The organism is Zobellia sp. B3R18 (assembly GCF_018860715.1).
GTDB classification, from domain to species: Bacteria; Bacteroidota; Bacteroidia; order Flavobacteriales; family Flavobacteriaceae; genus Zobellia; species Zobellia russellii.
In genome coordinates, this window is record NZ_JAHKQG010000014.1 from 424,073 (window position 1) to 481,743 (window position 57,671).

54 protein-coding genes (1 of these 54 cut by a window edge) are annotated in these 57,671 nt (G+C 38.6%); 32 read left to right on the top strand and 22 right to left on the bottom strand.

Annotated features, from left to right (window positions below):
- Nucleotides 1-289 precede the first annotated feature (289 nt).
- The 3 genes from KO513_RS18485 (at nt 290) to KO513_RS18495 (ending at nt 3,941) form a co-directional block, all read left to right on the top strand.
- Nucleotides 290-1,228 (top strand): nuclear transport factor 2 family protein, encoded by a 939-nt coding sequence (locus KO513_RS18485; protein WP_215914665.1) that lies wholly within the window; start codon nt 290-292, stop codon nt 1,226-1,228.
- A 383-nt stretch (nt 1,229-1,611) separates the two neighbouring features.
- Complete coding sequence (locus tag KO513_RS18490) at nt 1,612-2,187, top strand: outer membrane beta-barrel protein (RefSeq protein WP_215914666.1); 576 nt, start codon at nt 1,612-1,614, stop codon at nt 2,185-2,187.
- A gap of 137 nt (nt 2,188-2,324) precedes the next feature.
- Nucleotides 2,325-3,941: a M1 family metallopeptidase gene (locus tag KO513_RS18495; RefSeq protein WP_215914667.1), complete on the top strand. Its 1,617-nt coding sequence runs from the start codon at nt 2,325-2,327 to the stop codon at nt 3,939-3,941.
- 66 nt (nt 3,942-4,007) lie between these two features.
- On the opposite strand, the gene KO513_RS18500 is transcribed toward KO513_RS18495, so the two are convergent.
- The gene (locus tag KO513_RS18500) at nt 4,008-7,040 is read right to left on the bottom strand and encodes a ThuA domain-containing protein (protein WP_215914668.1); all 3,033 of its coding nucleotides are present in this window, start codon (nt 7,038-7,040) and stop codon (nt 4,008-4,010) included.
- Nucleotides 7,041-7,203: 163 nt separating this feature from the next.
- Between KO513_RS18500 and KO513_RS18505 the strand changes: the two genes are divergently transcribed.
- From KO513_RS18505 to KO513_RS18555, 11 genes are all read left to right on the top strand, one after another.
- Nucleotides 7,204-7,812 (top strand): methyltransferase domain-containing protein, encoded by a 609-nt coding sequence (locus KO513_RS18505; RefSeq protein WP_252735953.1) that lies wholly within the window; start codon nt 7,204-7,206, stop codon nt 7,810-7,812.
- Nucleotides 7,813-7,889: 77 nt separating this feature from the next.
- Complete coding sequence (locus KO513_RS18510) at nt 7,890-8,267, top strand: hypothetical protein (protein ID WP_215914669.1); 378 nt, start codon at nt 7,890-7,892, stop codon at nt 8,265-8,267.
- A 195-nt stretch (nt 8,268-8,462) separates the two neighbouring features.
- Nucleotides 8,463-9,263, top strand: coding sequence for an MbnP family protein (locus KO513_RS18515; protein ID WP_215914670.1), 801 nt, complete (start codon nt 8,463-8,465; stop codon nt 9,261-9,263).
- A 73-nt stretch (nt 9,264-9,336) separates the two neighbouring features.
- Nucleotides 9,337-10,386: a cytochrome-c peroxidase gene (locus KO513_RS18520; RefSeq protein WP_215914671.1), complete on the top strand. Its 1,050-nt coding sequence runs from the start codon at nt 9,337-9,339 to the stop codon at nt 10,384-10,386.
- A complete protein-coding gene (locus KO513_RS18525) occupies nt 10,364-11,380 on the top strand; it encodes a transporter (RefSeq protein ID WP_215914672.1) in 1,017 nt (338 codons plus the stop codon). The genes KO513_RS18520 and KO513_RS18525 overlap by 23 nt, the downstream gene beginning before the upstream one ends.
- A 270-nt stretch (nt 11,381-11,650) precedes the next feature.
- Complete coding sequence (locus KO513_RS18530; protein WP_215914673.1) at nt 11,651-12,349, top strand: DUF2490 domain-containing protein; 699 nt, start codon at nt 11,651-11,653, stop codon at nt 12,347-12,349.
- Nucleotides 12,350-12,384: 35 nt separating this feature from the next.
- Nucleotides 12,385-13,605 (top strand): bifunctional alpha/beta hydrolase/OsmC family protein, encoded by a 1,221-nt coding sequence (locus KO513_RS18535; RefSeq protein WP_215438924.1) that lies wholly within the window; start codon nt 12,385-12,387, stop codon nt 13,603-13,605.
- Between the two features lie 129 nt (nt 13,606-13,734).
- Nucleotides 13,735-14,370: a hypothetical protein gene (locus tag KO513_RS18540; protein ID WP_215914674.1), complete on the top strand. Its 636-nt coding sequence runs from the start codon at nt 13,735-13,737 to the stop codon at nt 14,368-14,370.
- 198 nt (nt 14,371-14,568) lie between these two features.
- The gene (locus KO513_RS18545; RefSeq protein ID WP_215914675.1) at nt 14,569-15,180 is read left to right on the top strand and encodes a superoxide dismutase family protein; all 612 of its coding nucleotides are present in this window, start codon (nt 14,569-14,571) and stop codon (nt 15,178-15,180) included.
- A gap of 77 nt (nt 15,181-15,257) precedes the next feature.
- The gene (locus KO513_RS18550; protein ID WP_215914676.1) at nt 15,258-15,806 is read left to right on the top strand and encodes an RNA polymerase sigma factor; all 549 of its coding nucleotides are present in this window, start codon (nt 15,258-15,260) and stop codon (nt 15,804-15,806) included.
- On the top strand, nt 15,797-16,600 hold the full coding sequence (locus KO513_RS18555; protein ID WP_215914677.1) for an anti-sigma factor: 804 nt from the start codon (nt 15,797-15,799) through the stop codon (nt 16,598-16,600). Before KO513_RS18550 ends, KO513_RS18555 begins: the two co-directional genes overlap by 10 nt.
- Nucleotides 16,601-16,688: 88 nt before the next feature.
- Here the strand turns inward: KO513_RS18555 and KO513_RS18560 are convergent, their stop codons facing one another.
- Nucleotides 16,689-17,399, bottom strand: a complete 711-nt coding sequence (locus KO513_RS18560) for a glycosyltransferase (protein WP_215914678.1) — start codon at nt 17,397-17,399, stop codon at nt 16,689-16,691.
- 164 nt (nt 17,400-17,563) lie between these two features.
- Between KO513_RS18560 and KO513_RS18565 the strand changes: the two genes are divergently transcribed.
- Nucleotides 17,564-18,352: a DUF547 domain-containing protein gene (locus KO513_RS18565; RefSeq protein WP_252735955.1), complete on the top strand. Its 789-nt coding sequence runs from the start codon at nt 17,564-17,566 to the stop codon at nt 18,350-18,352.
- 9 nt (nt 18,353-18,361) lie between these two features.
- Here the strand turns inward: KO513_RS18565 and KO513_RS18570 are convergent, their stop codons facing one another.
- Nucleotides 18,362-19,462: a BamA/TamA family outer membrane protein gene (locus tag KO513_RS18570; protein WP_215914679.1), complete on the bottom strand. Its 1,101-nt coding sequence runs from the start codon at nt 19,460-19,462 to the stop codon at nt 18,362-18,364.
- Nucleotides 19,463-19,558: 96 nt separating this feature from the next.
- Here KO513_RS18570 and KO513_RS18575 point away from each other — a divergent pair, with 96 nt between their 5' ends.
- A complete protein-coding gene (locus KO513_RS18575; RefSeq protein WP_215914680.1) occupies nt 19,559-21,802 on the top strand; it encodes an efflux RND transporter permease subunit in 2,244 nt (747 codons plus the stop codon).
- Nucleotides 21,803-22,309: 507 nt separating this feature from the next.
- On the opposite strand, the gene KO513_RS18580 is transcribed toward KO513_RS18575, so the two are convergent.
- The 3 genes from KO513_RS18580 to KO513_RS18590 all read right to left on the bottom strand — a co-directional run bounded on the left by KO513_RS18580 (nt 22,310) and on the right by KO513_RS18590 (nt 25,201).
- Entirely contained in the window at nt 22,310-23,593 is a 1,284-nt protein-coding gene (locus tag KO513_RS18580; protein ID WP_215914681.1) for a tetratricopeptide repeat protein, read from the bottom strand.
- Between the two features lie 93 nt (nt 23,594-23,686).
- Nucleotides 23,687-24,496, bottom strand: a complete 810-nt coding sequence (locus KO513_RS18585) for a DUF4331 family protein (RefSeq protein WP_246560448.1) — start codon at nt 24,494-24,496, stop codon at nt 23,687-23,689.
- Nucleotides 24,497-24,520: 24 nt separating this feature from the next.
- Complete coding sequence (locus KO513_RS18590; RefSeq protein WP_215914682.1) at nt 24,521-25,201, bottom strand: DUF4331 family protein; 681 nt, start codon at nt 25,199-25,201, stop codon at nt 24,521-24,523.
- 291 nt (nt 25,202-25,492) lie between these two features.
- Here KO513_RS18590 and KO513_RS18595 point away from each other — a divergent pair, with 291 nt between their 5' ends.
- Entirely contained in the window at nt 25,493-26,680 is a 1,188-nt protein-coding gene (locus KO513_RS18595; protein WP_215914683.1) for an LETM1-related biofilm-associated protein, read from the top strand.
- Between the two features lie 79 nt (nt 26,681-26,759).
- On the opposite strand, the gene KO513_RS18600 is transcribed toward KO513_RS18595, so the two are convergent.
- From KO513_RS18600 to KO513_RS18620, 5 genes are all read right to left on the bottom strand, one after another.
- Nucleotides 26,760-27,515 (bottom strand): LytR/AlgR family response regulator transcription factor, encoded by a 756-nt coding sequence (locus KO513_RS18600; protein WP_215914684.1) that lies wholly within the window; start codon nt 27,513-27,515, stop codon nt 26,760-26,762.
- A 30-nt stretch (nt 27,516-27,545) separates the two neighbouring features.
- Nucleotides 27,546-27,881 (bottom strand): 2TM domain-containing protein, encoded by a 336-nt coding sequence (locus KO513_RS18605; protein WP_215914685.1) that lies wholly within the window; start codon nt 27,879-27,881, stop codon nt 27,546-27,548.
- Between the two features lie 23 nt (nt 27,882-27,904).
- Nucleotides 27,905-28,198, bottom strand: coding sequence for a 2TM domain-containing protein (locus KO513_RS18610; RefSeq protein ID WP_215914686.1), 294 nt, complete (start codon nt 28,196-28,198; stop codon nt 27,905-27,907).
- A gap of 146 nt (nt 28,199-28,344) precedes the next feature.
- Entirely contained in the window at nt 28,345-29,688 is a 1,344-nt protein-coding gene (locus KO513_RS18615; RefSeq protein WP_215914687.1) for a 2TM domain-containing protein, read from the bottom strand.
- Nucleotides 29,689-29,812: 124 nt separating this feature from the next.
- Nucleotides 29,813-30,274, bottom strand: coding sequence for an Lrp/AsnC family transcriptional regulator (locus KO513_RS18620; RefSeq protein WP_215914851.1), 462 nt, complete (start codon nt 30,272-30,274; stop codon nt 29,813-29,815).
- A gap of 159 nt (nt 30,275-30,433) precedes the next feature.
- Between KO513_RS18620 and metE the strand changes: the two genes are divergently transcribed.
- The 4 genes from metE to KO513_RS18640 all read left to right on the top strand — a co-directional run bounded on the left by metE (nt 30,434) and on the right by KO513_RS18640 (nt 36,789).
- Nucleotides 30,434-32,758 carry a 5-methyltetrahydropteroyltriglutamate--homocysteine S-methyltransferase gene (gene metE / locus KO513_RS18625; RefSeq protein WP_215914688.1) on the top strand — a complete coding sequence of 775 codons (2,325 nt, stop codon included), beginning with the start codon at nt 30,434-30,436 and terminating at the stop codon, nt 32,756-32,758.
- Nucleotides 32,759-32,841: 83 nt separating this feature from the next.
- Complete coding sequence (locus KO513_RS18630; protein ID WP_215914689.1) at nt 32,842-34,395, top strand: NAD(P)/FAD-dependent oxidoreductase; 1,554 nt, start codon at nt 32,842-32,844, stop codon at nt 34,393-34,395.
- Nucleotides 34,396-34,453: 58 nt separating this feature from the next.
- Nucleotides 34,454-35,767 (top strand): DEAD/DEAH box helicase, encoded by a 1,314-nt coding sequence (locus KO513_RS18635; RefSeq protein ID WP_215914690.1) that lies wholly within the window; start codon nt 34,454-34,456, stop codon nt 35,765-35,767.
- Nucleotides 35,768-36,030: 263 nt separating this feature from the next.
- On the top strand, nt 36,031-36,789 hold the full coding sequence (locus KO513_RS18640; RefSeq protein ID WP_215438903.1) for an endonuclease/exonuclease/phosphatase family protein: 759 nt from the start codon (nt 36,031-36,033) through the stop codon (nt 36,787-36,789).
- Nucleotides 36,790-36,856: 67 nt separating this feature from the next.
- Here KO513_RS18640 and KO513_RS18645 read toward each other — a convergent pair whose 3' ends face one another.
- Nucleotides 36,857-37,690, bottom strand: coding sequence for an alpha/beta fold hydrolase (locus KO513_RS18645; protein ID WP_215914691.1), 834 nt, complete (start codon nt 37,688-37,690; stop codon nt 36,857-36,859).
- 141 nt (nt 37,691-37,831) lie between these two features.
- On the opposite strand from KO513_RS18645, the gene KO513_RS18650 reads away from it, so the two are divergent.
- The gene (locus tag KO513_RS18650; protein ID WP_215914692.1) at nt 37,832-38,440 is read left to right on the top strand and encodes an FMN-binding negative transcriptional regulator; all 609 of its coding nucleotides are present in this window, start codon (nt 37,832-37,834) and stop codon (nt 38,438-38,440) included.
- Here KO513_RS18650 and KO513_RS18655 read toward each other — a convergent pair.
- The gene (locus tag KO513_RS18655; RefSeq protein WP_215914693.1) at nt 38,437-39,429 is read right to left on the bottom strand and encodes an NAD-dependent epimerase/dehydratase family protein; all 993 of its coding nucleotides are present in this window, start codon (nt 39,427-39,429) and stop codon (nt 38,437-38,439) included. The two genes, KO513_RS18650 and KO513_RS18655, sit on opposite strands and share 4 nt — an antisense overlap.
- Before the next feature lie 179 nt (nt 39,430-39,608).
- Between KO513_RS18655 and KO513_RS18660 the strand changes: the two genes are divergently transcribed.
- A complete protein-coding gene (locus KO513_RS18660; RefSeq protein WP_215914694.1) occupies nt 39,609-39,974 on the top strand; it encodes a TfoX/Sxy family protein in 366 nt (121 codons plus the stop codon).
- A gap of 59 nt (nt 39,975-40,033) precedes the next feature.
- Here the strand turns inward: KO513_RS18660 and KO513_RS18665 are convergent, their stop codons facing one another.
- Nucleotides 40,034-40,513 carry a Dps family protein gene (locus KO513_RS18665; protein ID WP_215914695.1) on the bottom strand — a complete coding sequence of 160 codons (480 nt, stop codon included), beginning with the start codon at nt 40,511-40,513 and terminating at the stop codon, nt 40,034-40,036.
- A 107-nt stretch (nt 40,514-40,620) separates the two neighbouring features.
- Between KO513_RS18665 and KO513_RS18670 the strand changes: the two genes are divergently transcribed.
- Nucleotides 40,621-41,559: a hydrogen peroxide-inducible genes activator gene (locus tag KO513_RS18670; RefSeq protein WP_215438897.1), complete on the top strand. Its 939-nt coding sequence runs from the start codon at nt 40,621-40,623 to the stop codon at nt 41,557-41,559.
- 91 nt (nt 41,560-41,650) lie between these two features.
- On the opposite strand, the gene KO513_RS18675 is transcribed toward KO513_RS18670, so the two are convergent.
- Complete coding sequence (locus KO513_RS18675) at nt 41,651-41,848, bottom strand: hypothetical protein (RefSeq protein WP_215438895.1); 198 nt, start codon at nt 41,846-41,848, stop codon at nt 41,651-41,653.
- A 153-nt stretch (nt 41,849-42,001) separates the two neighbouring features.
- Between KO513_RS18675 and KO513_RS18680 the strand changes: the two genes are divergently transcribed.
- Nucleotides 42,002-43,270: a D-alanyl-D-alanine carboxypeptidase/D-alanyl-D-alanine-endopeptidase gene (locus KO513_RS18680; RefSeq protein WP_215914696.1), complete on the top strand. Its 1,269-nt coding sequence runs from the start codon at nt 42,002-42,004 to the stop codon at nt 43,268-43,270.
- A gap of 15 nt (nt 43,271-43,285) precedes the next feature.
- Here the strand turns inward: KO513_RS18680 and nudK are convergent, their stop codons facing one another.
- The 5 genes from nudK to KO513_RS18705 all read right to left on the bottom strand — a co-directional run bounded on the left by nudK (nt 43,286) and on the right by KO513_RS18705 (nt 46,482).
- The gene (gene nudK / locus KO513_RS18685) at nt 43,286-43,870 is read right to left on the bottom strand and encodes a GDP-mannose pyrophosphatase NudK (RefSeq protein ID WP_215438892.1); all 585 of its coding nucleotides are present in this window, start codon (nt 43,868-43,870) and stop codon (nt 43,286-43,288) included.
- Between the two features lie 55 nt (nt 43,871-43,925).
- Nucleotides 43,926-44,345, bottom strand: coding sequence for a response regulator (locus tag KO513_RS18690; protein ID WP_215914697.1), 420 nt, complete (start codon nt 44,343-44,345; stop codon nt 43,926-43,928).
- A 96-nt stretch (nt 44,346-44,441) separates the two neighbouring features.
- Nucleotides 44,442-45,098, bottom strand: coding sequence for a DUF2461 domain-containing protein (locus tag KO513_RS18695; RefSeq protein ID WP_215914852.1), 657 nt, complete (start codon nt 45,096-45,098; stop codon nt 44,442-44,444).
- A gap of 58 nt (nt 45,099-45,156) precedes the next feature.
- Nucleotides 45,157-45,954, bottom strand: a complete 798-nt coding sequence (locus KO513_RS18700) for a TIGR00266 family protein (protein ID WP_215914698.1) — start codon at nt 45,952-45,954, stop codon at nt 45,157-45,159.
- 72 nt (nt 45,955-46,026) lie between these two features.
- A complete protein-coding gene (locus tag KO513_RS18705) occupies nt 46,027-46,482 on the bottom strand; it encodes a DUF4442 domain-containing protein (protein WP_215438887.1) in 456 nt (151 codons plus the stop codon).
- A 133-nt stretch (nt 46,483-46,615) separates the two neighbouring features.
- On the opposite strand from KO513_RS18705, the gene KO513_RS18710 reads away from it, so the two are divergent.
- The 7 genes from KO513_RS18710 to KO513_RS18740 all read left to right on the top strand — a co-directional run bounded on the left by KO513_RS18710 (nt 46,616) and on the right by KO513_RS18740 (nt 53,079).
- Complete coding sequence (locus tag KO513_RS18710; RefSeq protein ID WP_215438886.1) at nt 46,616-47,095, top strand: DUF4870 domain-containing protein; 480 nt, start codon at nt 46,616-46,618, stop codon at nt 47,093-47,095.
- Complete coding sequence (locus KO513_RS18715; protein WP_215438885.1) at nt 47,095-47,547, top strand: nuclear transport factor 2 family protein; 453 nt, start codon at nt 47,095-47,097, stop codon at nt 47,545-47,547. The genes KO513_RS18710 and KO513_RS18715 overlap by 1 nt, the downstream gene beginning before the upstream one ends.
- A gap of 213 nt (nt 47,548-47,760) precedes the next feature.
- Complete coding sequence (locus KO513_RS18720; protein ID WP_215439474.1) at nt 47,761-48,090, top strand: PadR family transcriptional regulator; 330 nt, start codon at nt 47,761-47,763, stop codon at nt 48,088-48,090.
- Between the two features lie 62 nt (nt 48,091-48,152).
- On the top strand, nt 48,153-50,012 hold the full coding sequence (locus KO513_RS18725) for a PspC domain-containing protein (RefSeq protein WP_215914699.1): 1,860 nt from the start codon (nt 48,153-48,155) through the stop codon (nt 50,010-50,012).
- A 119-nt stretch (nt 50,013-50,131) separates the two neighbouring features.
- Entirely contained in the window at nt 50,132-50,863 is a 732-nt protein-coding gene (locus KO513_RS18730; protein ID WP_215914700.1) for a head GIN domain-containing protein, read from the top strand.
- Nucleotides 50,864-51,025: 162 nt separating this feature from the next.
- The gene (locus KO513_RS18735; protein ID WP_215914701.1) at nt 51,026-52,039 is read left to right on the top strand and encodes a dipeptide epimerase; all 1,014 of its coding nucleotides are present in this window, start codon (nt 51,026-51,028) and stop codon (nt 52,037-52,039) included.
- Complete coding sequence (locus KO513_RS18740) at nt 52,036-53,079, top strand: aminotransferase class I/II-fold pyridoxal phosphate-dependent enzyme (protein WP_215914702.1); 1,044 nt, start codon at nt 52,036-52,038, stop codon at nt 53,077-53,079. Before KO513_RS18735 ends, KO513_RS18740 begins: the two co-directional genes overlap by 4 nt.
- 17 nt (nt 53,080-53,096) lie before the next feature.
- Here KO513_RS18740 and KO513_RS18745 read toward each other — a convergent pair whose 3' ends face one another.
- Nucleotides 53,097-54,596, bottom strand: coding sequence for a SusD/RagB family nutrient-binding outer membrane lipoprotein (locus tag KO513_RS18745; RefSeq protein WP_215914703.1), 1,500 nt, complete (start codon nt 54,594-54,596; stop codon nt 53,097-53,099).
- Nucleotides 54,597-54,600: 4 nt separating this feature from the next.
- Nucleotides 54,601-57,671 carry the 3' portion of a SusC/RagA family TonB-linked outer membrane protein gene (locus tag KO513_RS18750; RefSeq protein WP_215914704.1) on the bottom strand. It continues 25 nt past the right edge of the window, so the window shows 3,071 of its 3,096 coding nt (coding positions 26-3,096); the start codon falls outside the window, past its right edge; its stop codon occupies nt 54,601-54,603.

The window sequence follows — 57,671 nt, forward strand, 5'->3', positions numbered from 1 at the left end:
AGAATTATCGATTTCTTTAAAATAATAATCGGATTGTTGACACTGCTGTTTAGAGATAAAAAAAGGGACACCTATGCCCTTCTCTGTTACCATGTAAGTAGGCAACACCAAAATTGCGATTAGTATTTATCCCTCCGGTCCTTAGCCTAACATTGATACCCCCCGAAAAGTACGATATAAGTAATTTTCAGAATACCATAATTACCTGATAGTGTAATAATTAAATATTTAATGTTTCAAAAAAAAACTCCAAAAAGCTTAACCAAGCTAATAATTTAAACCAAGTACAATGAAAAAAACAATTTTTACGCTCGTTATGATGACATCGCTCATCACATTTGCCCAAAAGAAAAACGGAACAGTTTATAAGGACCACCCGGCCATTGATGTAGTTGCTAGTTTTACTCAGGCATTTGTAAAAGGAGATTCTACTAAGTTAGCTAGTATGCTAACCGAAGATTTTAAGGCATACAACGGTCTTTCCCAAGACCCTAATCCCGAAGGCACTGGAAAAGCTAAATTCGTAAAAAACTCGTACCGTTGGTTTGATGAACTAGATTATTTTTCAGTTTCTGATTTTCCTGGTTCATACCCCGATGCCATTGAGTACAAAGAGGATAATAAGGAAAATGAGGTCTGGGTTCAAACATGGGACTTATTAAAAGGCATCCATAAAACTACGGGTGTAAAATTTTCTTCGCCAACGCATCGTCTTGTTTTAGTTACCAAGGACAATAAAATTAAAATGACGATCGAATACCTAAACGAAAGCATTTTTGATGAGTTGAGAGCAAGTTTTGCTGACCGTACCAACGGTACAATTTACAACCATCATAACAATATCAATACCGTAAGAAAAGCTGTCTATGCATTCGAAAACTCAGATTTGGACAAGGCTATAAGTTACTATTCCGAGGACGCCTATTTTTATAACATAAATGACGATTTTAATACTCCTGGAACACGAGATCAAGTAAAAACTATCCGGCAAAAATTTCTCGACGATTTTGAAATTAAAAGCATTGAAATGATTGGCTATCCCGACTATTTGGAATATGAAATGGACAACGGAAGGTCTGTTTTATCTTGGTGGGATTTTCACCTTATCAGAAAATCGGACAAGAAAGAAATAGACCTACCCATTCATCTTAATGATAACTTTGACGAAGAGGGTAAAATAACATCTGAAGTTATTTACTATAATAAATCACTACTACTGGAAAAGTAATAATTTCGCCGTGAAGTACAATGTACTTCACGGCATTTTTAAATTAAATGCAAATACAACTATAAAATTAAACACCTTCACTACCGGCAATAGCCTTGTCGTATGAGACTATTTGATGAAGCGGTTGCCTGAAGCCAATTTGCAGTTTTACTAAGTGTATGTATTGCATAAAAAACAGGTGCTCAAAAAAAGACAAAGCAATATCTAATTAGTGGATTTACACAGCCAATTACAACACAACGTATATCATCATTATAAGAAATTCGTGTGCCAGATTTACTTTCCAAATCCGTTTTTCCATTGTTCGTTAATTGCAGTATTTCATCGATTTTAAAATTACATATTTGTAGGAAAAATTACATTCGCCCTTAAAATATATAGTTATGTCCGCTACATTAAGGTCGTTTGTTTTCTGCTTACTCTTAACCCTATGTTCAATTCATTTTGTTCAGGCCCAACCCAATAAAGGGCGATTTATAAAGGCATCTATTGGTTATGGCATTACTTTGCCTCTAGATGAGTACAACATAACTGGTTCGGGATTTTACACTCAAGGAGAATATGTAATTGGTATACGCAAGTGGTTTGGTATAAGACCTTATGCCGGAGTTATTTTTACCTCTCCAAACGAAACTGTTACGGACGCCAACCTCCTACAATACAAGGTTACGGCCAAAGCCTTTATGATTGGAGGCAAGGCCCGTATAGTTGCGCCCATACCCTATGTTGCTCCCTACTTTGAACTTGGTCTTGGCACGTCTATAGGTTCTTTTGAGACTTACACCCCAGCAACTCATATAAAAGCTAATGGAGTACAATTTCATGTTCCTTTTAGTATAGGTCTCGCCATAGGTAAAAAGCACGATTTTGAACTTGAATTCACCTATTACACCTACCCTTCATTGGAACAAGTTTCAGGAGCAATGGCACTGGGCTTTACTTTTCCCATAAACCGATAACTTATTTCCAAACAAAATTAATCATGGCCAATGCGAGATATAGAGACCTTGCATTTTCTATTAAATTCTACATAAATAAGAGGCATCAAAAATTTTAAAACTCTATCTTGAACCTTGTTCAAAAGATTTAAGATTTTATGAAGAAAAAAATGCTAGCATTCATGCTGATGGGAATAACATCGGCAGCTATTGGTCAGGAATTTACGGAACAGGATACCTTAAGAGGAAGCATTACCCCTGAACGGGAATGGTGGGACCTTAACTACTACCATCTTGATGTTGCCGTAGACCCGGATAAGAAGTTTATTTCCGGAAGCAATACCATCCGCTATAAAGTGTTGAAGAAAAACCAAGTATTGCAGGTAGACCTTCAACCTCCATTAACTATAGAAAAGGTAACTCAAGACGGGAAAAAGCTTGAAGTTGTTTCTAACGGTAATGCCCATTTTGTTCAACTGAAGAAAAAGCAAAAAAAGGGCGATTTCAACCAAATAAAAATATACTACTCAGGGCATCCAAAAGAAGCCGTAAATGCCCCGTGGGACGGTGGTTTTTCTTGGAGAAAAGATAATAACGGAAAAGACTTTATAGCCACCTCTAACCAAGGATTGGGAGCAAGTGTATGGTGGCCCAACAAAGATCATATGTATGACGAGGTAGATAGTATGCTCATAAGTGTAAAAGCTCCAAAAGGACTCATGGATGTTTCTAACGGTAGGCTAAGAAAAGTAGACAAGGATACAAATACATACCATTGGTTCGTTTCAAACCCTATTAATAATTACGGTGTAAATATCAACATTGGCGATTATGTTCATTTTGGCGAAAAATATGATGGGGAGAAAGGTACGTTGGACATGGATTATTATGTGCTTCGCGATAACCTAGAAAAGGCCAAAGAACATTTTAAAGATGCTCCAAAAATGATGAAGGCTTTTGAGCATTGGTTTGGCCCCTACCCCTTTTATGAAGACAGTTTTAAGCTGGTAGAAGTTCCGTATTTAGGAATGGAACACCAAAGTTCCGTTACCTACGGTAATCAATATAAAAAGGGTTATTTAGGTCGAGATTTGTCCGGCACAGGTTTGGGGCTGAAATTCGATTTTATAATCATTCACGAGGCCGGTCACGAATGGTTCGCTAACAATATTACCTACAAGGATATTGCGGATATGTGGATCCATGAAAGTTTTACGGCTTATTCCGAAAATCTGTTTTTAGACTTTTACCTGGGCAAAGAAGCTTCTTCTGACTATGTGGTTGGTACCCGTGCCCTTATAAAAAATGACAAGCCTATTATTGGCCCATATGATGTAAATACAGAAGGTTCGGGAGACATGTACTACAAAGGCGCCAATATGCTGCATACCATACGGCAATTGATTGGTGACGATGAAAAATGGCGACAGATTCTTCGGGGTTTAAACAGCGAGTTTTATCACCAAACCGTAACCACTAAGCAAATTGAAGACTATGTTTCAAAAAAATCGGGAATAGACTTGTCCAAAGTATTTGATCAGTATTTACGTACTACCATGATTCCTGTTTTTGAATATAAAATTAAGGGCAACCAACTAGAATATAGATATACCAACACTGTTGACGGTTTCCATATGCCACTCAACGTTTTGATCAATGGCAAGGCCACTACGCTTACACCAACCAACGAATGGCAAACCCAACAGTTAAAGGGCAAGCTTTCTACATTGACAGTAGACCGCAATTATTACCTAAACCATAAAGAAGTAAAGTAATACACAAAACACCATAAAAAAAGGGGCCACATGTACATGTGGCCCCTTTTTACTTTTTAAAACGTACTATTTAGATGAATCCGTTTCCTTTGCTCTTAATACAACGGTTTTCATACCGGTAAGTGGTATAGTTCCTTCTTGACCTTTATCCGTGTAGGATGCGGTTATTACCATAACCTTATCATCTTTTGTAGGTTTAGGTACAATACTACCCGATGCAGGAAGCGATTTAACCTTGGCCGAAGTATCTGCTAAAGACATAATGTATTCTACCACTTGCCTTGTTTCGTCTTGCGTAATGTTTGGGTGTGCAGGCATTACCACTTCTCCCCAAACTCCGCCACCACCAGAAACAATTTTCTTCTGAAGGTAAGACTTTGCTCTTTTGTCTTTACTATACTTATTAGCTACATCTGTATAGTTTGGACCAATTGAAGGACCGGACTCTTTATGACAGGTCTTACAATCCATACCTTGTGTAAGGGCCTTTCCGGTAACAGCAGCGGAAACTTCTTGATGGCCCAAAGACATACTTTGTTCATCAAAGCTCTCTAAATAATCTACCGACACATAAATGTTCTTAGGGTCAATTGCATCCCCATCGGCATCCGTAGCTTTTACTTCATAGGTTACGGGAACCCCTTTTTCAAAAGTAGTGCTGCCATCTCCAAGGTTAATAGCTACCTCTGGTCTGGAATTACCCGCAACAATAGGAACAACCTTACTTTTAACGGCATCGCCTTGGGCATCCTTTACTTCTACAGAAATATTGTATTCGCCTGGAGTACTAAATGTATGGCTGATTTCCGGTTCGGAAGTTTCTTTTGTTTCTCCGTTACCTAAGTTCCATATATAGGAAATAGCATCGTCTTCACGATCTCTTGCCTCTACTTTAGCGTTAACCGTAAGTGGTAATTTACCGGAAGTATGATCTACGATCATATTATCTATAATTGGTGGTCGGTTTCCTCCATTGTATTCAATATAACTTAAACCAGAATCTTCATTTTGGGTAAACCAACCACTTCCGTATTCTAGTAAATAGATTCTTCCGTTAGGTCCCATTTCCATATCGATCAAGTTATTCACCTTAATATCCGAAGCAAACGGTTCCATTTTATTTAATGTACCGTCTTCAAAGAAACTTACGGCTTTCATCCATCCTCGCATCCATTCGTAAATAATGGTCTTTCCGTTAAAATAATCGGGAAGACTACCTCCGTTTGGATATAAATCCGAATAATAGGTTGGTCCTGCCATGGCATTTCTACCACCGGTACCCACTTCGGGAAATTCTTTGGTTTCATCGTACGGATAGTAGATGTAAGCGGATTTTGCAGGAGGAAGCTCATGAAGCCCCGTATTGTTCCTAGAATCGTTTATAGGCTTTTCTGGGTCAAAAGTGATACCACTCTCCCCGTTTTCATAATCATAGTCTACATACGGCTTGTTGTTTCCTATAAATAAAGGCCAACCAAAATTACCGGCTTCCGTAGCTCTGTTCATTTCATCATAACCTTTAGGGCCACGGGTTTCAAACTCGTCTTTACGGGCATCCGGTCCTACTTCACCCCAATACAAAGTACTGTTCTTTTGGTCTACTGAAATACGGTACGGGTTTCTGTGTCCCATGGTATAAATTTCCGGACGTGTTTTTTCCGTTCCCTCTGCGAACAAGTTGCCCTCAGGAATATCATAGCTACCGTCTTCATTTATTTTTATTCTGATAATTTTTCCCCTAAGGTCATTGGTATTCCCAGAAGACCTACGCGCATCATATTGCTCATGACCGGGAATATCGTTTAATGGTGCATACCCATTGTTAACGTATTTTACTCCTTTTTCGTTAAACGGAGTGGAGTTGTCTCCCGTTGAGAGATACAACAATTTGTCCGGCCCAAATGCAATTGACCCTCCGGTATGACAGCAAATTTCGCGTTGTGAGGCTACATCCAATATCACCTGCTCGGAATCCATATCCAACACCCCATCTTTATACTTAAAGCGAGATAAACGGTTTACCCATTCATCTCCGGTGGGCGCATAGTAAAGGTATATCCAATTGTTCGTAGCAAAATCAGGGTCTTTCTGGAGTCCCATTAAACCTTCTTCGGCATTAACACCAGGGGTATTCAAGGTTTTAAAATACACATCTAGAGAGGCTATTTCCTTTAGCTCCTGGGTAGCATCGCTATATAAAGCAATCTGACCGCGACGCTGTGCGATTAACACATCATTATTAGGTAATACAGCCATTTCTGTAGGTTCAAAGAATTCACCTACACTCAACTGTTTTTTAGTAAAACGGTCCACATCCGGTGGTATCTGCGTAGTAGCCTTGGAGTAATCCAAAATTTTATTTTCACCAATGGCATAATTAATACCTCCAAGTAAATGTTTTAAGAACAGTTCCTCTGAAAAGGTTTCGTCCGTATGTCCCGCTCCGGTGTAAAAAGCTCTACCACCATCGTATTCATGGTACCATGCAAATGGATGATTATCTCCATTTGTTCCTCCTTCGTAGGTAGACTCATCTACGGTCATGACCACATGAACATCTGGGTTTAGTTTGTTATAGTTATAGATTTCATCACTTCTGTGCCAAACGGAATCCGTAAAAAATTCCGTTGCCCCAAAGTTTTTGTCCGTAACAATAAAATCGGCTTCCGGTGTGCCTTTAGGGTGACTGCGGAACTGTGCCCCAACCAATTTGGTGTACCAACCCCAATCGTATTCCGTATCGGCTGCTGCGTGCACGCCAACGAAACCACCACCTGCTTGAATGTAACGTTCAAAAGCGGCCTCTTGCTTGGCATCCAAAACATTTAGCGTAGTGCTTAAAAAGATAATTGCGGAATATTGCTTTAAATTATCCTCGTTAAAAAGTTCGGAATTTTTTGTGGTGTCCACTTCAAAACCTTGTTCACCTCCCAATTTCTGAATAGCAGCTATACCGGCCGGAATAGATTTATGTTTCCAACCAGATGTTTTGGAAAAGACCAAAACTTTAGGCTTACCTTCTCTTTTTTGATTACCGTCACCACAACCGGCTAGAATCAGTCCTACCATCAGGACCAAAATAGATACTGTTTTTTTCATAAATGATATACTTGAATATGTTGGGTTAGTTTTGAAACAAGTTTTAAATGTAAGGATTAGCTTTCTAATCGCCCAAAAGGAAGTGTCAGAAATACAATTTTGGGATAAAATTAAGACACTTTGACCTGAATTTTATAGTCATTGGAAATTTCGGATTAATTTCATGGCAAAAAATACGATGAACGAGCTGCATACTTATTGGACACAACGCTATAAAGGAAACAACACGGGATGGGATATAGGCTACCCTTCCACCCCTATAAAAACATACGTTGATCAATTAACGGATAAAGACCTATCAATTTTAATACCTGGTGCCGGAAACGCCTATGAAGCCGAATATCTTTGGGAGCAAGGATTTAATAATGTATATGTAATGGACATTTCCGACATTCCCTTGAAGAAATTTCAAGAGCGAAACCCTAAATTTCCAAAGAGCAATTTACTGCTTGAAAACTTCTTTCTCCACAAAGGACAGTACGACCTTATTTTGGAACAAACCTTTTTCTGCTCCTTTGTTCCTACAGATGACAACCGCACACGCTATGCCCAACAAATGGCCAGTCTTTTAAAACCTTCGGGGAAATTAGTAGGGGTTTGGTTTGATATTCCATTGACGGGTAACATGGAAAAACGACCCTTTGGAGGTAATAAAGAATTGTATTTAAAATATTTGAGTCCGTTTTTCAAAACAAAAACTTTTTTAAAATGCTATAATTCTATACCGCCAAGGAACGGTAACGAACTATTTGGCATCTTCGAAAAAAAATAAGAGGTACTCTCTGTTAAGAATACCATCTTTTTGCCCTTATCCTGTCATCAATTGAAAAAAGGAACTATTTTTGCGCCATGAAGCAGTACGTAGTACTTTTCGTAACTTTTGTAATGATGGTCAAACCGCTTTGGCCAGTGGCCGAGTATATTGCCAACTACGATTATATTGTAAACGTACTCTGCGAGAACAAAGACAAACCAATGCTTAACTGTGACGGTAAATGTTATCTTGCCAAGCAGCTCGCCAAAGAATCCGAAAAAAATAGTAAAAACCCTTTTGGGGAAAAACAGTCAAAAGTAGAGATACAGACCGTTGTTTTCTTTCAATCTCTCCTACAAATAGATTTTGGTGTGGATACCTTTTACACACCACAAGGGAACTATAAAACTGAATCCAATTTAATTTCCCTTCTTTTAACTTCCGATATAGCCCAACCACCCGAGTTGGCTTAATCCTTTTCTACAGAATTGCTTTTATCCGTGTTAAAAAAAACAGGGATAAGCACACATATTCAATATGCTTCACCTTTTTGGAATTTGGAGCATCCCTTTCATAAACAATAATTCAAAAAAATCTATTGAATTCGGTTCCTGATGCAGAAAAAAATAGACTGCATTAGGCAAACCATTCAACATAATATATTTACAATGAAAAAATCATTATTAGCCCTTTCTGCCATTTTCGCACTAGTTCTAACCTCTTGTTCAGACAATGATGACGTTAACGAGGAAACCCTAACCGGAAGTGGTGAAATATCTTTAAAATTTGACAATGGCTATAACGGCAACGACCTTGTCTTAGGGACTGCCAATGCAGCTAATGCCAACGGCGAAGTAATTACCGTAAAACGTTTTAGCTACATTATAAGCAACATTAGTTTTATTAATAAAGACGGGGAAGAGTATATCTACGCTAAAGACGATAGTTATTTTATTATCAATCAAGAAACGGAAGAAGATCTAATTGCCCTTGCAGACATTCCTGCCGGCGAATACACTACCGTGAAATTTGGAGTTGGCGTTGACCAGGAAAAATATCTACAAGGTGCTGAAGGACAAGGTGATTTCTTAACGCTAGCCGAAGAAAACAATATGATGTGGTCTTGGCAAGCCGGCTACAAATTCTTGAACTTTGAAGGGACATTTACCTCCGAGACTATAACCGAAGCCACAGAGTTTAAAATTCATATGGGAAGTCATGGGTCAAGTCTGGATAACTACAAAGAAGTTACCCTTGCACTACCGGAAAATGTAGTTGTTGGAGATGGAATAGATTCTAACATTCACCTAAAAATTGACGCCTCCAAAATATTGGTAGGTGGTACCAACAGTATTGAACTTACTGAAAAGCAAGTTATCATGGTTGATGCTGAAAAATCTCCTCAGATTGCCGTTAACACCTCTGAAATTTTTGTAGTAGACCATATTCATAACGGTAACGGTCACTAAAAAGGTACTACCGTTACAGCAACAATAATTGGCAACCGGTTTTCGTATAGCCGGTTGCCTTAATTAGATTAAAATGCTTAAAACAATCCTATATACTGCATTACTATCGCTGGTTTTATATTCTTGTAGCACTTCCTATGATGATGAGTACCAAACTATTAATGAACCATTGGAGTTCTCTGTACCTTCTAATTTCCCTGAGGCAACTTATAACTTGGAAGCCAATCCGCCTACTAAAATAGGCTTTGAGCTTGGAAAGAAACTTTTTTATGATGGCCGCCTATCCAGCAATGGATTTATATCATGTGGTTTTTGTCACGAACAAAGAACTGCTTTTACGCATCATGGTCATCAATTTAGTCATGGTATAGATGATTTGGAAGGTGTTAGAAACACTCCTGCCATACAGAATGCCGCTTTTATGAAAGAATTTGCTTGGGACGGAGCCACAAATCATTTGGACTTGTTTCCTATCATACCCATTACCAATGAAGTAGAAATGGGTGAAACGGTAAGCAATGTCATAAACAAAATTAAAAGTGATGATGAATACAACCGTTTGTTTGCCTCCGCTTTTGAAGATGGGGAAGTAAATAACGAAAATTTCCTTAAAGCCCTTGCCCAGTTTATGGTTATGATGGTGTCCTCAAATTCTAAATATGATGCATACGTACGCCAAGAAGAAGGCGGGACTTTTACCGCAGAAGAATTGGAAGGACTATCCGTTTTTCAAAATAAATGTGCATCCTGCCACGCTACTGATCTTTTTAGCGATGATGCTTTTAGAAACAATGGTCTGCCTCCAAACCCTTCACTTAATGATATAGGCCGTGAAGAAGTTAGCGGAGATGCCGCAGATCGCTACAAATTTAAAGTGCCCAGTTTAAGAAATGTGGCCCTTACCGCTCCATACATGCACGATGGTAGATTTGGCACTTTAGAGGCGGTACTGGATTTTTACAGCGGGTCGGTTACGGATTCTCCTACTCTAGATCCTATTCTAAAACAAGACGGTATTTTGGGCATAGCCCTTACCGAAAACGAAAAAAATGTGTTGGTGGCTTTTTTAAACACACTAACCGATGAAACTTATATAAACGATGAACGATTTGCAGAATACTAAAACCTGGTGCCGGTTTTTAACTTGCCTATGTGTTGGCTTTTTTACGGCCATTTCTTACAGTAATGATAAAATTACAAACATAGACCCAGCTCCAAACAATTGTGCTACCCACATACATTATGATGGTGAATATTTTGATTTTTGTGACACCTGCGGTTGCGGCAGTAGCGGAGGAAGTATGGGGTATGGCACCGGACTTAACAATAACTTTATAGGCATACGCTATATTGGGCAAGAATACCGATCTAGAGATGGTATTTTTGCTGATTCTCCTTGGATTACAGAAAACTTCAACACCATACAAGCATGGGCCAATATACCCATTACCAAGAGAGCCATCCTAAATGTCATTGTACCTTATCAATTCCACAACAGGGTTCTTCCGGATAATACGGAACAGAACATTAACGGTATTGGAGATATTAGTGTTCTAGGGTACTATAATTTACTAAAATCCACTCCGGACACTATCGTTTCCATTAAACCGGAACACTATTTTCAATTAGGAGGAGGTATTAAAATGCCTACCGGCAAATATGACAAAGACAATAATGAGGGGAGTGTTAACCCAAGCTTTCAACTGGGCAATGGTAGTTGGGATTATGTACTGGCCATGAATTACGGCTTCACCTATAGAAATTGGGGCATAAGCACTATGGCCAATTACACCATTAAGACCAAAAACCCCAAAGACTATCAATTCGGAAATCAATTAAATTTGGGAATCAACGCGTTCAAAACCTATTATATATCGGATTTCGCCATAACCCCAATTATTGGTGTGACCGAAGAAATATATGGCACTAATAAAGAACTGGGATTTGATGTGGCGGATACCAAAGGTGATGTGTTCTTAGGAAAATTAAGTGTGGAAGCCAGTTACAACAGATACGCTTTGGGACTGACAGGAATGCTTCCTATTAGCCAGAATTTGAATAGCGATAAAGTAGAACTCCGAAATAGGGTCTCGGTTTACTTGAATATTAATTTATAGTTTATTTTTTGTTCCTAATCCTGCTTTCGGTATGTAGTAATCATTTGAAAGCAGGATGTTTTATTTATACATGGCAGCTACAACACCCCGGTAACAGGGCAAACCAAACTACATTAATGTCATTTTAAACGTATCACGTTTTATTTTTCCCTTACGTACACCTTCTCCTTAACACCCCTTTAAGAATTGAAACTCAAAGTTTTTGGTATATTTATGATTTTACCAAAAACTCAACATGTTTTCCAAGGAAAACCAAATCCCCGATTTTTAATGAAGCGAATTTTACTAAGTCTCACATTTCTATGTTCAATTTTTAGCAATGCCCAAGAAACTGGGGAGAACAGCCTAGGTAGTTGGCATATGTATTTTGGCACGAATAAAATATCTGAAAAATTCAGTATTCATACGGAAGGCCAACTACGTTATTACGAACAGGCAAAAAACTTCAATCAGCTTTTATTGCGTACAGGACTAAACTACCATATTAACCCAAATGCCATAGCCACTATGGGTTACGGGTATATTACCACCGATGGTACTTTTGAGGAATTCCCGGATGAGACCAATTCCAAGGAACACCGTATTTTTGAGCAACTTATCCTAAAAAACAAGGTTGGCGATTTTCTATTTGAGCACCGTTATAGGCTTGAACAACGTTTTTTGGATTTTGGGGAAACTACGGATACCCAGCACAGAGCTAGATATAGATTGCAGGTCACCCTGCCCCTGACCAATACTTTTTTCCTGAATTTTTATGATGAGATTTTCTTGAATCTCCAAGATGAAGTTTTTGGGCAAAACCGCTTATATGCGGCCCTTGGCATAAATGTAACGCACAACCTTAGTGTACAGGCAGGTTATCTTAAAAATCACTTCCCTTCGGCAAATTTTGATAGATTGCAGATAGGTGTTTTCTATAATCCCGACCTAAGAGGTATATTCAATAAAAATGACAGTGGCAGTTTATAGCAAACCAAGGTGTCGTTTTACGAAAACAAGTGTAAATGAAACTTCAGAAGGTTACTTTTCAGAACAAAGACGGGCAGAGTCTAATAGGCAGGTTAGAATTGCCCGCCAACAGGCACCCGCATAATTTTGGCATTTTTGCGCATTGTTTCACCTGTACCAAAAATTTAGCTGCCGTACGTAATATAAGTAAGGCGCTTACCGCAAACGGATTTGGGGTTTTACGTTTTGATTTTACTGGTTTGGGAGAAAGCGAAGGAGACTTTGCCGACACTAATTTTTCCGGTAATGTTGAAGACCTTGTTGCCGCCGCGTCCTATCTAAAAGATAATTACAAAGCCCCTACCCTTTTGGTAGGCCATTCATTAGGAGGAGCCGCTGTTATATTTGCTGCCGATAAGATAAGTTCCGTTAACGCCCTAGCAACCATAGGAGCACCGTCTAATCCCGTTCATATAGAGCACCTACTGCAAAGTGGAATTCCGGAAATTGAAAAAACCGGAAAAGCGGTTATTAATCTTAGTGGTAGAGACTTTACCATTAAAAAACAGTTCTTGGACGACTTGCAGCACAAGTCGCTACCACAAACATTGAGCAAACTCCGTAAACCTCTGCTTATTCTACATTCGCCCCAAGACAGCACAGTAGAAATAAAAAATGCCGAAGAAATATATGTAGCCGCCCACCATCCCAAAAGTTTTGTTTCCTTAGATGGCGCGGACCATTTGCTATCCAACAAAAAAGACTCGCTATATGCCGGTGAGGTCATTTCCGGATGGGCCAAACGATATCTAGAAATAGATACAGAGCGCGCTGAAGAACCAAAAACAAAGCATCAAGTAGTGGCCAGTTTAGATTTTGATGATGATTTTTCCACTCAAATGAAAGTAGGCAACCATTTTATGCTGGCCGATGAACCTGTTGATGTAGGCGGAAACGATTTTGGACCTTCTCCTTACGAGTTGGTTTCTGCCGGTCTTTCGGCTTGTACGGCAATGACCGTTCAGATGTACGCCAAAAGAAAAGGGTGGAAAATAGACAATATAGAAGTGCATACTTCCTATAGTCGTAGTCACGCCGCAGATTGTAAAGATTGTGAATCAGATGCCGCAAAAATTGACACTTTTACAAGGGAAATAAAACTTACTGCCGATCTAGACGAAAAACAGAAATTACGTATTCTTCAAATTGCGGATAAGTGCCCCGTTCACAAGACCTTACATAGCAAAACACAGGTTGTAACCACACTTATAGAATGAGGCAAGAAATATCTTCTTTAAAAACTACGCACCCATTCAGTTTTATGTGTTAAAATCGTCTTGATCCTACCTTGGTTTCGCTGTAAGAATGATTAACTTTGATGCCAAACCTAAAAATTCACAGTGAACATGAAAAAAATTAAATTGATAGTCCTTGGACTACTGTTAGTTGGCGCTTTTAGCTGTAAAGAAGCTAAAAAAGAACAAGAGCAAAGTACCGAAGCACAAGCTGCAACGGAAACCTATAGCCTGGTGCAGGATTCTACAAAGGTTAGCTTTACGGCCTACAAGACCACTGAAAAATTACCGGTTGGCGGCAAGTTCACAAAAATAAATATTACAAAAGCAGGCGAAGGTGATTCTCCTATAGCTGCTTTGGATGGTACGGAATTTAGCATTCCCGTAAGCAGTTTGTTTACCAACGACGCTACAGGCACGCGTGACCCAAAAATTCTGGAATTCTTTTTTGGAGTAATGGAGAACACTGAACTTATTTCTGGTGTATTCAATGTTTCAGAAGATAACAATTACTTTATTGATGTTACACTTAACGGTAACACTGCAACTATTCCTTTGACTCATAAAGCCGTTTCGGATACCTCTCTAGTTTTTGACGGTGTTATGAATCTAGAAGAGTGGGATGCCCTAGATGCCGTTGCTTCCATCAACAAAGCCTGTGAAGCATTACATACGGGTAAGGATGGAGTTAGCAAAACATGGAGCGAAGTAGCCGTTCATGCAGAAGTATTGCTTCAAAAGAACTAAGAAATAAAAAGGAAGTACCTGAGTTTCCTTTAGTATCTCATAAAATTATCCTCTTACCAGTACTTATTTGGTAGGGGGATTTTTTATACCCTCTATTTTTTAACGCAATAAAAAAGAATCGTGCCGCATACGATTAGTAAGGTTGAAAGCGCCCTAATTTCTTATTACATTTCAACTTAATCACAAAACATCAAGACAATGAAAAATATAAAACTAGGGGTTATAGCAATGCTTGCATTGATTATGATTAATTGCAAAGAGACCAAAAAGAATGCAGCAGACACATCTACAGATGGCATGAACAAAGGTGCAGAGCCAATGGAGAATAGTGCATCTGAAATGCAAACAGGGGACATGGACAATACACTAACCGTCATGATGACTTCTAAAAGCAATAGTAACATGAACGGTGAAATTACCTTTGTTCAAAATGGCGATGAAGTTATAATGACAGCTAAATTTTCCGGTTTGGAAAAAGGTTCGCACGCCATACATTTACATGAAAACGCAGATTGTTCATCCGATGACGGTAAATCTGCTGGTGGTCATTGGAACCCTACTGACGAACCACATGGAAAATGGGGCGCGGACAAAGGATTCCATAAAGGTGACATAGGTAATTTTACAGCCGATGCAGACGGAAATGCTACCGTAGAGTTCTCTACCGATAAGTGGTGTATAGGTTGTGATGATGAAACTAAAAATATCATAGGGCGTTCGGTAATTGTACATAAAGGTCAAGACGATTTTACTTCTCAACCCAGTGGAGATGCAGGTTCTAGAATTGGTTGTGCCGGCATTACCAAATAATCGTATTAGTAGACTTTAACACCAAAAACCGCTGTTACCAGCGGTTTTTTCTATCTTTAACTCATTTACTATAAATTATGGATTTAGACACTTTGGTCGTTCGCTTCCAAAAAAAGGATATTCTGGCTTTTGAAAAGCTTTACGATATGTATTGGGAAAATATATGTGGCGTAATATACACTATTGTAAAGGATAGGGGCTTATCAGAGGAAATCTGTCAGGATGTTTTTGCCAAGGTTTGGAACAATTCGGACAGCTACAATGCTTCAAAAGGACGTTTTTTTACATGGATTTTGAATATTGCCCGAAATGCTGCCATCGATAAAGTGCGTTCAAAATCCTATAAAGACCAGAAAAAAAACCTATCGGCAGATTACTTCGTAGGTATTTTGAACAGAGCGGATAGTCCTGAAGAAAACAAAGAAGAGATAGACACTTCCGCGCTTAAAAAATTGGTTTTGAACCTTAAGGAAAAATGTCTGGAGATTATTGAAATGCTTTATTTCAAGGGTTACACCCAAACAGAAGCATCAAAAGAGCTGGACATTCCCTTAGGCACCGTAAAAACACGAAATAGAAGCTGTATTTCCCAATTACGGAAAAATGTTACATTAGAATGGAAGTAGACAAATATATAGCATCGGGAATTTTGGAACTCTACGTGGCGGGAGCGCTCACGGAAGAACAAAATATTGAGGTGTTTCAATATGCACGTGAGCATACTGAAATACGAGAAGAGATATTGGCTATAGAAGCATCTATTTTGGAGTTGACCAAAACCGTTGCTCCAAAATTGGCCAAAAGAAAAGGTTTTGATGATGTTAAGGTACGTATTGGTGAAAGAAAAGACACCAAAGTAGTTCAGTTTCCTAAGGAAAAATCCAATTGGAGCAGTTATACAGGTTGGGCCGCTGCCATTTTATTGGGTGTTGGTGTGGCGTGGTTCTACAATGAAAATACACAACTTAAATCAGATATTAATATTGTTGAACAACAGAACCAAATCCTGGAGCAGCAAATTTTTGAGGCACGGGGATCATTGGCCAGTACCAATGAGTTGTTAACTAAACTTAGGGATAAAGATATTATCCTTACACCTTTGGGCGGTCAAGAAGTTTCTCCTACTTCCTATGCCAAGGCGTATTGGAACCAGAAGGAAGACAAAGTGTATATAGATGCGCAAGGTTTACCGGAACCTCCCGACGGTATGGTGTACCAAGTATGGTCTCTAAAACTAGACCCATTAACGCCTACCAGCATGGGACTTCTAGAGGATTTTACCGAAGACGAAAACAAGATTTTTACTTTGGACAATCCAAACCAGACCGAAGCTTTTGGTATTACACTTGAGCCAGCAGGCGGTAGTGAATCACCTAATTTAGAGCAGCTCTATACATTAGGAGCAGTAGCTTCTTCATAATAGATTATAACTCTGAGCTAAAAGAGCTTTGCCATTAACGGCAAAGCTCTTTTTATTTATAGGATTGTGCTATACACGCAAATAATAATCATGGCTTATGTTGATAGTCCCTATTAAGAAGTGCATTGTGGACAAATTTTAGCCTATGGGAAGGAAGCCCCATTTTAAAGAGAATTACAAGTAATAGATTTGTTAGGTTTACGCGCAGGTAGGAGTTACTTTCATATTTTCTAGCAGAAACAATTAAATCACTGTTTACGATGGTGTACGGAATATGATTTTTTTTCATTCGTTTAAAAAATTCAAAATCCTCCATCAAAATCTGCCGCTTATTAAATTTGCCGAGCAGATCAAAAGTAGAGCGTTCTATAAAAAGGCATTGATCTCCTCCACCCGTAAAGATGCCATCCTTACCGGTAAATGAAGCGTTTATATTCAACAAAAAACTCTTTTTATCAAACTGGTACGAGAAAAACCCAGCTTCATATTTTCCTCTCAATGCATTTTCTATATCACACAAAAATGTTTTGGGGGGTTTTACATCTGCATGCAAAAACGCCAAAATGGTCCCCTTTGCCAACGCAGCACCTGTATTCATTTGTACTGCCCTACCCCTGTCTTTGCATCTAACAAATGAAATATGTGAAGAGACCTCCAAGTTCTCCGAGCCATCCATGCTATCACAAGAAAGCACCACAATAACCTCAAAAACAATTCCGTTAGAATTTAATTCAAGTGAAGGTAGTAGATGTAACAAATTCTGCCTTTCGTTGTGAGCAGGTATAACAATGGATATCATAGCGTTGTATAAGTTTTTTCAAGAGCTAATTTGTTAATCAATAAAATTGCTCTTACAAACCATATCTAAGTAACTTTAAAAGAAAGGTTTCGCTATAATTAGCAACCAAACCTTTATTTCCAATATTACGTAGGTAATAATAGTACAATTCTAAACAAGAACCCATGAACGGTATCCGATATAAAAGTCCTGTTATTTTATTATTCTTTATTTTGCTCATTGCCCCCATTTATGGTCAAATGGACAATAGCAAAATTTTAGACCTGAATATACTCTCTGAAACGTTTTTAAATAGGGTACGTAATAACCAGGAGACTAATGACATACAAACCCAACTTTACAATACCACTTTAGAAAATCTGGAAGAAGATTTAAATACAGATGAAAAAAAAATAGCCTTTTGGGTCAATATTTACAATGCCTATATTCAAGTTATTCTATCCAACTACCCGGAAAAATATGAGGACCGAAGAACTTTTTTCAGTTCAGAACAAATACCCATAGCGGGCCGGCTCGTTTCTTTTGAGAAAATAGAGCACGGTATTATTAGAAAATCGCAGTGGAACTTGGGACTGGGCCTTATACGTAAATGGTTTCCGAATAAATTTGAACGTAAACTAAGGGTAGGCCAAAGGGACTACAGAGTTCATTTTGCACTTAATTGTGGAGCAAAAGACTGTCCGCCAGTTGCGATATACAATCCGGACAAGCTAAACGAACAGCTGAACCAAAGTACCGCTGCACATTTAACAAAGACCTCTTCTTATAACCAAAAAACCGGAGAAGTCGCTGTGACCTCCCTATTCAGTTGGTTTAGGGGAGATTTTGGTTGTAAAAGTGGAGTGAAGGATATTTTAAAGGAATTTAATATTATTCCAACTACAAAAAATATTGATTTAAAGTATAAAGATTACGATTGGACCTTGGATTTAGATAATTGGACCAACCTTTAAACCCCGTTTCTAGAATGCTTCTTTTATCGTAAAATAGAAGTTACCTCCTTCGCTAGACATACCATAATCTGCGCGTATACGAACACCATCTCTCTTATTGATAATGTACCGAAGCCCTACTCCTGCCGCATTTTTATAGGTAGATGAAAATAGATTGTCAAACGAGGGCGCTACCGTTCCAGAAGAACCAAAAACCGCTCCACCAAATCTTCCGGCAATTGGAAATCTATATTCCAAAGCCATGCTCAGTTCCGAATTATCCTGAAATCTTCTGTTATTGATACCTCGGGTACGCGGGGATCCCAAATAAAACAAATCGTAAAAAGGAGTGCTCTTACTACTTCCCCCTAAAAAAACATTGGCAGCAACTACCTGTTTTTTTCCCACCTTCTGATAAAAGCGATTATCCAAATGAAATTTGGAATACTTAAAGCTAGAACCCAAAATTTTACTAGAAGTATAAATGCTTCCCTGAATATAGAATCCTTTGGTTGGAAAAAAGATATTATCCCGTGTATCGTAAAACGCCTGTATACCAATGTTTGATATTGTACCGTCTTTCTTTCCTGGAACATCCGAGGCTTCTAAAATTCCATCCTCTTTAATTTTCAGACTACTAAAGCTATCAAACTCATAACCCAATCCTATAGAAAAACTGGGAAGTATCTCACGCATCAAAGCCAAGCGCGCCCTAGGAAAAGTAACCTCATAGACTTCTTCGTCCTCCTCCTTACTATCAATTCCAACTCCATAAAAATTATAGAAGTACTTATAAAAACCCAATTCCCCTAAAAAACGCCATTTCTCATTATCCTTATAAAACTCAAAAGGCATATACAGTAAAAATTGACTTTTAGTAGTATAGCTTAGCCCCAACTGTATGGATGAAGGCCTCGTTTCTCTCTGTTCGTTCCTGAGCCAAAAATTGGCAATACCTATACCTCCAAACCCAAAAGCGGTTTCCGGTGTATAAAATGCTACGGGGAAAGCAGAAATTTTTAAATTCTTAACGATGGAGTCTTGACTACTTTGTTGCTGTTTTTGAGCGATTATAAAATTAACGCTTAAGCAAAGTAACAAGGCGGGTAATATTCTCTGTATGTTGGTCATTCTTTGTTTTAAGATACCTTATGTTTTAGTAAAGTAATTGATTATCGTCTTTGAATGGGGTAATTTAGCGCTATAATTGTTCAGCAGATATTCCATATGCATAAATTACTTGCTTTAAAGAAAACCGTACTCCTTGCCTTTGGTGTTTTGAGTGTTTTAGCGGCAATGTCTCTGAATGATTTAAAGTTCTCTTTTGATTTTAGTCAGTTTTTTCCACAAGGAGACCCAGACCTAGTTTTTTATAATGAATTTATTGATGAATTTGGTACCGATGATAATTTTCTACTAGTTGCCGTAGAAAATAATTCCGGTGTTTTTGAAGAAGAGTTTTTAGAACGTTTTCATAAACTATCAAAAGAAGCCCGAAAGCTTCCATACGTAACCGAATCCCAATCTCTTACAACTCTTTTTTATCCCTTAAAAACCTCATTTGGTTATACCAAATTACCCATTATCCATTTAGATTACCCTTCCCAATATAAAACCGATCTAGAAAAAATACGGGAAGACAACCTATATGTTAATGCGCTAATAGATGAAAATGCCACGTCTTTGGTACTGGCGTTGGAAACGGAGAACAAACTTGATTACGAGCAAAGCATTCTTCTTTTGACCGAAGTTAGAGCACTATTGGCTAAATATGAGTTACCCGACCATCACCTTTTGGGCCGCGCCTATTTTTATGAGGCGTTGGTGGCCATGCAAAAACAAGAGGTCATAAAAACAAGTATCGCCTCCATTCTATTGATATTCATTGTTTTACTGTTGATTTACCGCAAAGTCATCATTGTTTTCATAGCCTTGTTTTCTATAACCATAGCGCTCTTGCTCTTTATGGGGCTATTGTCCGTATTGGGAAAGGAGCTTAATGCAATGGCTGCTTTTTACCCTATTTTAATGCTCATAGTAGGCACTTCTGATGTAATCCATATTGTAGATGATTATCTAAACAAACTTAAGGCAGGGCTTTCCAAAGAGAACGCATTACTATCCGCACTAAAAGAAGTAGGTACCTCAACGCTTTTAACCTCTGCCACTACCGCAATAGGGTTCGCATCGTTATTAACGTCAAAATCCAGTAGTATTAGTGATTTTGGTATAAATGCCGCTTTAGGAGTCTTAACAGCTTTTGTTACAGTAATTTTCTTAACCAGTGCTCTTATATTACTACCAAAAAAAGAGCTATTATTACCTAAGGATACCACACCTAACCTATGGCCTGGGTTACTTGGCAAGGTGAATAACTTCACCAAGAAAAGACACCGACCTATACTTTACGGAAGTTTTATATTTACACTGGTCTGCGCATTTGGAGTTACCAAAATAGATACCAACTATCAAATTAAAGAAAGCTTACCGACCAATAGCCCTATTGCAACAGATTTTCAATTCTTTCAAGACCACTATTCCGGTTTTAGGCCTTTAGAAGTGGCTATCACGACCCAAGGTAGCAGTAAAATATCCGATTTTGATGTAATCCAACAAATTGAGGTGGCAGAGCAACAACTAACGCAAGAGGCACCTATAAAAAACATACAATCCGTAACAACATTCTACAAAGCCCTGAACAAAGCCCACAACCTAAATAAAGCGGAATATTTTACACTGCCCCAAGACCATAAGACTTTTGACATCTATAAAAGAGACATCAAAAAAATGGCCCGCAAACATTACAATAAATATGTAAACAAAAACGAGACCAAAGCTAGAATAAAGGCGAGAGTGTTAGATGTTGGCACAGATACTCTAAATCTACTATATAAAAGATTCGACAATTTTATCGCAAGTCAAACGGACTCCTCCAAAGTAAAATTTAAACTTACGGGAAGTGGGGTGCTCTTGGACAAAAACTCTTATTACATTCAAGATAGCCTCATAACCGGGCTTTTAGCAGGTTTACTGATTGTAGCTCTTATTATGACCCTTCTTTTCAGAAACTACAAACTGCTACTAATTTCATTACTGCCCAACCTAGTTCCCCTTTTGTTTGCAGGGGCTTTATTAGGGTATTTCGGTATTCCCTTGGAATCTACAATTTCCGTTGTTTTTGCCATTGTTTTTGGAATTGCCGTAGATGACACCATTCACTTTTTAGGAAGGTACAAATTATGTAGAGATAGAGGGTTGGATAAAGAAGAAGCCCTAAAAATAACTTTTTCAGAAACCGGTAGAGCGTTAATAATAACTACGCTTACCTTGTTCTTTGGCTTTTTAATCTTACTATTCTCGGCGCATGCCCCAAGCGTTACTATTGGTTTATTGGTAAGTGTAACCCTATTAACCGCACTGGTCTTGGATTTACTGCTATTGCCCGTTCTAATTAGATCTTGGTTGAAATAAGGCCGGAAATGAGCAAAAACACAGCTTAAACCGAAAATACGCGTACAGTATCAACTTATGTTGTGAGTTCCAACAAAATGTAACTCTCCCATCAATTCTGTATTATCGTAGAGAACGATAACGGCTATTTTTCAGTTTTAAGGGATTTTCTAAGGGCTCGTCGAGCTATTACGATGCGGTACAATAAAATAGACATAAATGAAAGCCAAGCGAAGAAAAGAATGTATTCCATAACACTACTAATTTTGGGGACTATTTAGGTTAAATCGTTCTTATTCAAGGTACAATACAATACCATAGAATAGCATATGTGTAATTTGGAAGGTAAACATAATAATTAGTTTTGAAATTTCCTACACTAAAGTTAAAAAAAACATAATTAATTTGTTTTTTTACTAAAAAAGGTGCCAAAACTAATATTTTGACACCTGGAACAACAACTCTAATCTAAAAACCTATGTAAAATCAAGTAGTTGTGAAGTGAAACTTCAACAAGCCCTTTATCTATTACAAATTCATAATACTTTTTTCTGACGAAGGTCCTAATTCATAAACCGCACCAACCAATTCTGCTTTTATTTCTTCGGCCTTTTCTACCTGTCCGGTCGCCTTATAAATTTCAGCCGCATAAAGTAGTATACCGGGTTCAAAAGTTTTGCCTTCAATATACTCTTGAACAATTTCCAAGGCTTTCTCTTTATCTCCCTTTTTGAAATGACTATACGCTAACAAACTATAGGCTTCCGGAGTAGGTCTATTACCCACTTCCTCTCTTGAGAGCTGCAATGCTTTATCAAACTGGTCCGTACGATCTAAATAAAGTGAAACGTTATAGACATTGTACATATCTCCATATGCCGGGTTTTTCACCATTTCAAAATATGCATCAAAATTGGATAGACTTTTTAAATCATCTCCCATAAAATCTGCAATCTCGGCCTTCAACAAATAATAATCCGGCGCTTTGTAAGTTTTTGTAACAGAATCAAGAATACGCATGGCTTCCTCTGCCTTTTTTTCGTGCGAGAACACGATCCATGCTATTCCCTTCTTGGCATATGCGTTACCAGGATCTAACTCCAATGCTTTTAAGTAGTGCTTGTATGAGTCTTCAATTCTTCCGGCATGACCATAATAGTCTGCCAAATTGGTGTAAGCCCATAGCCTTAACTCTTTATTTTTTGAATCATCGGCCTTTTGCTTTGCCTTTTCCATAAACCGTATGGTAGTATCCAAGTCGCCTTTGTAATCATTCCATTTTGCCAATCGAATGAGATATCCAAAATCGTTCATGTTCTTTAAACTATCCAAGTAACTTTCAGCTTTACTGTAGTTGCCCAGTTCCATATTCACATCAAACAAAAGTCCTAAAGTTTGGTCTACTCCACTGTTTACCGTTCGTGCTGAATCTGCAAGTTGTGCAGCCTCTCTAAAACGGTGCTGCGATACATAATTTCTGGCCAAAGCCCTATAATAACCGGCCTTTCCTATAGCGGCTATATCTACCGCTTTTTTCAGAACCTGCTCGGCCTTTTTTAAGTATAGTATGTCTCCAGTATTTTGAAAATACCGGTTATACTCCCCTCCTACTATACCAAAGCTCATAAGTTGCGAGCTATCCGGTTTTATCTTTGAATTCCAAAGTTCAAAATACTTTGAAGTTGTGTTGGCCGGTTGAGAGGTCAAATATTTATTATAATCTTCCTTATGTGTCAACAGGTCTTCTCCCTCGGTTTTACATGAGGAAAGAAAAAGCAACACAATGCATAGGGAAAGGGTAATGTATTTCATCTTCAAGTTTTTAAGGTTCGGAAATTATTGTTTTAAAAAAGGGAGGACGGGATTACCATCCTCCCCACTCCTTCTTTTTCATAGACTTGCGCCTTATTCAGGAGCTCCCAAATACGGGAATGTATCTGTAGGTTGTGCAGTAAAAGCAACACCATCCGAAACCAATCTTGGAAAAGTACCTACACCTTCTACTTCTTGTCCGTTAAAACGTGCTCCATCACCTCCACCAAATAGTAGAATTAGAGAAACATCAATAACATCATCTTGTAACGTTCTACCCGTTAAACCAATAGCTCCTTCATAATTTGGAGCACCTGTACCCGGGTTAAAATAGGTAGTTGGCAAATCTGGAGCAACCTCCAGAACATCATTCGCTAGAATTGTGGTTAAAAGTTCTGCACTCACAGGATTATCAGTAAAACCATCCTTATCAGGACCATTCAAAATATCTCCTAAAATATTAGGTTGATAATTAACGTCCTCCGGGTTAAGACCTAACAACTCTGCATACACATCATGCAAACCTTCCAATCTATTTTCAAAATCTTTTTGATAAAACTCAGCTATAGTAGACGGTACAGCCTGGTTGTAAGGGTCTTTAAAATCAGGAATACTCAATACTGTATTGATTCCTGGTCTACCCATAAAATCTACTTGAGCGTAGGTTCCTGAAAAATCCGGAGGTGTAACCATCATTCCGTCACCACCATCTCCGTCACCGCCACCATCCTCGCACGGCTGACAAGAAGTACCACCACAATCTACACCGGTTTCGGTACCGTTCATAACACCATCCGTACAGCTGGTCTCTACCATTTCTAAAGCGTCATCATCATCGCAAGCAACAAACATGGTAGCTGCACAAAGCGAGAGAAACATATATTTTAAAGTATGTAATTTCATTTTTATTGATTTTAAGATTAGTTATTATTGTTTTCTATTGGTAGTTACCCAAGTTTTGTACACTTTTAAGCCTAATGCGTTAGTTGCCGTAGTTTCTCCTAGAATGCTATTAGGAATCTCCAACACCAAAGCCATTGTATTGGCTCCATCAAAAGTATCTACAGCCTCGCCCTCTGGTAAAAAACCTTCTGGTGCAGTACCGCCAATTACTTTGTTGAATTGTCCAAAATCAAAAAAGAAAGCATCTTGTCTTGGTCCGGCAAAAAGAGAAACACCGTCTTCTGTAGTAGTCGTTAATGCACTTTCGCCAGATATAGCAACTTGCCCTAATGGAGTGCCAACCATAACACCACTGGTTTTTCCGGTTTCAGCAGGAACAACAGGACCAAAGAAATACATGGTATCTTTTCTAGGGATGGCCTGAATAACCAAATCCTCTATTAAGTCATTATTTGTATCAATATTGATTTCCGTTAATACATCTTCATCAAATGTTCCATATGCCAAATCAGGAAGTACGTTGGTCTGTAGATCTACAATAAATACCGTATTCTCTGGATTAGAAGGCGATTCAAATCCGTAGAAATCCGCAATATCCGCAGTATTGCCCGTTGTTCCTGGCGCATCAATATGATCCGCAGCCACTAGAACCGCACCAACAACGGCGAGGATTCCCATGCCAAATAAAAGTTTTGTCTTTTTCATTTTTAAGTTTTTAATGATTATTAATTCACCCCTACTTACGGGACTTTAGTAGCAGGGTTTGGTTTTAAATGTTAATAAAATGTTAAATGAAATACAGCAGAAACATTTCCCTTAGAAGCCCTATTACTTTTTACACATAATTAAATCCTCTCATTATTAGTAATTTGACAATACCCAACCCTATATACACCTACGTTTTTAAAAATGGGCTATCTAAACATATTCTATTCCCAACGAGGATTGTTTTTATTCATTTTAGCGTAATTTGGCACTCTAAAAACCAATAAAACTATGAACCCTTCGGCTTCAGGTTGGATCAATAAATTCGGTTCGCTTGTAGAAAAAGAGCGAGACCGCTACTCTAGTTTTGATACGCTCTACCGTGACTTAAGAAGCACCGGTTTCGTTTACGGTATCAACATGGGTATTCCACAATTCATTGTTGCCGAACATAAACTTTCCGAAGATGAGTGTGCAAAAATCAACCTTCTAAACGCACTCTACGGTACCTACACCCTGGAGACCAGCAAAACGGACTTCAAGGCTTTTCTAGAAGAAATTTTTCGGTTTTATAAAGAATTAGAGATTGGTCATATTTCTCTTCTTAGCAAAATACTTACCGGCTCACAAACGGCTGCGCAGTTAGAAAAACTAATAGATTCTAGAGTTTCTCTTGGAGATAATTTAATTAGCAAGACATTCAACAGCATTATTACCAATTCATTATTGTTTATAGATGTCCTTCTATTTAAGCGGTACTTATGCAATTCCATAAACATAAGAGAGCAGGCACAATTGGTAGAGTACCTTACCATAAACATTACCTATCACGCCCTAAGCTCCAAGGAAAAGAACAAGAGCGATGAGCGTTTGGCACAACTATTTGCGTCCTCATTGACCTTTATTGAAATTGATTCCCAAAATTTTGACGGTTCATACCGTGAAAAACTACTTGAGAACCGTTCCGAAATTGAAAACCGATATTTTTTAGATGTAGCCTGTTTGGCGGTGTGGGAAGACAAGTCTTTAGAATACCAAGAATCAGAGTTTATATTTGGTCTTGGCAAGGACTTGAAATTAGCAGAAGAGGATATTCTTAATTCCCTTGAGGAAATTAAAATTTTCTTTATAAAAAATTCTAAAACTATACCCTTTTTAAAAGACACCAATCTAGCGATTCAGTTTTATGATAACATGTCCAAAATGGTAAATAAACTGATTTTAAGAAATAGCAAGCGCTTACAAAAAGAACTATCCGAAAGTAAAGAATTGGTCTACCTCATTTCAAAATCTACCTTAAAAGATCTTACTCCAGAAGAAAAGAAAAAGGTACAAAACCAACTGATCGATATTTTTAAAAGCATACCTTCCTTAGCTATTTTTATACTTCCGGGAGGTGCCGTGCTCTTGCCCATTTTTATAAAACTAATTCCAAAGTTACTCCCTTCGTCTTTTGATGAAAATCGTGTAGAAAAATAGATTTTTTTGCTAAAATAAGTACTATAAGAAAAATCTATATACACTATTAATTAACTTTAAATCAAATCATTAAATTACTTTACTCCAACCATAACTTAAAATCTTTGACACGCTCTCTACTTACAATGATTTCTTGCTCATTAAAGTGATTTAACTTGATTTGAAGCCGAGAATTGGCATAAGAAACAATGTCTTTTATATGATTTATATTGATATAAAATTTGCGACTCACCCGAAAGAAAGTTTGAGGCTCCAATTCATTTTCTAGATTTTCCAAGGTGGTGTCCAAAAGGTAATTTCTACCATCCGAAGTTGCCGCATAAGTTCCTTTATTTTCACTATAAAAACTTTCAACTTCATCTGCATTGATTATTTTTAAGTGCTGCCCCACCCTTGCTGTGAATCGTTTTTTATATTCCCGCTCCAACGGGTTTACCAAGAGATTTTTTATATCATCAAAGTTGAGCGTCATAGGCTTGGTTTCAGGCCTTAAGAACCTATATTTTTCAACAGCCGCCTCCAGCTCCTCATCATCTATGGGTTTCAACAAATAATCAATGCTATTCAACTTAAAAGCTTGCAACGCATACTCATCAAAAGCAGTCGTAAAAATGATAGCACTTTTCACCTCTACGGTATCAAAAATCTCAAATGAAAGTCCATCTGAAAGCTGAATATCCAAGAATATAAGGTCTGGATGCGTATTATTTTGAAACCATTCAACAGCCTCTTCAACAGAGTGAAGCATTTGCGACACCTCTACACCTAAATTCAACAACAAACGTGATAACCGCCTTGCCGCAGGCTTTTCATCTTCTATAATTATGGTCTTCATACTGGGTTGGGTTGATTTAAATCTAGTTACCTAAAAGTACTTCTTCATTTTGTTTTTATCAGCCTCCATATATTTCTGAATTTGGCGCTCCTCCCATTTTTTACCAAAGAAAGGATTATAAGAAAACACCTTAAAACCATGAAACAAAACCCCTATTCCCCAAAAGAAGAATGTAGAAAACGTTCCGAAATTAAAGAAAGCCTCTGTAAAACTCTCGCCATTGTTCATGTTACCGATTACAGCTCCGGTCATAACCATGATATTCACCAAAACAAAAACAGTTAAATGAATATAAAACCCTTTTAATCGCTCCACCTGTTTCTTTGCCCTAGCCTGTTTACTCCTTCTATCTAATGATTGATCCATTTTAATTTGTTTTAACATTATACTTACTGCCATTTAGTTCTCTGCTCATCCTCCTGCATAAACTGCTTTATTTTGCGCTCTTCCCAATCACGTCCAAACAACGAATTATTTCCGAACGTTTTTATAGCCCCCACTACAACACCTATTCCCCAACCAAATGCAGCCCAAAGAAACCAAGGGTAAGCAAAGCCGTTCGTCAAATAATTTATGGCCGCCAAAAAGCTTATGGCCACTACATAGGAAATCAACCCTGTATAAAATTTCTTCTCTGCCTCAACCCTTTCTTTTGCTCTAATGTATTTACTTTCCCTATCCATAATTTAAGTGTTTTATCGGTTATTGCTTACCAGGTCAAAATTCGGCCAAAACGCTCCATCTTTAAAATATTACTTCCTGAACTGTAGTTTTTTAAGACCGAATTGCAAACTATTCATTTAAGTTATAAATCACCACTACAGCTAGACTAAAAGTTTTCATCATCCATATACTCCCGCATCTTTTTTTCCTCCCAGCGTTTTCCCCACAGCGGATTGGTACCAAAAGCTTCCATAGCATGCATAGCCACTCCAAAACCCCATCCCATTACAGGAAAAATAACCCACGGAAAACTGGTCGTCCTATAATTCAAAAAAACCAAGAAGGGGATTACAATACAATACGCCAATAAATTACCATAAAACCCTTTAATAGCCTCCACACGCTCTTTTGCCTTCTCATAGCGTTTATCCTGAATATACTCTTGTTGCACCTCCATAGTTGAAATTTGTTTTAAAAGTATAGGCAACTTGACACTGAACTCGGTTGCCGTTTTATCTATTTGAACTTTTCTGTCCGTTAAAAGGGCATAGCGCTCACGTATATTATACAAGCCCACACCACTGCTCTTCTTTACCACCTGTTTCTCCTGCAGATTATTAATTACAATCAGTTCTCCTTCTTGCTCAAACACCCGTAAACGTAGTGGCTTGCTAGAGGTTACCACATTATGTTTTACCGCATTTTCAATCAATAACTGAAGTGACAATGGCACTATCTTGGATCCCGGGTTCAAGGCTGCTTCTGGGATATCAAAAACAATACTGTCCTCAAATCGCATTTTCAAGAGTTGCACGTACGTTCTGGCAAATTTAAGCTCCTCATCAACCAAAACCAGGTCTTTACTTTTTTGTTCAAGTACATACCTATAAACCTTTGATAAAGACGAAGTAAACTTTTGTGCTTGATACGGGTCTTCCTCTATAAGACTAGACAACACATTTAAACTGTTGAACAAAAAATGAGGATCTAATTGATTCTTTAATGCATCAAATTTTGCCGATGCCGTATTGGCTATTATTTTTTGCTCCTTTACCTTATTTTCTTGCCTATACCTGTAATAATAGATAGCGTAAAAAACCATAGCTATTATCAGGGAAATTGCAGTAGAACGCAGGTAATTATCCGTTGAATGATACACCAAAGCCTCTTGAACGGACTTACCATAGAGAGAAACCATTGCAATAAAAGTGGCTACAAAAACACCAAAACAGGATATAATCGCATTTCCCAAGACCGCGAACACCATTCGCTTTATGGTATATATATTTCTTTCATACTTCTTCAAAAGAAAATAGAACCAATACATATTTACGACATACAACACCACCGAAAATATAATGTTCACCATGTACTCCCGCCAGACATTTTCGAAAATCAATTCAAATCTTTGCTCATTGGTAAAATACCAATATGTATTAAACCCAAAGAAGACTATGTTCCCGATAACAAAACCCCAAAAGAGCTCCTTTAAAATTCTACTGCCACCCATTTTTCTTGTTTTCTAAAAAACATCCATACCAATTAGCAATGTAAAGATGCCCAACCATAGCCCGTTTTAAAAATGAATATGACCCAACTGTAGATAAACCGCCCCAAACTGCAGTCCGCATCTACTAAAACGGAACACCATACCCTTGTTTTATAGTCCCAATCACAAAAGTGCTGTGCGCACTCCCTATATTATTTACAGCCCCCAAGGTGTTGATTACAAAGTCCTGATAATGCTTCATATCACGCACCAACACTTTTAACCTAAAATCATAATCGCCGGAAATATTATAACACTCCGTTACTTCTTTTACCGCGCAAATATCCTCAACAAATTGATTTCCAATATCTTTCGTATGTTGTTTTAAGGTGATATCACAAAAAACAATCAGCTCTAGCCCCATTTTTCCTGCATCCAACAAAGCGGAATACCCTTTAATATACCCCTCTTTTTCCAATTTTCGCACCCGCTCATAAACCGGTGTTGGAGATAGATTAACATTGGCCGCTAGCTCTTTTGTAGTAATATTCGAGTTTTTTTGAAGCTGTTTTAATAATTTCAAATCGGTCAAATCCAAATTTTCCATAGATAAATCGTCTTTAAAACATCCTTTACAGAACATTTACTTTTAATTTACACTTTAAAAATACCTATTTACAGTTAAATATTCTTAATTAAAATGATAATTATGGATAAAATATCCTTTACAATAGCTTTGCATAGATATTAATTGAAAAACAACAGCATGAAAACTACCAACCTTGGTTATCCCCGAATTGGAAGTAAAAGAGAATTAAAAAGAGCCCTAGAACAATATTGGTCTGGAAAAACAGACCTTGAATCCCTGTTGGCTACGGCAAAAAACATCCGGAAAGAAAACTGGTTGTTACAAAAAGAACAAGGTATAGACCTGATTCCGAGTAACGACTTCTCCCTTTACGACCAAGTATTGGACCTTTCTACAACCTTAGGGTGTATTCCAGAGCGCTATACTGCACTGGCAAACAACCCGTCTTTCTCCGGCCATGACCTTTATTTTGCCATGGCAAGGGGTATTCAACAAGATGGAGCGGATATTACCGCTATGGAAATGACCAAGTGGTTTGACACCAACTACCATTACATTGTTCCAGAATTTACTAAAAACCAAGTGTTTAATGTTTCTCCGGATAAAATCATAAACGAATACAAAGAAGCACTAGACTTAGGTATCAAAACCAAACCGGTACTGATCGGCCCCGTTTCTTTCCTTCTATTGGGAAAAGAAAAGGAAAATGGCTTTCATAGAATAGACCTTTTAGAAAGACTTCTTCCCGCGTATGAAGAAATTCTTCAGCAATTGGCCGATATTGATGCGGAATACGTTCAATTTGACGAACCTTATTTAGCGCTCAACCTTACGGAAAAAGAGCAGCGCGCCATACATCAAACCTATTCATATTTTGCCACCAAATTCCCTAGTTTAAAATTAACGGTCGCCAATTATTTTGACTGTTTTGGCGAAAATATAGATACAGCATTAGCTCTACCTGTACACACTTTGCATTTAGATTTAGTACGCTGTCCGTTGCAATTAGATGATATCATAAAATCAAATAAACTAAATAGTTACACTCATTTATCTTTAGGAGTAGTTGATGGTAGAAACATCTGGAAAAACGACTATGAGAAATCCCTTAAACTGGTTCAAAAAGCAATTGACCATGTGGGTGCCGAACGCGTTCTTATTGCACCTTCCTGTTCCTTGTTACACTCCCCTTGCGATTTGGATTTAGAATCAAATGAAAAGAATCTAAACGGAGAAATCAAACAATGGCTGGCCTTTGCCAAACAAAAATTAGAAGAAGTTGCCACGATCAAACAGTTGGCCAATAAAGAGAACCTTTCCGGAAGTCTGGAAAAGCTAAAAAAGAATAGCGAAGCGCTTGCCAATAAAAAAACGGCAACGCTAATTCATAATCAAAAAGTAAAACAACGCGTAAGCGCCCTTACCGCCAAAGACGACCAAAGGGAAAGCACATTCCCAACCCGACAGAAACTTCAGAAAGAAGCTTTAGACCTTCCTTTGTTCCCTACCACTACCATTGGTTCTTTTCCACAAACCAAAGAGGTACGTAGCTGGAGGGCCAATTTCAAAAAAGGAAATTTATCTGCAGAGGAGTACAATGTTCTTTTAGAAAAGGAAACTAAGGAAACCATAGAATTCCAAGAGCGTACGGGGCTAGACGTACTTGTACATGGTGAATTTGAGCGAAACGATATGGTAGAATACTTTGGGGAACAACTAAACGGATTTGCCTTTACGAGCTTTGGTTGGGTACAGAGCTACGGTAGCAGATGCGTAAAGCCTCCTATTATTTACGGAGATGTATCCAGAGAAGCGCCTATGACGGTCAAATGGTCCGCTTTTGCACAATCGTTGACCAAGAAACCCGTAAAGGGAATGCTGACCGGCCCGGTTACCATTTTACAGTGGTCCTTTGTTCGTAATGACCAACCACGTTCTGAAACCTGTACACAGATTGCGTTGGCCATCCGGGATGAAGTTGTAGACCTTGAAAAGGCCGGGTTACAGGTAATTCAAATTGATGAACCTGCTATTAGAGAAGGGCTACCCTTACGTAAAGAAGATTGGGATACTTATTTGCACTGGGCCATAAAGGCATTTAGAATTTCTGCCAGTGGTGTTAAGGATGAAACGCAAATCCACACCCACATGTGTTATTCCGAGTTCAATGATATTATTTCCAATATAGCGGATATGGATGCCGATGTCATTACCATTGAATGTTCAAGATCGCAAATGGAACTTTTAGACGTTTTTGCAACTTTTAAATACCCCAACGAGATTGGACCCGGTGTTTATGATATTCACTCACCAAGAGTTCCGGAAAGGGCGGAGATGGTTGCTTTAATGGAAAAAGCTGCCAAACAGATTCCGGTAGAGCAGATTTGGATCAATCCGGATTGCGGGTTAAAGACCAGACACTGGCCGGAAACCAGGGAAGCCCTTATAGAAATGGTAGCCGCAGCTAGAGAATGCCGCCAAAACAGTGCCGTTCTAGCGTAACAAACCCAAATTAAAGTTCAAAATGCATCCCACAATTCGTAGGATGCATTTTTTTATACCATAAAGCGCAGTAGCTTTGCACTATGGTAAGAAGAATTCAGTTACGCGTATCGTTAAAAGAGGAAAGCAAGCCCAATATCCTCTTACAGAAAACTGCCAAATATTTGAGCGAGGACGAGAAGAACATCACCATTAAGGTGTTGCGTAAATCTATTGATGCCCGTAAACCTACCATCTATTTCAATTACAAAATGGAGGTCTACATTAACGAGAAACCTTCAAAAGCTCCCGATTACGAATTTAAATACCAAGATGTTTCCAAAGCCAAGGAAGTTCATATCATTGGTTTTGGCCCGGCAGGCATGTGGGCGGCCCTACGCTGTCTGGAACTTGGGTACAAACCTATTGTTTTAGAACGCGGGAACAACGTCCAAAACAGAAGACGGGATTTAAAAGCCATCAATCAGGACCATACGGTAAACGAAGATTCCAACTACTGCTTTGGCGAAGGCGGTGCCGGCACCTACTCCGATGGTAAATTATACACCCGCAGCCTTAAACGCGGAGACGTACGCCGTATTTTTGAAAGTTTGGTCCATCATGGCGCTACGGAAGAAATCTTGGTAGATGCACACCCACATATCGGCACCAACAAACTGCCTAAAATTGTACAAAACATAAGGGAAACCATAATCGAGCATGGTGGCGAAGTCCATTTTAATACAAGGCTTACCAATTTCACGGTAAAAAACAACAAGATAGAAAGTCTACAGTTGCAGAACGGGAATGAAATGAAAGCGAATAGGGTTATCCTGGCCACGGGACATTCGGCGCGGGATATCTATTATTTACTGAACGACAAGAAAATCGGCCTGAAGGCCAAATCTTTTGCCATGGGCGTTCGTGTAGAACATCCTCAGCATATAATCGATTCTATCCAATACCATTGTTCGGGCGAGCGCAACGAGTTGCTCCCTGCTGCCGCATATAGTTTGGTAGAGCAAGTGAAGAATCGTGGGGTGTATTCTTTTTGTATGTGTCCCGGCGGATTTATCGTTCCGGCTGCGACGGCTCCCGGAGAAGTGGTCGTTAACGGTATGTCTCCCTCTAAACGAAACAACAAATTTGCCAATTCGGGTATTGTAGTAGAAATTAATGCCGATGAAGATTTGTACAAATATGAACGTTTTGGGGTTTTAAAGGGACTGGAATACCAGAAAGATTTAGAGCGATTGGCATTTACTGCGGGCGGAAGAACACAAACGGCACCCGCACAGCGTCTAACGGATTTTGTGGAAGGAAACCTTTCGGCAGACCTTAACCCTACTTCTTACCAACCTGGATTAAATTCCGCTCCGTTACATTCCTTACTTCCAAAACTGATCGGTGGCAGACTTAGGCAAGGTTTCAAAGCTTTTGGCGATAAAATGAAAGGGTATTACACCACCGAAGCTAATATCGTAGGGGTAGAATCCCGAACATCATCCCCGGTTAATATTCCCAGAAATGAAAAACTGGAACACCCTGAAGTGGAAGGGCTTTTTCCTTGCGGAGAAGGCGGTGGCTATGCAGGCGGAATCGTTTCTGCCGCTATGGACGGTGAACGGTGTGCAGAGGCTGCCGTAGCGGGTCTATAATTAGTGTTTATAGGCTTATCCAAACATTAGCCGTATCTTTGCCGCTTATTAAATATACATGACATTTAAAGATTTAGGTATTGCTTTGCCTATACTCAAAGCTATTGAGGAACAAGGATACACAAACCCGACCCCCATACAGGAACAAGCCATTCCGATTTTACTTAACAAAAAAGACCTTTTAGGAGTTGCACAGACAGGAACCGGAAAAACTGCCGCGTTCAGCATTCCTATTATACATCATTTACACAAGAGTCAAGAACAAACTAGAGTGAAACGACGTATACGAACCCTTATCGTTACCCCTACACGCGAACTAGCGATTCAAATAGCCGACAATTTTACGGCCTACAGCAAGTATACCAATATTAAGAATACCGTGATATTTGGTGGCGTCAAGCAATCCCGACAGGTAAATGCTTTACGCAACGGGGTGGATGCTTTAATTGCCACACCGGGACGTTTGCTGGATTTAATGAACCAAAACATTATCTCTTTACGGGATATTGAATACGTGGTTTTGGACGAAGCCGACCAGATGTTAGATATGGGCTTTATTCACGATATTAAAAAAATCATTGCAAAACTACCCAAACAAAGACAGTCGCTTTTCTTTTCGGCAACGATGCCATCAAGTATCGTAGAGCTTTCCAGAACGCTTTTAGGAGATTTTGAACGGGTTACCATAAAACCACAACAGGCCACGGCCGAAAAAGTGGAGCAAGGTGTTTATTTTGTTAGCAAACCTAACAAGCCCAAGTTATTGGTGCACCTAATCAACGAGCGTCCTACGGATTCTGTTTTAGTGTTTTCACGTACAAAGCATGGTGCCAATAAAATAGTCAAGAAACTAGCGCAGGCAGATATAAAGTCCGCTGCCATACACGGTAACAAATCACAGACCGCCAGACAAAAAGCCCTGGGCGATTTCAAGGATGGAAAATTAAGGGTCTTGATCGCTACGGATATTGCCGCAAGAGGAATTGACGTTGAAGAACTCTCTTTAGTGGTAAATTACGATTTGCCCAATGTACCGGAAACCTATGTGCACCGTATTGGTAGAACAGGACGTGCAAGTGCCAGCGGTATCGCCCTTTCTTTTTGCGACAAGGAAGAGCGTGCTTATTTGAAAGATATTGAAAAGTTGATAAAACAACAGGTACCCCGTATGCCGGAGCATCAGTTTATCGATGGAGATGAAGGCGAAGAAACTACAGAGGAAAAAAGACCTCAACAAAGACGCCCTTCAAACAACTCCAGAAACAATAGAAATAGAAACAGGAATAGAAATCTTTCTGGTAATTCCAACAACAGGAATTCAAATAACCGGAATCGTGGTAATTCCAGCAGGCCTTCCCGTAGAGAAGACTAAAAGTATCTCGTTCATTCTTGAACAATAAAAACTACCGTAAAATGTTTGGGCCGTATCATACAGCCTACTCATTTTACGGTTTTTCTTTTTCTATTATTTAAAATAACAGTTTCCTAATTTTCCCTTGGGAGAAGTGAAATACAAAATACTTAAATTGCCTTTTCCAAACGAATATATCTCAACTAAATATGGCTTTAAAATCATTTTTTGCTTCGCTCCTATTTTTCACTCTTAGCATAACACATGCCCAAGATATAAAGGTAATGAGCTACAATATTAAATATGATAATGTGAACGATACCGTAAACAATTGGAACGACCGTAAAGCTCCTATGGTTAAGCTGCTACAGCATTATGCGCCCGAATTTGTGGGTATGCAGGAAGTTCTGTTTAGCCAATTGACTTATTTGGACGAGGCGCTAAAAAACTATAACTACATTGGTGTAGGTAGGGATGACGGTAAGAAAAAAGGCGAGTTCTCCCCTATTCTTTACAATAGTAAAAAGTATAATCTATTACAGTCCAATACATTTTGGCTGTCACCAACACCGGAAAAAATAAGTGTGGGTTGGGATGCCGCTATGGAACGAATTTGCACCTATGGCCTATTTGAAAATAAGATGAACAAACAAAGGTTCTGGGTTTTTAATACGCATTTTGACCATGTAGGAACGGAGGCCCGTGAAAAATCCGCAGCACTTATAATCAAAAAAATCAATGAGATAAATACGGATAATATACCCGTGATGCTTACTGGAGATTTTAACTTGAAGCCAGAATCAGAACCTATTCAATTTCTAAAAAAGGAAATGACAGATGGCAAGGAAATTACCCAACAGCCTTTTTATGGTCCTACTGGTACTTTTAGCGGGTTTGACCATTCACGAGTGCTAGACCATCGCATAGACTATATTTTTGTTAAAGGAGTGAAAGTTGAAAACTACCTTCACATAGATGACCGGATGGAAAATAACAAGCATATTAGCGACCATCTTCCCGTAATGGCAACCGTTAGAAAATAGCATAATTCCAAAACAAAAAAAGCCCAAAACTTAACAAGTCTTGGGCTTTTATGCTTTAAACCTTCGTTTACTTCTTAAGGAAAGAAATTAGGATTTCATTCAACTGATCGGCATGAGTTAGGTTTAGACCGTGCGGTGCACCTTTTATTACCTCATACTGACTACCCTTGATTCCCTTTGCCGCTTGATCGGCCGATGTTGCCTGAGGTACTGTAGCATCGGCATCACCATGTACAATAAGCGTGGGCACAGTAACATTTTTTAATTCAGGCCTAAAGTCCGTATGCATCCAAGCTAAAGCCGCCTGAATCGTTGCTCGTGGTGAAGCATGGGACGCTATGCTAAAGTCATACTCTAACTGAGCCTCGCTAACCTTATCCTTGTTGTCATCATAATTATAAAAACCCGTTAGGAATTTTTCCTTTAAGAATCCAGCGCGATCGTTCTGTAAAGCATCTTTGATTCCGTCAAGAGCCTCTTCGGGCACACCATCCGGATTATCATCTTTCTTCTTCACCAACGGAATTATGGAACTGATCAACGCAGCTTTTGCAATTTTGTCCGTTCCATAGTCTGTCATGTAGCGCACTACTTCTCCGCCTCCCATAGAAAACCCTACAATCACGGCGTCTTTCAGGTCCAAGTCCTCAATTATAGCATTCAAATCGCTGGTCAAGGCAGAATAATCATAATCGCCCCATGGAGCCGAAGACGCTCCAAAACCCCTTCTATCGTATGCTATGCATCGGTAGCCTTCCTCAACTATTTTCCAAACTTGCTGCTCCCAAGCTTTGTGGCTTAATGGCCAACCGTGAATAAGTATAACCGGCTGTCCGGACCCGTAATCTTCGTAAAATATATCTACTTCTTCTTTTCCTTTTCTGTTCTTTATAAATGGCATATATTTAATTTTAAAGTGAATTTAAATTTACGGAATGTTTGCAATAGACCTTGCTTCATTCGCATTAATATTCGTCTTAAAAAGATACTTTTACAATTTCTTAAAACACAGTTTTAAAAGAACTGACAATCAATTTAGTTTATGTTCGTACCTGATCAGCACCGCAATGAAAATGTTTCAGAAATTAAGGAGTTTTTAAGGGCGAACAGTTTTGGCATTCTCGTAAGCCAATACCAAAACAAACCCTGGGCTACACATATTCCTTTAGAATTAGAAACTACTGAAGATGGAAAAGAAGTGCTTACCGCACATATTGCCAAAGCCAACCCCCAATGGCGCGAATTTGACCAAAACGAAGAAGTACTTTGTATTTTTAATGGTCCGCACTCTTATATTTCTTCCTCTTGGTACAAAGAAGAAGAGGTCCCCACTTGGAACTATATTGCCGTTCACGTGTATGGTAAGTTGAAAATTTTAAGTGAGGAAGAAGTTATGGCTTCTATGCACAGACTAGTAGATAAGTACGAAGCAAACTCCAAGAACCCAATTTCGCTAAAAAACATGGCTCCCCACACCTTAAAACAAGTAAAAGGTGTAGTAGGTTTTCAGATTGAGATTACGGATATCCAGGCCCAGTACAAGCTTTCCCGTACCCGGGAGCAAGACCACCCCAAAATAATTGCCGAGCTTGAGGACACCAAAGACCCCATGCGTATTGAAATTGCCAAAGCCATGAAAAATAAAGCCTAATTCCTTTTATATTGATTATAAGCCTTGAGGATTCGTTCTATTTTATCATCTTTTTCCTGATTGATGATTTTATGCTGCGGATTTTCATTAAACCATTTTAAAGTTCTTCTTATGCCTTCCGAAAAAGGAATGGTAGCCTTAAAGCTAGGAACAAAGGTCTTTATTTTACTATTGTCAAAAATGACACTTTCCCCTTTATCCGCCAATAGCGTACCGGTAAACGAAGGTTCCATTTTACAAATAAAATCAGAGGCTATATGTACCACCTTAGCTTCTTTGCCCAAGGCATCCGCTAGAATTTTATAAATCATATTCCAACTTAAGATTTCATCGGAAGTAATATGAAACGCATGGCCAATGGCCGTAGTTAACCCCAACAAGCCAACAAAACCCTTTGCAAAATCATCGGCATGGGTTACGGTCCATAACGAAGTACCATCTCCATGAACAATAATTTCCTTTCCTTTTAAAATACGGTCCGCCGTTGTCCATTCCCTAAAACCCCCAATGGCAATAGGAATTACCGTATCATAAGTTAGCGAGGGACGGACTATGGTAATAGGAAAACCGGTTTCTCTATAGGCCTTCATTAAACGGTCCTCACTTCTAATTTTATCGTGCGAGTAATCCCAAAGATTATTGCATAACGGGGTTGATTCGGTTATAATTGGATATTGCAACGGAGTCTGATAGCAAGATGCCGAACTGATGAATATATACTGTTTTGTCTTTCCTTGAAACAATTGAATATCACGCTCTATATCTTCGGGTGTAAAGGCAATCCAATTAACTACCACATCCCAAGTATGCTTTTGTAATTCAGCAAGTTCCTCCGGTTTATTTATATCGCCTAAAATTGTATTCACACCAGCCAGTCCCGCCTTATTTGTACCTCTGTTCAAATGATAAAGGTCAACACCTCTTTCCACCGCCAGTAGGCTAGATGCTGTACTTATATTTCCCGTTCCCCCAATAAATAAAACCTTCATTACGCTGTCATATTTTATTGTTCGAATATACTCATTAGCAATGGTAATCCCATAGTGTCATAGGTTTATTGAAATTCCATGATACTCCAACCCTAGCGTCATAACCATTTAAAACAAAACTGTACTTTTGAATAACGGACAGACCTTTGCACTAACCTCCTTATCCTAAAAGATAAAATATGGCTTACGACGAATATCTTGCAGACCGATGTAGACAAATATTAAAGCAAAAACATGTGTATTCCCAAGAGAAGAAAATGATGGGTACCCTATGCTTTATGGTAGATGATAAAATGTGCTTTGCCATTACTATTGATAAGGACAGTGAGTCTTCTCGCATGATGGCAAGAATAGGAAAAGAAAATCAGAGCGAAATACTTCAATTGCCGCATTGCAGACCTATGGATTTAACTGGACGCAAAATGAAAGGTTATATTTATGTAGATGCGGATGGATTGGATACCGAAGAAGATTTAGAGCGTTGGATTCAACTTTGTCTGGATTTTAACCCATTGGCAAAAAAGAGCAAAAAGAAAAATAAGTAATAAAAAAATCCCCAATGAACCATAAGTCCATCAGGGATTTCTATCTATAATCACCTAAACTATATTTCTTCTGCCAACCAAGCTTTCATCATCCAAACCGTCTTTTCCTGACCGGTAATGAAATCGCTCATCATAGAGTTGGTTCCTTCATCTCCAGATTCATCCGAAGCATCTAGAATACGTCTCTCAATAATTAAAAGTTCCTTTAGGGAATCTACTATTAAACGAATAGCCTCTTCATCATGAGAAACATTCTTCCCAACAGGTACTTTTGCCTTTTCAATATAATCTTCAAAAGTGTGCAACGGCACTCCTCCCAAGGTTAATATACGTTCTGCAATTTCGTCTACATTAAGGTTTGCCTCGGTATATAACTCCTCAAATTTTGGGTGAAGTTCAAAGAAACGTTTCCCTTTAATGTTCCAGTGAATACCTCTTAAATTCTGATAATAACGCTGAAAATTAGCCAAAAGTTCGTTTAAATCATCACTTAATGATTTTGAATCTTTTTCGCTTAATCCTATACTATTTAGTTTCATGATTCTTGTTGTTTTTTCTATGGTATAAAGGTACTGAATAATAGCCCCTGTAATATGATAGTTATCATTGATAGTTTTTATATTTTTATCGTTCGAACTTATAGCAAATGACAATTACTCAACTACAGTACGTACTGGCCGTTGCCGAGTACAGAAATTTTACTTTAGCCGCCGAAAAAAGCTTCGTTACCCAACCTACTCTAAGTATGCAAGTACAGAAGTTGGAAGATGAATTAGATATCTTAATTTTTGACCGAAGTAAAAAACCTATTTCTATTACAGAAGTGGGCGCAAAAATTGTTGCACAGGCCAAAAATATCGTAAACGAGGCCAGTAGAATCAAAGACGTGGTAGATCAGGAAAAAGGATTTATTGGCGGAGATTTTACTTTAGGTATTATACCTACCATTATGCCCACTTTGCTGCCCATGTTCCTAAAGTCTTTTATCAACAAGTACCCAAAGGTAAATTTGATCATAAAAGAACAAAGCACGGAAACGCTTATTAGAAATATTCAAGATGGACATATAGATGCCGCAATTGCTGCAACACCCTTGGGAATTGAATTTATAAAAGAACGCCCTCTATATTATGAACCCTTTGTGGGTTATGTACCCAAAGAACATAGATTGGGTAATTCCGAAACGCTAAAACCCGAAGACCTTGATATTAGCGATGTTCTTCTTTTACAAGACGGCCATTGTTTTAGGGATAATGTAATTAACCTCTGCAAAGCCCCACGGAATTTAGACCATAAGCAGTTCCGTTTGGAAAGCGGCAGTTTTGAAACTCTAATTAATCTAGCGGACGAAAACCTAGGCATGACCCTTTTACCTTATTTGAACACCTTGGTTCTGGACGATAAGAAAAAAAGCAAACTAAAATACTTTGAAGCACCTTCTCCTGCCCGCGAAATAAGTCTTATATATCACAAAAGTGAGCTCAAAATTCAAATCACCGATGCTTTAAGAGATGTTATCTCCAGTATTGTACGAGGGGCTATCGCTTTTCAAGATGTACAAATCATAAGTCCTATTAACAAATAGATAGACCTAAATCCAATAAACCCTTGTACTATACTAGGATATGATAACATAAGTCCATAAAAAAAAGCCCTCCTAAAGGAGGGCTTTTTTATTATGCTTTTAAATAAATAAGAGTTTGTTTTAGCTCCGGTTTATCGGTTATAAACTGCTGTAACCAGAGTTTAAGTTCATCTACTTCTTCAGGTAGCAGCATTGAGACTGCTTTTTGTAGTTCTTTGATGAACAATTTTGCGTCAAAACTAACTTTTTTCAATACTGTTTTAGAGTATTCAAGCATAGCTCTAGCCATATTTCAAAATGTTTAAGTTATTAGTTGTTTAAGAGATATTCTCTCTCCATAAAGTTAAACATTAATGCATTTACTATATTGCATATGCGTTGTTAAATGTTAGCCAAATTCTTGTTAAATAGCCGTAACGCGGGCGTTAAGACACCATTAAAAATGAAAAACAGCCTATTGATTTTTGCTCTGCTTATATTTGCAACTAGCTGTACCTCATACAAAAAGACCATAAAAAAATCTACGGACGGTATAGTTCTTTCCAATTTTTACAAAAATCAGTATGTAGGGCTACTAGTTTTGGACCCGGAAACGAACGACACTTTGTATGCCCACCAAAGTGAGAAATACTTTACGCCGGCCAGCAACACTAAAATCTTTACACTTTTTGCGGCTTTACAATTATTACCGGAGAAAGTTCCCGCCTTACGGTATAGTGTTAAAAACAATACGCTATATGTAGAAGGAACCGGAGACCCTTCATTTCTTCACCCGCATTTTCAAGATAGTACCGCATACCATTTTCTAAAGAAGTACAAATCCATAGTTTTTAACCTGAATAACTATGTGGATGAAAAATTAGGCCAAGGTTGGGCGTGGGATGATTATCAATATTACTACCAACCGGAGATGACCTCATTTCCCCTCTACGGAAACGTTACAAGTATATCTAACACAAACGGTCTAAACGTAAAACCCGGTTTATTTAAAGATAGTGTTGTTCGTACATGGTATACGAAAAATAGGGAATTAGAGCGTAATACCTTCTACTTTTCGCCTTCTCGCAAGGACACTATTGAAATTCCTTTTAGAACCGATACCGTTTTGAGCAAACAACTCTTAGCATCTGCTTTAAACCAAAAAATAAGCCTATCCAATAAACCCATAGCTGGCAAAAAGGAAATACTTTACGGGCAAGCATCCGATTCTTTATACGTACGAATGATGCACGAAAGCGATAATTTTATTGCAGAACAACTACTTATAGTGTCTTCCTCTACCCTATCAGATACTTTAAGCGGCAAAAAAACGCGGGAGCATATACTTAAAAATGAACTTGCAGACCTTAAGCAACTACCAAGGTGGGTAGATGGTTCTGGACTTTCTAGGTACAATTTATTTACGCCAGAATCTATGGTCATGGTTCTTAACAAAATGTACCGTACCGTACCACAACAACGATTATTCTCTATTTTTCCGCAGAACGGTGTTTCAGGAACATTAAAAGGGTGGGATTACAATGCCGGGTACCCCAAGCTATATGCCAAATCTGGTAGTTTAAGCAACAACTACTGCTTAAGCGGTTACCTCATTACTAAAACCGGAAAAACCTTGATTTTTAGTTTTATGAACAATCACTATAAAAATCCAACCTCCGAAGTAAAAAGAAGAATGCAATTGGTACTCAAACAAATTGCGGATACTTACTAAAGCTTTAAAAGGTGATTATTCCAACAGCTTATGCACCGCTGCATACTGTAAAAGAAGTATTGTTTTTGCATCTTTAATCTCCCCTGAAGTTATCATGCCCATGGCAACTTGAAACGGATATTCCAAAACCTCTATATTTTCGGTTTCATCATCCGCTCCTCCTCCTTCGCCAATTTTCATCTTTTCTTCATAGGCACCCACGAAAAAATGGAGTACCTCCGTAACCGAACCTGGAGACATATAAGATTCAAAAACTTTATGAACGTTTTCTATTTGGTAGCCGGTTTCCTCTTCTACCTCTTTACGGATACAATCTTCCGGGTTATCACCATCTAAGAGACCGGCACAGACCTCGATCATCATGCCGTTAGTATTGCCGTTTACATAGGTAGGCATACGAAATTGTCGCGTTAGAACAACTGTTCCTTTTTTCTTATTATACAGTAGAATTGCGGCCCCGTTACCGCGGTCATAGGCTTCCCTTTCTTGAGTTTCCCAAGAACCGTCTTCCTTTTGATATTCGTACACATATTTATTAAGAGTATACCAATTGTCCGATAATACTTCTTTCTTAATATTCTTGATTTTACCGTTCTTCACGTTGAAATTGTATGAGATTATACAAGAGAGATTAGTTCAAAAAAAAAGAGAAACCTTACCGGGCTTCTTCTTTTTCTCCAAATATACGGCCTAAAGCTCTTTTTGAGATAGGCTTATCAAAATATCCTTTTACTTCGGGGTGGTGAGAGGCCCGTTGCCTTTCTTTGGTACTTAAAAATGCCGAAAGTATATAAACGTCAGTAGTTTTTACATGCTCTGGCATTTCTTCAAGTTTTTGCAAAAATTCCCAACCATCCATTTTGGGCATTACCAAATCCAGTAAGATTATATCCGGGAGATTAGTGGAACCTTCAAGACTATCGGACAATACTTTAAGAGCAACTTCGGCGCTGTCAAAATCCACAACTATGTAAGGCTTCCCCAGTTGTTCTATGCCATACCTAGCCGCAAACAACGATACAAGATCGTCATCTATAATCCATATTGTTAACGGGGTAACTTCTTCAAATTCCATAATCGCTCAAAATATAGTCAGAAAAATCTTTCAAAACTAGAAAAATAATTCAAAAATGAAATAAAAATAGGTAAATCATTTATTTTTCTTTCATTTTTAAATCACAGTCACGGCTTTATTAAGATATCGCCTAAAGGGCAGCATTTCTTTGTATAAATTAACAACTTTATCCTCAAAACCGGACATAAATACCTCATTTGTAGAAAATTCATGTGCTACGGCAAATGTTTTATTCCTTAAAAGCTCGATATGCTCATGGGAATTGGAGAATCCTTTTGGGGCCTTTATGAGTTTTGCGTCTTCATAAAGGCCGCCAAACGCCTTTTGAAATGATTTTTTCTCCAGGATATCCTTTAATAAATCTCCATCATAGTCAATACCTTCGCGGATACTCTTGAGCGTTCCTGAATCAGGCCGCCAAAAACCACCGGCCAAGATGCATCTTTCTATTCCTATTTCAATATAAAAATCGGCCGTAAAGGGTCTTTTGTCCAAGCCAGCTCCAAAGTGATCTTTGTATACCGGCTTGTTGGGATGAAACATAAGGTTATTGTTAATCCGGTTAATGCCCTTTTTACCCGGTGTATCATAATACTCTTGGTCTATTTCTGCCAAGATAAGATTCATATGGTCCAACCATTTTACAAAATCGTACCGCACTTCCTTATACCACTTACGGTTGGCATCCATCCACTCTTTGGAATTGTACCGTTGAAGTGCCTTTAAAAATTCGACTAGGCTTTTAAAATCCATTAAATTATCGCCATAAGAGGCGTTTACCATTTAAGTTATTTATATACGGTAAGAACGCCTAAAAACGATTATCCCCTCCTACTATATCTCCAAGCGTACCCAATATACTTCCTTCACCTTTATCCTTACCTCCTCTTGGCACCGATGCTAAAACACGGCCGGCAAGCCTACTGAACGGCAAAGATTGAACATAAACGGTTCCCGGACCTCTTAACGTGGCAAAGAAAAGACCCTCACCACCAAAAACCGTATTTTTTATTCCGCCTACAAATTCAATATCATAATCTACGGTTTGTGAAAATCCAACAATACAGCCGGTATCTACCTTAAGGACCTCACCTGCGGCAAGCTCCTTTTTGGCCATAGTACCACCTGCATGTACAAAAGCCATGCCGTCTCCCTCTAATTTTTGCATGATAAACCCTTCACCACCAAATAGGCCACGACCTAGCTTTCTTGAAAATTCAATGCCAACGGATACGCCTTGAGCAGCGCAGAGAAAAGCATCTTTTTGACAAATGAACTTACCTTGCTTTTCAGATAGGTCTATGGGAAGTATTTTTCCTGGATAGGGCGATGCAAAGCTTACCTTTTTCTTGCCTCGTCCTATATTTAAAAAAGCGGTCATAAAAAGACTCTCTCCCGTAAGGATACGTTTACCTGCAGAAAAAATCTTGCCTAAAACACCCGTTTCTTGGTTGGAGCCATCTCCAAAAATGGTATCCATCTTAATATCGGAATCCATCATCATAAAACTACCGGCCTCGGCCACTACGGCTTCCTGCGGATCTAGTTCTATTTCTACATATTGCATTTCTTCACCATAAATCTGGTAGTCTATTTCGTGTGCGTTCATTTCTTTTCGTTTTTTATTGATGTATGTTAGTTGGCCATGAAGCGGAAAATGTTACAGATAGAGTGAAAATTTTTATTGTTTTACCCGCACAGTCCACTCAAAATTAAAGGTAGATACTACTATTCCATCTTCATTAACACCAACGGACTTCATCCAAAACGCCTGTCCCTCTCCAGTAGCAATAGTTTTGTCTATGGCTTCTTTTATGAGGTGGCCATCCTCACAAGTAAAGGTTATTTTTCCGGTTGCCTTTTTAGAAAAATTGGCATTATTATTAGCTACGAGCATAGAAATTTTCTTCCCACTTTCTCTAATCTGGGTTATGACCATGGCTCCCGTACTTAGTTCTGCAGCCATACCCTGCACTGCCCAAAACATGCTTTTAAACGGATTTTGATTAAACCATTTATGGGTAACGGTTACAACAGCCTTCTTCTCATCCATATAACGCAACCTAACCCCACTCCACCATGCAGATGGTAATTTAAAAAATGTAAATGTGTTGAACTTGCCCGTAGATACTGCCATTGTCTTATATATTTTTCCTAAATGTAGATATTTTTTTCCTGTTTACAATTGTTAATATAATGTTAATATTTAGTACTTTGTTTTGCATAGTACCTTCTTTTAGATATATATTTGCATAAGAAATTACTAAGCGATGGAAAGTACAATAACAAAACATGAACGAAATTTAGCGGCAATCGTGCACGCTTCTTCTTTTTCAAAATTCTTTATTCCTTTCGGTAACTTTATAATTCCGTTAGTGTTATGGACCGCCAATAAAAAGGATTATGCGTTTGTGGACTACAACGGCAAACAGGTGTTAAATTTTCAGATTAGCCTTTTGCTCTACTCTATTGTCCTTGGTGCAATCAGCATTCCTATGTTTCTAGGTTTTTTTCCTGAATTGTTAAACAGTAGCTTTTTGGGGCTTGACCATTTAAACGATTACAACAATCTTAATCTTGATTTGAGTCAAGGTCTTAATTTTGGTTCTTGGCTATTTCCATTAGGTATAGCAGGTTTGGCCCACGGTGCCCTTTTTGTAGTGAACGTAGTATACACCATACTTGCCGTTATCCGTACTAATGAGGGCCAAGAATTTTCATATCCGCTAACTATAAAGTTTTTAAAATAATGAGATTGTACACATTCATAACCGCACTTGTTTTTGCTTTTAGCTTCTGGGGAATGACGGCACAATCTCCTTCCGAAGAGGAATTAAGGGAAACAATTATCCGGTTAGATACCGAATATTTTGAGGCATACAATACCTGTAATATGGACAAACAAGCCGCGATGTATGCCGAAGATTTGGAGTTCTATCATGACAAAGGCGGATTATCCACATCAAAACAAGATTTGCTGGAAAGCTTAAAGAAGAACATCTGCGGAAAAGTAACACGCGAATTGGTTGAAGGAAGTATAGAGGTGTACCCCATAAGCGGGTTTGGCGCCGTAGAAATAGGAATGCACAAATTTCACAACAACCAGGAACCGGATGCTATTTCCAAGCCTGGTAAATTTATAATGATATGGAAAAACACAGATTCTAATTGGAAAATCACGAGGGTCATAAGCCTTCATTAATAGAAAAAGGGTACTCATCATACCCAATCAAAAAGGAGTTTATTCATCAATCAATTTATTCTAAATCCGCAACGGGTCCCACTAATCACGGGGCATTAACCAAAACGGATGTGGAATAGCAAAAAAACGAACAATCAAACTATGCAGCGTACCATTTATGAACAATCACGTTCCCCCAATTTAAAGGAACTGCATAAAAAGCAAAAAGAAATTATGAATGTAGAAAATACAAAAGCACAAATGCGCAAGGGCGTTTTGGAGTACTGTATTCTGTCTATCCTTAACGGAAAGGACAAATACGCCTCTGAAATTCTTGAAACGCTAAAAGATGCAAAAATGCTTGTGGTAGAGGGCACTATTTACCCTTTGCTTACCCGTCTTAAAAATGCGGGACTACTCAGCTACCGCTGGGAAGAATCAACTTCTGGTCCCCCAAGAAAATATTATGCACTTACAGAAACCGGTAAACTTTTTCTAAAGGAACTGGACAGTACGTGGGACGAGCTAAGAACAGCAACAAATTTGGTAACCAATAATAAATAAACCTAAAAAACTACTCTGCAGCTTCATACTTACTATGCACTTACAGAGAAAAAACGACTAAAATGAACAAAACTATAAACATTAATCTAGCCAATATGCTCTTCCATATGGATGAAGACGCATATAACAAAATGCAGCGCTACTTAGAGTCCGTTAAACGGTCTTTTGCAAATACTCCCGGCAGTGATGAGATACTGGCAGATATTGAAGCCCGTATAGCGGAACTATTTCATGAAAAGCTTGAGAACGAGCGCCAGGTCATTACCCAAAAACAGGTAGACGAGGTTATCGCCATCATGGGGCAACCAGAAGACTATATGGTTGACGAAGATATTTTTGAAGACGAACCCAATACAAGAAGTAGTTATTCGGAACCAAGAAAATCCAAGAAACTGTACCGAGATACAGAGCACAAATATGTAGCGGGCGTATCTTCCGGTCTGGCACATTACTTTAATATAGACCCACTTTGGGTGCGTTTAATATGGGTACTGTTAACCATTGGCTCTTCGGGTGGGTTTATTTTAATCTACGGCCTACTCTGGTTATTGATTCCCGAAGCAGTTACTACATCCCAAAAATTGGATATGCGGGGGGAGGACATCAACATCAGCAATATAGAACGCAAGGTCAAGGAAGGCTTTGATGATGTTGCCCAAAAAATTAAGAGCGTTGATTATGAAGGTGTAGGTAACAAAGTAAAAAGTGGCGGTCAGTCGTTTTTTGACACTTTAGGAGATATCATAATGTTTTTCTTCAAAATCTTTGGAAAGTTTATCGGTATTCTCCTGATTCTTATTGGTGCGGCTACTATTATTGGGCTGTTTATAGGAATGATAACAGTAGGTATTGCAGATATGGTTCATGTACCAGGAATAAACATGTACCATATTGTGGATGCCAGTGATATGTCTATCTGGTTGATTTCACTACTTGGCTTTTTTGCTATAGGTATTCCGTTTTTCTTTCTTCTTTATTTAGGATTGAAAATCTTGGTCAACAACCTTAAATCTATTGGAAGTATTGCTAAATTCTCATTATTAGGCCTTTGGCTGATTTCCATAATACTATTGATTGTTTTTGGAATAAAACAAGCTTCTGCACGCGCATTTTCTGAATCTACTGTAACTATAGAGAATATTCATTTTCCAACCACGGTAGATACCTTAGAAATCAACTTAGAATCCTACAACCGAAAATTCCGAAACAAGCGTAAAGTTGAAATGGGTAACGGAGTTACTATTAGCAGAAACGAATCTGGTGAAGAAGTAATGGTGTTAGATGATGTTAGCTTCTATTTGGAAAAATCAAAAGACACCATCACTAGAATAGAGATTATAAAAGAATCCGATGGTTCTTCTTTTGAGGTGGCAGAAAAATATGCCGAAGCTATCAACTATAGTTACAAGGTTGAAAACAGCACACTTTACCTTCAAGACTTTTTAACAACTGCCAGAGAGAATAAAATGATGAACCAAGAGGTTCGCATCAACCTTTACATTCCAGAAGGCACTGTTCTTAACTATGTAAATGATAGCGATTATAGATGCTGGCGCTTCCATATTCAAAACGATAGAAACTTGGATGCCTGCGATATAAGCGATTATACATGGAAAATGGGTTCTGATGGAGAATTAAAATGTCTAGAATGCCCGGAGTTTGTTGATGAGGACGATGATGATGATTTTGATGATGACAATAACGGAAGAAACAAAATCAGAATTAACGAAGGCGGTATTGACATAGACATTCAAGAAGATGGTGAATCATTTAAAATGAAAATAGGTGAAGACGGAGTACAAATAAAATCCAACGAAAATGGCTCTGATGGTAAAAACCGAATCAATATAGATGAAAACGGTATTGACATAGATATAGACGACAACCGTTCTGAACCTGAAGACACCAATTATAAAACATAATTATCAAGGCGATCTATCCAGTGTAATCAATTCAGTATCAAAATATGACGTTTGAGTCTGAAAATCTGGTCAGAACGCAACCAATAGTTCAATTTTACATCAATCTAAAAACAACAATCATGACAACATTAATTCGTATTGCAATAGCATTCTTAGTTGCGCTATTTCTATCATCCTGTGGGTTTGACATAAACATAGGAGATTTTGGAACAGGAGAAAAAGGAAACGGAACCGTAGTAACGGATAACCGAGAAGTAACGGGCGAGTTTACCAAAGTATCATCCTCTGAAGGGCTAATGGTGTACGTAACCCAAGCCGATGAATTTGATATTAAGGTAGAAGCGGATGAGAATATTATAGACCTCATTGCTACGGATATAAAAAATGGAAAATTGCGTATTCATGCCAGAGAGAACATTGGCAAAGCAACCAAAACTGTATATGTTTCGCTTCCCGTAATAACTAGTTTAAATGCTTCTAGCGGTTCTCAACTTCGTATTGAAAACACAATTGAAAGTGATGATCTAGAAATTGATGGCAGCAGTGGCGCTCAAATTAGCGTAGAACTTGTAGCAAATACCATTGAAATAGATGCCAGTAGTGGAGCCAATTTAAACATCTCCGGCCAAGCTAATCGTGCAGATGTAGATGTAAGTAGCGGTGGTAATATTAACGCAAAAACACTTTCTACTAAAACCTGTACCGCAGATGCCAGCAGTGGCGGTAACATGAAAATTCTAGTTTCAGAAACCCTAGTAGCCGATGCCAGCAGCGGTGGCAATGTTGCTTACTCCGGTAATGCCAGTGTAAAAACAAAAAAATCGGTTTCGGGCAGCGTACATAAATATTAAAATCAAAAAACGATCGACCATGAATGCAAGCTGTCAAATTTTTGGCAGCTTGTTTTTGGTTTAAAGGGTCTTTAATGTTAATCTTTTCTTCTTTCCGAAAAAAAGCGCGCAGAAAACTACAAACCCTATTTGTCTTTTTATATTAGTAGAAAGAATTGAACCATGCAGTTAGATTTAAAAAAATACGTCCTAGCCTTAAAACACACCTTTAGTATTTCTCGTGAATCACACGATTTTCAAGATACCCTTATCGTTGCACTTTCATTGAACGGCGAAACCGGTTACGGTGAAACTACCTCTAATCCGTACTATAAGATTACGGTTGAAAGTATGATGGCGGAAATTGAAGAAATCAGAACAGAAATAGAGGCGTTCAACATAGACCATCCGGAAAATTTCCACGCTTTCCTAACCACAAAAAACCTTTCTAATTTTGCTATTTGCGCATTAGACCTGGCCGCATGGGACCTATATGGAAAACTCAATAAGAAACCGTTGTATAGTATTTGGAATACCGGTAACGCCTCGTACCCCATAACCAACTATACCATTGGTATAGCTCCGGTCGAAAAAATGTTGGAGAAAATGAAAGAAATGCCATGGCCTATCTATAAAATAAAATTGGGGACGGAAGATGATGTTGCCATTGTAAGGGAACTGCGCAAGCATACCGATGCTATTTTTAGAATAGATGCCAACTGTGCATGGTCTGCTAATGAAACTATTGCCAATGCCCCACTTTTAAAAGAATTGGGTGTTGAATTTCTTGAACAACCTTTAAAGGCGGATGATTGGGAAGGAATGGAAAAAGTTATGCATCATAGCGTACTACCCGTTATTGCCGATGAAAGTTGTATTGTAGAGTCAGATGTAAAAAAATGCGCGCTGTATTACAGTGGAATAAATATAAAATTGACCAAATGTGGAGGCATAACCCCTGCTCTAAGTATGATCGCCCAAGCAAAAGATATGGGTATAAAAGTTATGATCGGTTGCATGACGGAATCTACCGTAGGAATTTCAGCTATAGCGCAATTGGTTCCCCAACTGGATTATGTAGATATGGACGGCCCACTACTTTTAAAGAACGATATAGCAGATGGCGTTAAAATTTTACCCAACGGAAAACTTGTTTTTCCTCAGTTGAACGGAACCGGAGTAAGCCTTAGGCCATGAATCATTATATAGATACATTTCCCGGAAGAAAAGTAATCATTAACGAAGTTTCCCATCTCTATTTTGGGGGCACCTCCTACCTTGCACTTCAAACGGACAGTGATTTTCAAAAACTGTTTATCAATAACATTAAAAGATATGGCACCAATTACGGAGCTTCTAGAAAATCCAATATTCGCTTAAGAGTATTTGATGAGGCCGAGCGTTATCTGGCCAATTTAGCTGGTAGCGAAGGATGCATAACGGTATCCTCAGGATATTTGGCCGGTCAGTTTTTAGCTCAGGCGCTCAATTCCAAAGAACATCACTTCTTTTATGCACCAAACACCCATTCTGCGCTATACCAAGTAAAACGGAAACCGTTCACCACCTTTGCCGCATTGAATATTGCCGTTCGCGAACATCTAACTTCCAGTAAGACTACCCCGGTTGTATTTTTGGACAGTATTGATTTTTCAGGATGTAACTATCCTGGTTTTGAAGCATTACAAGTACTGCCATTAGAAGAAATTATTTTAGTGGTAGACGACTCCCATGGTTTGGGTGTAGTTGGGGAAAATGGAAGTGGCGTTTTCTCTATTTTATCCAAGTTAAAGATCAAAGAACTTATTGTCTGCGGGTCATTGGGCAAGGGTTTCGGGATTCAAGCAGGTGCCATTTTTGGTACGGATGAGCGCATCAATTCTTTAACCGAGACCTCTTTTTATGGTGGTGCAAGTCCGGCAACACCAGCAGCTATGGCCACTCTTGTAGAGGCGGATGTTATTTATGACCTAAAAAGAAAGCGACTACGACGAAATATGGATCACTTTTTTAGGCATCTGAAAAAGCGAAAAAAATTCCATTTTATGCCGGGTCATCCTGCCTATTCCTTTTCGGACGTACAACTAACCGAATACCTTGAAGCCAATAGAATTATCGTTACCAGCTTTCCGTATCCAGATGAAAGCGCTCCCCTTATGAGCAGGATCGTATTGAGTGCCGCCCATAAAAAAAAGGATATTGAGCACGTATTACATTGCATCAATATCCTTCCTTAAAAAATATTCTTTAGTGGTTAATCCCTATCCCACCAAACAGGCTCACCTATATTCTTGGTTACGGCCTCTACTTGTTCGCCATTTCTAGTTTGCTCAGATGCTGGGTATTGAGCTCTTCTAACCCACTCCCCATTTAATATTTCATTATGTCCCACAGGCAATTCCAAGCCTATAAAAACATTGGGGTCAAAATCATACCTTCTTAAATCAACAAAAGATTCCGGATTTAAAAAAGTAGCAATGAACTTTTCGCGCATAATCAACGCCATGGTTAAATTATCAGCACCAACAGCAACGGACGCATCGCTTAAATAAGCCGCTTTATCGGCTGGCAAGACCCCCAGTTTATCCATATTAGCTTCAACTCCCGCCAAATATGCATTATAGGCTTCTACAGAACTACCAACAGAAGTAGCGTTGCCACCATTCTGAAGGAATAGAGCTTCCGCTTCCATGAATCTGAGTTCCGAATAACTTCCTAATAGTACCGGAGCTGTCTGTGAGGAATAAAAATTATTGGCTCCAAGATCCGTGTTGGCACTTACTCCATCATCGTCTTCCGATGCGGCCAGCTCATGACTTCCTGCAGAACCATTAATAGCTCCTCTATACTCCGTATCATCACCTATAGTAGTAATTAAGGGCAAACGTGGGTCTAGTTCTATAGTTGCAAATGGTATTGAAGTACCATCCATTAAGCTTACCAACTGATCGGACAATAATACTGAAAAATTTCCCGTATTGTTAGGCAAAACAACTCCTGAGTTCCATGGATTAAAATTTCTTTCATTGTATACCAACTGAAAATCATCTTCATTACTTGAAAAGCTAGAAGATACATTGGCCAATACACCCTCAATTGCTTCGGTTTGGTTTACCTCGGATAAATGAAGAGCATACTTAGCTTTTAAGAAATAAGCCGTTTTTATCCATTTAGACAGGTCTCCGCTGTAAATCAAATCCGCTTCACCAATAGTACTGGAACCCGAAGCTTCCAATAAAGTGATTGCTTCATTTAACAAGCTGTTTATTTGAGTGTAAATACTTTCTTGGGAATCATAGGAAGGTTTAAAATCATCTTCACCTTTTAAAGCCGACGAAAAAGGTACGTCTCCCCACTGATCCGTTGCAAGTCCTAAATTGAATGCCTGTAAAACCTTAGCCACACCTAAATAGTGGTTAGCACCGTTTTCTTCAGCTATTGCAACTACTTGACCCAAGTCTGCCAAGGCCTGCAAATAAATATTGCTCCATCCTCCACTGATCTGAACCTCTTCCTGGGTATCTGCCCCAGGCTCAAAATAAGAGGCCAATTGCTGAGAATATTGGCATATGCTTAAGGCTATACTATAATGTGCAGAGGATGAATTGTAAATAGCCGTAGGCAATAAATCTGCTTCCGTAACATTTTCAGGAAGCTCTTTGTTCGGGTCTACATTATCGCCCAAATAATCATCACAACCAATTAAAAAAGAGGTCGCTACCGTAACCGAGAATATATATTTTAAAACTTTCATTTTTCTAGAAATTAAGGTTAAGACCAAATATGAACGACTTTGTATTAGGAATGTTAAGTCCGGTAAAGCCATAAGCATTTGTACCGGCACTAAACTGACTACCTTCTGGGTCATAACCTCTAAAAGGCGTATCTAACCAAAGGTTGGTGCCTGTAAAACTGAAGCCCATTGTTGTAAAAGGGGTATTCTTTATCAATTTACTAGGAAGGTCATAAGACAGGGTAACATTGCGCAAACGCCACCAAGAAGCATCTTGAACCAATATTTCTGAAGCACGATTGTACACAGAAGAACTTCTATAGTAATTTTCATCTATAAGCACAGGAATATTATTTGGGGAACCGTCTGCCAGAACACCGTCCAAAACAATTTCGGCATCACGGAATTCAGTAATGGCCAAAACCCCGTTACGGATACCGTTTCGTTGCCCTGAGTCATAAAGCTCACCTCCTTCTTTTCTTTCCAACAAAAATGATAATGCCAATCCTTTATACTTAACTGTGCTGCTTACACTTCCCAACCAATCTGGAAGCGCATTACCCACTTTAACACGATCAGAAGGGTTATTGGCCACGATGGTAGGAAAACCGTCATCACCAATTAACCGACTACCATTTTCATGTGTTGCATAAACGTATCCAAAAAGGTCACCGGGAGCACCGCCAACTTCTAATTTGGAAACAACCCCGGGAAAACCACTATCGGCAAATATAATTTCGTCTATACCGTTAGGTAATGAAATAACTTCCGCTTCAACCTTAGACCAGTTTAAAGTAACATCCCACTGAAAATTATCGTTCCTTATGGGAACAATATTTACCAATGCTTCCAATCCTTTATTTTCAATTTCACCTGCATTTAGAACAAACGTATCAAAACCAGAAGATTGGGCAACGGGCACGGGTAGAATTTGATCCTTACTATTTTGTTTGTAGTAAGTAAAGTCTATTCCAAATCGATTATTGAAAAACTTAAACTCTCCACCAACTTCAATAGAAGCCGTGCGTTCCGGTTTTAGGGTACTTGAACCTCCGGAGCTATCTCGTGAAAGTCCATCTACAGTGCCAAACGGAAAGTTAGAGGGTTGATCATAATAAACTCCTACATAAGCTGGGGCATCCTTACCAACTTCAGCATAAGAGGCCCTAAATTTAGCATAGGTTAAAAAGTCCGGTAAGCTTCCTGCATCTTGAAGAGTTTGAGATAGAACGTAACTTAAATTGAAAGATGGATAAAAGAAACTTCTATTCTCCTTTGGTAGTGTAGACGACCAGTCGTTTCTACCCGTTACGTTCAAAAACAAAGTATTCTTATACTCCAGCCTTGCATCTCCGAACACACCAACAATCTTACGTTCGGCACCACCAATATCCTCAAAGAAGTTATTTGCCTGGCCAAAGGCTGTTAAATTGTTTGGGTCAAGACCTTCGGCACGTAACGTAAGCCTTCTTGTTTTTGTATCCGATATTTGGTTTCCTACGAGGATAGACCCAGAAAAATCTTCGTTAAAATCCTTTGATAGTGTAACGAACAAATTAGATGTTAGCTCATTGTAATTTAAAGCTTCGTCAACAATAAAACCTTGGGTTGCAGAACCGGGGTCAATATCCGGCGGAACAAAACGAAGCCTTGAATCATGATAATTGTCTACACCCAATTGATATTGCACGGAAGCCCAATCATTAAATTTATAATTGAACTTTGTATTGGCTAAAATTCTGTTTACCCTACTGTCCAGATAGCTTACTTCAGCAAAATAACGAGGATTGTCTACCACACCTGCCGTATAATTTTTTTCGTCTCCGTTAGGCAAGATATAATCATTTACATCTATTGTAGGGGACCAATAGGACAGAGAACTCATTATAGACTTATCTCCACCATTTGGTAATCTCCCATCTGAAATAATGTATGAAAAAGAGGGTTCCACCGTAAACTTATCGGTTACATTAAAAGTACCTGAAAGCTTAAGGGAGGTTCTATCAAAATAGGTGTTGGGTACCAAGCCCTCATCATCAGACCGCGATATGGAACCAAAATAAGTATAACTCTCACCACCACCACTTATATTTAAAGAACTACTAGTAGTAAAAGCCCTATTGAAAAAATTCTTGAAATTATCGTAATTCTTGTCGTTTGGGCCATACTCAGGACCTAGTGTCCAAAAACCAAAACTGTTGTCACCTGCAAAATCATATCCGTCCGGGGCGTTGTTATTGGATGTAGAAATAATCTCACCACCTCTTCCTTCGCGCCATTTGGTTTGAACATCAGGCGTTTTATTTACTTCCTGCCAACCAATACTTGTTCTCAGGTTAAATTTGGCTTCTCCATTCTTTCCCTTCTTGGTAGTAATTACCACTACCCCGTTAGCTGCCCTTACACCATATAAAGCTGTAGCAGCAGGACCCTTTAATATGGAAACACTTTCTATATCATTAGGGTTTATATCCGCCCCTCTGTTCGTAAAAGAAAACTGCTCTGAGGAAGAGGGTGCATTAGACCCTGTGCTTGGCAAAAGATTACCCGTTGTAGCTTCATTACTTATAGGTATACCATCTACAACAAATAATGGCTGATTGTTTGCTGAAGGGTTCAAAGAAGTAATACCCCTTATTATAATGCTAGAACCAGCTCCGGCAGCACCGCTACTAGAGTTGATATTGACCCCGGCAACTTTACCTTGTATTCCACTTAAAACATCTCCGTTGTTATCCCTATTTAGCTCATCGGAACCTATTTCCTGAATTGCATAACCAACAGAGCGTTTTTCCTTTTTAATACCCAAGGCCGTAACCACAACCTCATTAAGTTGTTGGGCGTCTTCTTCTAAGACCACATTAATGGTTTGGTCCGCGCCAATAGTGACAGTCTTACTTTTCATACCTATATAGGAAAAGTTGAGTACATCACCCTCCGAAGCTGATATGGTATAATTACCATCAAAATCCGTTGTGGCACCTTTGTTAGTTCTTACAACCACAATAGAAACACCCGGCAAGGGCACCTCTTTTGTGTCAGTAACATTTCCTGAAATTGTTTGGCCAAACGATGTATATGAACAAAGCAAGGCAA

Excerpts from the sequence above, each read along its gene's own strand:
- KO513_RS18485 (WP_215914665.1), top strand. The coding sequence starts at position 290 with ATGAAAAAAACAATTTTTACGCTCGTTATGATGACATCGCTCATCACA.
- KO513_RS18490 (WP_215914666.1), top strand. The coding sequence starts at position 1,612 with ATGTCCGCTACATTAAGGTCGTTTGTTTTCTGCTTACTCTTAACCCTA.
- KO513_RS18495 (WP_215914667.1), top strand. The coding sequence starts at position 2,325 with ATGAAGAAAAAAATGCTAGCATTCATGCTGATGGGAATAACATCGGCA.
- KO513_RS18500 (WP_215914668.1), bottom strand. The coding sequence starts at position 7,040 with ATGAAAAAAACAGTATCTATTTTGGTCCTGATGGTAGGACTGATTCTA.
- KO513_RS18505 (WP_252735953.1), top strand. The coding sequence starts at position 7,204 with ATGGCAAAAAATACGATGAACGAGCTGCATACTTATTGGACACAACGC.
- KO513_RS18510 (WP_215914669.1), top strand. The coding sequence starts at position 7,890 with ATGAAGCAGTACGTAGTACTTTTCGTAACTTTTGTAATGATGGTCAAA.
- KO513_RS18515 (WP_215914670.1), top strand. The coding sequence starts at position 8,463 with ATGAAAAAATCATTATTAGCCCTTTCTGCCATTTTCGCACTAGTTCTA.
- KO513_RS18520 (WP_215914671.1), top strand. The coding sequence starts at position 9,337 with ATGCTTAAAACAATCCTATATACTGCATTACTATCGCTGGTTTTATAT.
- KO513_RS18525 (WP_215914672.1), top strand. The coding sequence starts at position 10,364 with ATGAACGATTTGCAGAATACTAAAACCTGGTGCCGGTTTTTAACTTGC.
- KO513_RS18530 (WP_215914673.1), top strand. The coding sequence starts at position 11,651 with ATGAAGCGAATTTTACTAAGTCTCACATTTCTATGTTCAATTTTTAGC.
- KO513_RS18535 (WP_215438924.1), top strand. The coding sequence starts at position 12,385 with ATGAAACTTCAGAAGGTTACTTTTCAGAACAAAGACGGGCAGAGTCTA.
- KO513_RS18540 (WP_215914674.1), top strand. The coding sequence starts at position 13,735 with ATGAAAAAAATTAAATTGATAGTCCTTGGACTACTGTTAGTTGGCGCT.
- KO513_RS18545 (WP_215914675.1), top strand. The coding sequence starts at position 14,569 with ATGAAAAATATAAAACTAGGGGTTATAGCAATGCTTGCATTGATTATG.
- KO513_RS18550 (WP_215914676.1), top strand. The coding sequence starts at position 15,258 with ATGGATTTAGACACTTTGGTCGTTCGCTTCCAAAAAAAGGATATTCTG.
- KO513_RS18555 (WP_215914677.1), top strand. The coding sequence starts at position 15,797 with ATGGAAGTAGACAAATATATAGCATCGGGAATTTTGGAACTCTACGTG.
- KO513_RS18560 (WP_215914678.1), bottom strand. The coding sequence starts at position 17,399 with ATGATATCCATTGTTATACCTGCTCACAACGAAAGGCAGAATTTGTTA.
- KO513_RS18565 (WP_252735955.1), top strand. The coding sequence starts at position 17,564 with ATGAACGGTATCCGATATAAAAGTCCTGTTATTTTATTATTCTTTATT.
- KO513_RS18570 (WP_215914679.1), bottom strand. The coding sequence starts at position 19,462 with ATGACCAACATACAGAGAATATTACCCGCCTTGTTACTTTGCTTAAGC.
- KO513_RS18575 (WP_215914680.1), top strand. The coding sequence starts at position 19,559 with ATGCATAAATTACTTGCTTTAAAGAAAACCGTACTCCTTGCCTTTGGT.
- KO513_RS18580 (WP_215914681.1), bottom strand. The coding sequence starts at position 23,593 with ATGAAATACATTACCCTTTCCCTATGCATTGTGTTGCTTTTTCTTTCC.
- KO513_RS18585 (WP_246560448.1), bottom strand. The coding sequence starts at position 24,496 with ATGAAATTACATACTTTAAAATATATGTTTCTCTCGCTTTGTGCAGCT.
- KO513_RS18590 (WP_215914682.1), bottom strand. The coding sequence starts at position 25,201 with ATGAAAAAGACAAAACTTTTATTTGGCATGGGAATCCTCGCCGTTGTT.
- KO513_RS18595 (WP_215914683.1), top strand. The coding sequence starts at position 25,493 with ATGAACCCTTCGGCTTCAGGTTGGATCAATAAATTCGGTTCGCTTGTA.
- KO513_RS18600 (WP_215914684.1), bottom strand. The coding sequence starts at position 27,515 with ATGAAGACCATAATTATAGAAGATGAAAAGCCTGCGGCAAGGCGGTTA.
- KO513_RS18605 (WP_215914685.1), bottom strand. The coding sequence starts at position 27,881 with ATGGATCAATCATTAGATAGAAGGAGTAAACAGGCTAGGGCAAAGAAA.
- KO513_RS18610 (WP_215914686.1), bottom strand. The coding sequence starts at position 28,198 with ATGGATAGGGAAAGTAAATACATTAGAGCAAAAGAAAGGGTTGAGGCA.
- KO513_RS18615 (WP_215914687.1), bottom strand. The coding sequence starts at position 29,688 with ATGGGTGGCAGTAGAATTTTAAAGGAGCTCTTTTGGGGTTTTGTTATC.
- KO513_RS18620 (WP_215914851.1), bottom strand. The coding sequence starts at position 30,274 with ATGGAAAATTTGGATTTGACCGATTTGAAATTATTAAAACAGCTTCAA.
- metE (WP_215914688.1), top strand. The coding sequence starts at position 30,434 with ATGAAAACTACCAACCTTGGTTATCCCCGAATTGGAAGTAAAAGAGAA.
- KO513_RS18630 (WP_215914689.1), top strand. The coding sequence starts at position 32,842 with ATGGTAAGAAGAATTCAGTTACGCGTATCGTTAAAAGAGGAAAGCAAG.
- KO513_RS18635 (WP_215914690.1), top strand. The coding sequence starts at position 34,454 with ATGACATTTAAAGATTTAGGTATTGCTTTGCCTATACTCAAAGCTATT.
- KO513_RS18640 (WP_215438903.1), top strand. The coding sequence starts at position 36,031 with ATGAGCTACAATATTAAATATGATAATGTGAACGATACCGTAAACAAT.
- KO513_RS18645 (WP_215914691.1), bottom strand. The coding sequence starts at position 37,690 with ATGCCATTTATAAAGAACAGAAAAGGAAAAGAAGAAGTAGATATATTT.
- KO513_RS18650 (WP_215914692.1), top strand. The coding sequence starts at position 37,832 with ATGTTCGTACCTGATCAGCACCGCAATGAAAATGTTTCAGAAATTAAG.
- KO513_RS18655 (WP_215914693.1), bottom strand. The coding sequence starts at position 39,429 with ATGAAGGTTTTATTTATTGGGGGAACGGGAAATATAAGTACAGCATCT.
- KO513_RS18660 (WP_215914694.1), top strand. The coding sequence starts at position 39,609 with ATGGCTTACGACGAATATCTTGCAGACCGATGTAGACAAATATTAAAG.
- KO513_RS18665 (WP_215914695.1), bottom strand. The coding sequence starts at position 40,513 with ATGAAACTAAATAGTATAGGATTAAGCGAAAAAGATTCAAAATCATTA.
- KO513_RS18670 (WP_215438897.1), top strand. The coding sequence starts at position 40,621 with ATGACAATTACTCAACTACAGTACGTACTGGCCGTTGCCGAGTACAGA.
- KO513_RS18675 (WP_215438895.1), bottom strand. The coding sequence starts at position 41,848 with ATGGCTAGAGCTATGCTTGAATACTCTAAAACAGTATTGAAAAAAGTT.
- KO513_RS18680 (WP_215914696.1), top strand. The coding sequence starts at position 42,002 with ATGAAAAACAGCCTATTGATTTTTGCTCTGCTTATATTTGCAACTAGC.
- KO513_RS18690 (WP_215914697.1), bottom strand. The coding sequence starts at position 44,345 with ATGGAATTTGAAGAAGTTACCCCGTTAACAATATGGATTATAGATGAC.
- KO513_RS18695 (WP_215914852.1), bottom strand. The coding sequence starts at position 45,098 with ATGGATTTTAAAAGCCTAGTCGAATTTTTAAAGGCACTTCAACGGTAC.
- KO513_RS18700 (WP_215914698.1), bottom strand. The coding sequence starts at position 45,954 with ATGAACGCACACGAAATAGACTACCAGATTTATGGTGAAGAAATGCAA.
- KO513_RS18705 (WP_215438887.1), bottom strand. The coding sequence starts at position 46,482 with ATGGCAGTATCTACGGGCAAGTTCAACACATTTACATTTTTTAAATTA.
- KO513_RS18710 (WP_215438886.1), top strand. The coding sequence starts at position 46,616 with ATGGAAAGTACAATAACAAAACATGAACGAAATTTAGCGGCAATCGTG.
- KO513_RS18715 (WP_215438885.1), top strand. The coding sequence starts at position 47,095 with ATGAGATTGTACACATTCATAACCGCACTTGTTTTTGCTTTTAGCTTC.
- KO513_RS18720 (WP_215439474.1), top strand. The coding sequence starts at position 47,761 with ATGAATGTAGAAAATACAAAAGCACAAATGCGCAAGGGCGTTTTGGAG.
- KO513_RS18725 (WP_215914699.1), top strand. The coding sequence starts at position 48,153 with ATGAACAAAACTATAAACATTAATCTAGCCAATATGCTCTTCCATATG.
- KO513_RS18730 (WP_215914700.1), top strand. The coding sequence starts at position 50,132 with ATGACAACATTAATTCGTATTGCAATAGCATTCTTAGTTGCGCTATTT.
- KO513_RS18735 (WP_215914701.1), top strand. The coding sequence starts at position 51,026 with ATGCAGTTAGATTTAAAAAAATACGTCCTAGCCTTAAAACACACCTTT.
- KO513_RS18740 (WP_215914702.1), top strand. The coding sequence starts at position 52,036 with ATGAATCATTATATAGATACATTTCCCGGAAGAAAAGTAATCATTAAC.
- KO513_RS18745 (WP_215914703.1), bottom strand. The coding sequence starts at position 54,596 with ATGAAAGTTTTAAAATATATATTCTCGGTTACGGTAGCGACCTCTTTT.